The 57,671-nt window shown below is 38.5% G+C and carries 58 protein-coding genes and 1 tRNA gene (1 of these 59 running past the window's edge); 27 read left to right on the top strand and 32 right to left on the bottom strand.

Going from position 1 to position 57,671, the window contains the following annotated elements; translation table 11 throughout:
* The 3 genes from nusA to H5119_RS03810 form a co-directional block, all read right to left on the bottom strand.
* Nucleotides 1-347 carry the 5' end (the start) of a transcription termination factor NusA gene (gene nusA / locus H5119_RS03820; RefSeq protein WP_077538480.1) on the bottom strand. Its footprint begins 1,153 nt before the window's first position, so only the first 347 of its 1,500 coding nucleotides appear in the window; the start codon lies at nt 345-347; the stop codon falls past the left edge of the window.
* Nucleotides 348-386: 39 nt separating this feature from the next.
* The gene (gene rimP, locus H5119_RS03815; protein ID WP_077538482.1) at nt 387-842 is read right to left on the bottom strand and encodes a ribosome maturation factor RimP; all 456 of its coding nucleotides are present in this window, start codon (nt 840-842) and stop codon (nt 387-389) included.
* Nucleotides 843-1,123: 281 nt separating this feature from the next.
* Nucleotides 1,124-1,200: transfer RNA gene (locus tag H5119_RS03810), tRNA-Met, on the bottom strand.
* Between the two features lie 761 nt (nt 1,201-1,961).
* Here H5119_RS03810 and H5119_RS03805 point away from each other — a divergent pair.
* The gene (locus tag H5119_RS03805; RefSeq protein ID WP_182701280.1) at nt 1,962-2,432 is read left to right on the top strand and encodes a globin; all 471 of its coding nucleotides are present in this window, start codon (nt 1,962-1,964) and stop codon (nt 2,430-2,432) included.
* Nucleotides 2,433-2,483: 51 nt separating this feature from the next.
* Here H5119_RS03805 and H5119_RS03800 read toward each other — a convergent pair whose 3' ends face one another.
* Nucleotides 2,484-2,858, bottom strand: a complete 375-nt coding sequence (locus tag H5119_RS03800) for a hypothetical protein (protein ID WP_182701279.1) — start codon at nt 2,856-2,858, stop codon at nt 2,484-2,486.
* Nucleotides 2,859-3,155: 297 nt separating this feature from the next.
* Nucleotides 3,156-3,560: a hypothetical protein gene (locus tag H5119_RS03795; protein ID WP_182701305.1), complete on the bottom strand. Its 405-nt coding sequence runs from the start codon at nt 3,558-3,560 to the stop codon at nt 3,156-3,158.
* Between the two features lie 114 nt (nt 3,561-3,674).
* On the opposite strand from H5119_RS03795, the gene H5119_RS03790 reads away from it, so the two are divergent.
* The 4 genes from H5119_RS03790 (at nt 3,675) to H5119_RS03775 (ending at nt 8,052) form a co-directional block, all read left to right on the top strand.
* Nucleotides 3,675-5,231, top strand: coding sequence for a cryptochrome/photolyase family protein (locus H5119_RS03790; RefSeq protein WP_182701278.1), 1,557 nt, complete (start codon nt 3,675-3,677; stop codon nt 5,229-5,231).
* Between the two features lie 111 nt (nt 5,232-5,342).
* On the top strand, nt 5,343-6,356 hold the full coding sequence (locus H5119_RS03785; RefSeq protein ID WP_182701277.1) for a phospholipase: 1,014 nt from the start codon (nt 5,343-5,345) through the stop codon (nt 6,354-6,356).
* A 29-nt stretch (nt 6,357-6,385) separates the two neighbouring features.
* Nucleotides 6,386-7,549: a peptidyl-prolyl cis-trans isomerase gene (locus H5119_RS03780; RefSeq protein WP_182701276.1), complete on the top strand. Its 1,164-nt coding sequence runs from the start codon at nt 6,386-6,388 to the stop codon at nt 7,547-7,549.
* Nucleotides 7,546-8,052 (top strand): hypothetical protein, encoded by a 507-nt coding sequence (locus tag H5119_RS03775; protein WP_259398989.1) that lies wholly within the window; start codon nt 7,546-7,548, stop codon nt 8,050-8,052. Before H5119_RS03780 ends, H5119_RS03775 begins: the two co-directional genes overlap by 4 nt.
* A gap of 91 nt (nt 8,053-8,143) precedes the next feature.
* Here the strand turns inward: H5119_RS03775 and H5119_RS03770 are convergent, their stop codons facing one another.
* The gene (locus H5119_RS03770) at nt 8,144-8,587 is read right to left on the bottom strand and encodes an Hsp20 family protein (RefSeq protein ID WP_182701275.1); all 444 of its coding nucleotides are present in this window, start codon (nt 8,585-8,587) and stop codon (nt 8,144-8,146) included.
* 487 nt (nt 8,588-9,074) lie between these two features.
* Nucleotides 9,075-9,602 carry a redoxin domain-containing protein gene (locus H5119_RS03765; RefSeq protein WP_182701274.1) on the bottom strand — a complete coding sequence of 176 codons (528 nt, stop codon included), beginning with the start codon at nt 9,600-9,602 and terminating at the stop codon, nt 9,075-9,077.
* 120 nt (nt 9,603-9,722) lie between these two features.
* On the opposite strand from H5119_RS03765, the gene H5119_RS03760 reads away from it, so the two are divergent.
* From H5119_RS03760 to H5119_RS03740, 5 genes are all read left to right on the top strand, one after another.
* Complete coding sequence (locus H5119_RS03760) at nt 9,723-10,217, top strand: TlpA disulfide reductase family protein (RefSeq protein WP_182701273.1); 495 nt, start codon at nt 9,723-9,725, stop codon at nt 10,215-10,217.
* Nucleotides 10,218-10,349: 132 nt separating this feature from the next.
* The gene (locus H5119_RS03755; protein ID WP_182701272.1) at nt 10,350-10,613 is read left to right on the top strand and encodes a GrxA family glutaredoxin; all 264 of its coding nucleotides are present in this window, start codon (nt 10,350-10,352) and stop codon (nt 10,611-10,613) included.
* A gap of 160 nt (nt 10,614-10,773) precedes the next feature.
* On the top strand, nt 10,774-12,612 hold the full coding sequence (locus tag H5119_RS03750) for a DEAD/DEAH box helicase (RefSeq protein ID WP_182701271.1): 1,839 nt from the start codon (nt 10,774-10,776) through the stop codon (nt 12,610-12,612).
* A gap of 213 nt (nt 12,613-12,825) precedes the next feature.
* Nucleotides 12,826-13,242, top strand: a complete 417-nt coding sequence (locus H5119_RS03745; RefSeq protein ID WP_182701270.1) for a hypothetical protein — start codon at nt 12,826-12,828, stop codon at nt 13,240-13,242.
* A gap of 26 nt (nt 13,243-13,268) precedes the next feature.
* Nucleotides 13,269-13,859: a hypothetical protein gene (locus H5119_RS03740; protein WP_182701269.1), complete on the top strand. Its 591-nt coding sequence runs from the start codon at nt 13,269-13,271 to the stop codon at nt 13,857-13,859.
* Nucleotides 13,860-13,948: 89 nt separating this feature from the next.
* Here H5119_RS03740 and H5119_RS03735 read toward each other — a convergent pair whose 3' ends face one another.
* The 6 genes from H5119_RS03735 to H5119_RS03710 all read right to left on the bottom strand — a co-directional run bounded on the left by H5119_RS03735 (nt 13,949) and on the right by H5119_RS03710 (nt 18,725).
* Entirely contained in the window at nt 13,949-15,505 is a 1,557-nt protein-coding gene (locus H5119_RS03735) for an AbgT family transporter (protein ID WP_182701268.1), read from the bottom strand.
* A gap of 145 nt (nt 15,506-15,650) precedes the next feature.
* A complete protein-coding gene (locus H5119_RS03730; RefSeq protein WP_077538508.1) occupies nt 15,651-15,926 on the bottom strand; it encodes a YfcL family protein in 276 nt (91 codons plus the stop codon).
* On the bottom strand, nt 15,923-17,086 hold the full coding sequence (locus tag H5119_RS03725; RefSeq protein ID WP_182701267.1) for an ATP-NAD kinase family protein: 1,164 nt from the start codon (nt 17,084-17,086) through the stop codon (nt 15,923-15,925). The genes H5119_RS03730 and H5119_RS03725 overlap by 4 nt, the downstream gene beginning before the upstream one ends.
* Nucleotides 17,076-17,630, bottom strand: coding sequence for an elongation factor P hydroxylase (locus tag H5119_RS03720; protein ID WP_138586258.1), 555 nt, complete (start codon nt 17,628-17,630; stop codon nt 17,076-17,078). The genes H5119_RS03725 and H5119_RS03720 overlap by 11 nt, the downstream gene beginning before the upstream one ends.
* Before the next feature lie 117 nt (nt 17,631-17,747).
* Nucleotides 17,748-18,209 carry a zinc-ribbon domain containing protein gene (locus H5119_RS03715; protein WP_182701266.1) on the bottom strand — a complete coding sequence of 154 codons (462 nt, stop codon included), beginning with the start codon at nt 18,207-18,209 and terminating at the stop codon, nt 17,748-17,750.
* 111 nt (nt 18,210-18,320) lie between these two features.
* The gene (locus H5119_RS03710; protein WP_182701265.1) at nt 18,321-18,725 is read right to left on the bottom strand and encodes a DUF4112 domain-containing protein; all 405 of its coding nucleotides are present in this window, start codon (nt 18,723-18,725) and stop codon (nt 18,321-18,323) included.
* Nucleotides 18,726-19,069: 344 nt separating this feature from the next.
* On the opposite strand from H5119_RS03710, the gene H5119_RS03705 reads away from it, so the two are divergent.
* The 4 genes from H5119_RS03705 (at nt 19,070) to H5119_RS03690 (ending at nt 21,902) form a co-directional block, all read left to right on the top strand.
* A complete protein-coding gene (locus H5119_RS03705; RefSeq protein ID WP_259398988.1) occupies nt 19,070-19,474 on the top strand; it encodes a carboxypeptidase-like regulatory domain-containing protein in 405 nt (134 codons plus the stop codon).
* A gap of 135 nt (nt 19,475-19,609) precedes the next feature.
* A complete protein-coding gene (locus tag H5119_RS03700) occupies nt 19,610-19,909 on the top strand; it encodes a hypothetical protein (protein ID WP_259398987.1) in 300 nt (99 codons plus the stop codon).
* A gap of 300 nt (nt 19,910-20,209) precedes the next feature.
* A complete protein-coding gene (locus H5119_RS03695) occupies nt 20,210-20,734 on the top strand; it encodes a DUF6795 domain-containing protein (RefSeq protein ID WP_259398986.1) in 525 nt (174 codons plus the stop codon).
* Nucleotides 20,735-20,747: 13 nt separating this feature from the next.
* Nucleotides 20,748-21,902 (top strand): lipase family protein, encoded by a 1,155-nt coding sequence (locus H5119_RS03690; protein WP_182701263.1) that lies wholly within the window; start codon nt 20,748-20,750, stop codon nt 21,900-21,902.
* Nucleotides 21,903-21,989: 87 nt separating this feature from the next.
* Here the strand turns inward: H5119_RS03690 and aroC are convergent, their stop codons facing one another.
* Together aroC and prmB are read right to left on the bottom strand one after the other, a co-directional pair.
* Nucleotides 21,990-23,090, bottom strand: a complete 1,101-nt coding sequence (aroC, locus tag H5119_RS03685) for a chorismate synthase (protein ID WP_182701262.1) — start codon at nt 23,088-23,090, stop codon at nt 21,990-21,992.
* Between the two features lie 64 nt (nt 23,091-23,154).
* The gene (gene prmB, locus H5119_RS03680) at nt 23,155-24,090 is read right to left on the bottom strand and encodes a 50S ribosomal protein L3 N(5)-glutamine methyltransferase (protein ID WP_182701261.1); all 936 of its coding nucleotides are present in this window, start codon (nt 24,088-24,090) and stop codon (nt 23,155-23,157) included.
* 152 nt (nt 24,091-24,242) lie between these two features.
* Between prmB and smrB the strand changes: the two genes are divergently transcribed.
* The 7 genes from smrB to H5119_RS03645 all read left to right on the top strand — a co-directional run bounded on the left by smrB (nt 24,243) and on the right by H5119_RS03645 (nt 28,735).
* Nucleotides 24,243-24,800: an endonuclease SmrB gene (gene smrB / locus H5119_RS03675; RefSeq protein WP_138586251.1), complete on the top strand. Its 558-nt coding sequence runs from the start codon at nt 24,243-24,245 to the stop codon at nt 24,798-24,800.
* 26 nt (nt 24,801-24,826) lie between these two features.
* On the top strand, nt 24,827-25,753 hold the full coding sequence (locus tag H5119_RS03670; protein WP_182701260.1) for an AEC family transporter: 927 nt from the start codon (nt 24,827-24,829) through the stop codon (nt 25,751-25,753).
* A 299-nt stretch (nt 25,754-26,052) separates the two neighbouring features.
* Nucleotides 26,053-26,511 carry a hypothetical protein gene (locus tag H5119_RS03665; protein WP_138586249.1) on the top strand — a complete coding sequence of 153 codons (459 nt, stop codon included), beginning with the start codon at nt 26,053-26,055 and terminating at the stop codon, nt 26,509-26,511.
* Between the two features lie 73 nt (nt 26,512-26,584).
* Nucleotides 26,585-27,187 carry a DUF2589 domain-containing protein gene (locus H5119_RS03660; protein ID WP_138586248.1) on the top strand — a complete coding sequence of 201 codons (603 nt, stop codon included), beginning with the start codon at nt 26,585-26,587 and terminating at the stop codon, nt 27,185-27,187.
* A gap of 29 nt (nt 27,188-27,216) precedes the next feature.
* The gene (locus H5119_RS03655) at nt 27,217-27,876 is read left to right on the top strand and encodes a DUF2589 domain-containing protein (protein WP_138586247.1); all 660 of its coding nucleotides are present in this window, start codon (nt 27,217-27,219) and stop codon (nt 27,874-27,876) included.
* Between the two features lie 54 nt (nt 27,877-27,930).
* Nucleotides 27,931-28,152 carry a hypothetical protein gene (locus tag H5119_RS03650; protein WP_138586246.1) on the top strand — a complete coding sequence of 74 codons (222 nt, stop codon included), beginning with the start codon at nt 27,931-27,933 and terminating at the stop codon, nt 28,150-28,152.
* A 232-nt stretch (nt 28,153-28,384) separates the two neighbouring features.
* Nucleotides 28,385-28,735 carry a hypothetical protein gene (locus tag H5119_RS03645; RefSeq protein ID WP_182701259.1) on the top strand — a complete coding sequence of 117 codons (351 nt, stop codon included), beginning with the start codon at nt 28,385-28,387 and terminating at the stop codon, nt 28,733-28,735.
* A gap of 361 nt (nt 28,736-29,096) precedes the next feature.
* Here H5119_RS03645 and H5119_RS03640 read toward each other — a convergent pair whose 3' ends face one another.
* From H5119_RS03640 to sixA, 4 genes are read right to left on the bottom strand one after another with little or no spacing between them, the layout of a single operon-like run.
* A complete protein-coding gene (locus tag H5119_RS03640; protein WP_182701258.1) occupies nt 29,097-29,834 on the bottom strand; it encodes an SDR family oxidoreductase in 738 nt (245 codons plus the stop codon).
* On the bottom strand, nt 29,824-30,333 hold the full coding sequence (locus H5119_RS03635) for an ASCH domain-containing protein (RefSeq protein ID WP_182701257.1): 510 nt from the start codon (nt 30,331-30,333) through the stop codon (nt 29,824-29,826). Before H5119_RS03635 ends, H5119_RS03640 begins: the two co-directional genes overlap by 11 nt.
* On the bottom strand, nt 30,314-30,664 hold the full coding sequence (locus H5119_RS03630; RefSeq protein WP_182701256.1) for a RidA family protein: 351 nt from the start codon (nt 30,662-30,664) through the stop codon (nt 30,314-30,316). Before H5119_RS03630 ends, H5119_RS03635 begins: the two co-directional genes overlap by 20 nt.
* 22 nt (nt 30,665-30,686) lie before the next feature.
* Complete coding sequence (sixA, locus tag H5119_RS03625) at nt 30,687-31,157, bottom strand: phosphohistidine phosphatase SixA (RefSeq protein ID WP_182701255.1); 471 nt, start codon at nt 31,155-31,157, stop codon at nt 30,687-30,689.
* A gap of 192 nt (nt 31,158-31,349) precedes the next feature.
* On the opposite strand from sixA, the gene H5119_RS03620 reads away from it, so the two are divergent.
* Entirely contained in the window at nt 31,350-34,073 is a 2,724-nt protein-coding gene (locus H5119_RS03620; protein ID WP_182701254.1) for an insulinase family protein, read from the top strand.
* A 54-nt stretch (nt 34,074-34,127) separates the two neighbouring features.
* Nucleotides 34,128-36,386, top strand: a complete 2,259-nt coding sequence (locus tag H5119_RS03615; protein WP_182701253.1) for a bifunctional diguanylate cyclase/phosphodiesterase — start codon at nt 34,128-34,130, stop codon at nt 36,384-36,386.
* Here H5119_RS03615 and H5119_RS03610 read toward each other — a convergent pair.
* The 12 genes from H5119_RS03610 to H5119_RS03555 all read right to left on the bottom strand — a co-directional run bounded on the left by H5119_RS03610 (nt 36,383) and on the right by H5119_RS03555 (nt 53,242).
* Entirely contained in the window at nt 36,383-36,577 is a 195-nt protein-coding gene (locus H5119_RS03610) for a hypothetical protein (protein WP_138586238.1), read from the bottom strand. The two genes, H5119_RS03615 and H5119_RS03610, sit on opposite strands and share 4 nt — an antisense overlap.
* 332 nt (nt 36,578-36,909) lie before the next feature.
* Nucleotides 36,910-37,482, bottom strand: a complete 573-nt coding sequence (gene yeiP, locus H5119_RS03605; RefSeq protein ID WP_077538539.1) for an elongation factor P-like protein YeiP — start codon at nt 37,480-37,482, stop codon at nt 36,910-36,912.
* A gap of 146 nt (nt 37,483-37,628) precedes the next feature.
* The gene (locus tag H5119_RS03600; protein ID WP_182701252.1) at nt 37,629-45,965 is read right to left on the bottom strand and encodes an Ig-like domain-containing protein; all 8,337 of its coding nucleotides are present in this window, start codon (nt 45,963-45,965) and stop codon (nt 37,629-37,631) included.
* 5 nt (nt 45,966-45,970) lie between these two features.
* Nucleotides 45,971-47,119, bottom strand: a complete 1,149-nt coding sequence (locus H5119_RS03595; RefSeq protein ID WP_237070460.1) for a TIGR03032 family protein — start codon at nt 47,117-47,119, stop codon at nt 45,971-45,973.
* Between the two features lie 44 nt (nt 47,120-47,163).
* Entirely contained in the window at nt 47,164-48,357 is a 1,194-nt protein-coding gene (locus H5119_RS03590) for a S8/S53 family peptidase (protein WP_182701251.1), read from the bottom strand.
* A gap of 122 nt (nt 48,358-48,479) precedes the next feature.
* On the bottom strand, nt 48,480-49,016 hold the full coding sequence (locus tag H5119_RS03585) for a phage tail protein (RefSeq protein ID WP_077538545.1): 537 nt from the start codon (nt 49,014-49,016) through the stop codon (nt 48,480-48,482).
* Nucleotides 49,017-49,028: 12 nt separating this feature from the next.
* Nucleotides 49,029-49,559 carry a phage tail protein gene (locus H5119_RS03580; protein WP_182701250.1) on the bottom strand — a complete coding sequence of 177 codons (531 nt, stop codon included), beginning with the start codon at nt 49,557-49,559 and terminating at the stop codon, nt 49,029-49,031.
* A gap of 14 nt (nt 49,560-49,573) precedes the next feature.
* Nucleotides 49,574-50,119, bottom strand: coding sequence for a phage tail protein (locus H5119_RS03575; RefSeq protein WP_182701249.1), 546 nt, complete (start codon nt 50,117-50,119; stop codon nt 49,574-49,576).
* A gap of 58 nt (nt 50,120-50,177) precedes the next feature.
* Entirely contained in the window at nt 50,178-50,459 is a 282-nt protein-coding gene (locus H5119_RS03570) for a DUF6916 family protein (RefSeq protein ID WP_182701248.1), read from the bottom strand.
* A 29-nt stretch (nt 50,460-50,488) separates the two neighbouring features.
* Entirely contained in the window at nt 50,489-50,998 is a 510-nt protein-coding gene (locus H5119_RS03565; RefSeq protein WP_182701247.1) for a GNAT family N-acetyltransferase, read from the bottom strand.
* Nucleotides 50,999-51,012: 14 nt separating this feature from the next.
* Nucleotides 51,013-51,678: an aspartyl/asparaginyl beta-hydroxylase domain-containing protein gene (locus H5119_RS03560; RefSeq protein ID WP_182701246.1), complete on the bottom strand. Its 666-nt coding sequence runs from the start codon at nt 51,676-51,678 to the stop codon at nt 51,013-51,015.
* A gap of 505 nt (nt 51,679-52,183) precedes the next feature.
* The gene (locus H5119_RS03555) at nt 52,184-53,242 is read right to left on the bottom strand and encodes a phytanoyl-CoA dioxygenase family protein (protein WP_182701245.1); all 1,059 of its coding nucleotides are present in this window, start codon (nt 53,240-53,242) and stop codon (nt 52,184-52,186) included.
* A 137-nt stretch (nt 53,243-53,379) separates the two neighbouring features.
* Here H5119_RS03555 and H5119_RS03550 point away from each other — a divergent pair, with 137 nt between their 5' ends.
* The 4 genes from H5119_RS03550 (at nt 53,380) to H5119_RS03535 (ending at nt 56,894) form a co-directional block, all read left to right on the top strand.
* Nucleotides 53,380-54,651, top strand: coding sequence for a class I SAM-dependent methyltransferase (locus tag H5119_RS03550; protein WP_182701244.1), 1,272 nt, complete (start codon nt 53,380-53,382; stop codon nt 54,649-54,651).
* Nucleotides 54,648-55,193, top strand: a complete 546-nt coding sequence (locus H5119_RS03545; protein WP_182701243.1) for a hypothetical protein — start codon at nt 54,648-54,650, stop codon at nt 55,191-55,193. Before H5119_RS03550 ends, H5119_RS03545 begins: the two co-directional genes overlap by 4 nt.
* 18 nt (nt 55,194-55,211) lie before the next feature.
* The gene (locus tag H5119_RS03540) at nt 55,212-56,009 is read left to right on the top strand and encodes a hypothetical protein (protein ID WP_182701242.1); all 798 of its coding nucleotides are present in this window, start codon (nt 55,212-55,214) and stop codon (nt 56,007-56,009) included.
* A gap of 498 nt (nt 56,010-56,507) precedes the next feature.
* Nucleotides 56,508-56,894, top strand: coding sequence for an MmcQ/YjbR family DNA-binding protein (locus H5119_RS03535; RefSeq protein WP_077538566.1), 387 nt, complete (start codon nt 56,508-56,510; stop codon nt 56,892-56,894).
* Nucleotides 56,895-56,935: 41 nt separating this feature from the next.
* Here the strand turns inward: H5119_RS03535 and H5119_RS03530 are convergent, their stop codons facing one another.
* Complete coding sequence (locus H5119_RS03530; protein ID WP_182701241.1) at nt 56,936-57,445, bottom strand: GNAT family N-acetyltransferase; 510 nt, start codon at nt 57,443-57,445, stop codon at nt 56,936-56,938.
* Nucleotides 57,446-57,671 lie beyond the last annotated feature (226 nt).

Below are 57,671 nucleotides of genomic sequence, written 5' to 3'. Positions count from 1 at the left end.
TTTGCCATTTGCGTTGTAATACGGTCAAATTTAATTGAATCAATTTGCTCTTCAACGTAATCGCCAAGCTGCAAATCAGGTTCATCAACCTGCGCTGCTTCTAGTGTGATTTCGCTGTAAGGGTTCTCTAATGAACCATCTTCTTGCACTGCTGCAATTTGCCAACGACGGAACGTATCGTAATCACCCGTTTTACGGTCAATTGCTACACGCACTTCAATTTCGCCATCGTGTTTTTTCTTTGTCGCTGTCGCTAATGCGAACTCTAGAGCTTCAAAAATCTTTTCTTTTGGAACCGCTTTCTCATTGGAAACGGCTTCAGCAACCAATAATATCTCTTTTGCCATGGGTAATGCCTCGCTTGCCCTATTCCTTCGCACTCGAATTTAAAACTTTGCGATTAAATTCGCACGTTCGATGTTACTAAGCATGATTAGATGCTCTGCACCATCACTAGATAGTGTAATCATATCGCTGCTAACTGCTACTAAGTCGCCTTTAAAATTACGACGACCATCTTGTGGAAGCTTAGTACGTACACGTACTTCCTCTCCTTGCGCCTGCTCGTAATGATCTTGTTTGAATAATAGACGATCAACACCAGGAGACGATACTTCCAAATCATATTCATTTGTAATCGGGTCTTCGACGTCTAAAATCGCACTAATTTGGCGACTCGCATCCGCACAGTTATCAACTGAGATCCCATCCTCATGAGCAATGTATACTCTCAAGGTAGAATGGCGACCCGCTTGTACAAATTCAAGACCATATAATCCAAAGCCTAACATTTCTACCGCAGGCGATAACATGGTTACTAAATCTTGTTCAAGTTTTGTCACGAAAATCCTCCATACAAACAAAAAAAGGGCTTATAGCCCTAAAATACTGAGTTTAAATTTTAATTTGATGAAAATAAACATCAAACCGAAAGGTGCAGATACAACAACGCCCCGAACCAAGCGGGGCGTCACACCAAAAAGCATAAAACTGTGTGGCCTAGGGCCGAGCTTGGTTGCGAGTCAGTTACCTGACCAAATTAAACTACACTAGCTTAAACGCAAAACGCGCATTACTTAGAATGCGCGACATAAATTAATAAGCTTTCGCTTATTATTAGAATTGGTTGCGGAAGCCGGATTTGAACCGACGACCTTCGGGTTATGAGCCCGACGAGCTACCAGACTGCTCCATCCCGCGCCAATAGATATTAAAATCTTAATTTAATATCGCTGTTAGCTTTTTAGAACAAGCTAAACAATGGCGGCTATTATAAGGATGCGTGGGGTAATTAGCAACTATAATCACTAATAACTTTACAAATTATCTAATTCAACATAGTTGTCAATTTAATGTGTATTTAATTAACACGCATAATTTCGTTTATCTTTCGAGGTTGAATTTGCAGCAGTGTGTTTGGCTTTTAGGCAAGGCAGCGCTATGGTAGGTGACTACTTTTCACAAAAACTTGAGTCATTACCAAACTAACCTGAACGCTGGTTAAGAGATTTATTAACGTATTGAATCATGGTGATATTTAAATTTATTTTCTCTAGCCAGAGATTTTCAGTGAAAACAAGGCTAATTTACGCGTCAATAGCGGGCCCATTGCAAGTAAATTCAACGCAGTTAGCGCTGAAAATAGCTGCTCGAGATAAATTTATTATCCAGAGTTCAGGTTAACTAAGTTGCAAGTTTTACATCACGGCTAAACCATCTCTAGATTACCTAAATTCCAGCTCTCAAAGATCAGTAAAGCACTACTGTATAATCTATGAGATAGTTCTTTATAGATAATCACTCTCATTATTAATTATAAAAATAACATACAAATCAAAATATTGGTCGCAGCTTTGTGTTTTGTCATTAAAAAACCGTGCGCTTTTTTATCTACTGGCTATACTAAAAACCAAAATATAGACTCTAAAAACCAATGATGACCTGATGCAGCGAGGCATTTAATGAAAACACATCAACCAGAATTATTAAAAAGCCTTAGCATTATAAAACCAAATTTTCATGCTTTCACTAAGCGTTTTCACACCAAATTAACTCAATCTTGTATTACAATGAGTTACCCCACTGCTGCGCAATTTAATGAAAGAAGTTATACCCTTTACTGTATGTTAGAACGTATTATTAAGCATTTGGATAACCCTTTATCTGTTGCTCCTTTTTTATCATATCAATTACAGTTTTTGAATAATGATAATATTCAACAATCCGACATTAAAGTATTGTGTGACACGTTTTATGCCACACTAGAAGAGCACCTAGGGCAACGTTTTAGTTCAGAGAAAAAAGTAGCTTGGCGTAAAGTTTTAATGTTTTTTGAAAATTTTTCGAATAACAGTCTGTTTCATACCACAAACGTAATTTCACTAGAACAACGGATGCTCAAAAAAGCAAGTCATGAGGAAGCAAATAGTTAATTGCCTCAGGTAGCAAAAATTTTAACTCTGAAAGATCAACAACCCCTTGTGTCATGGTAAATAAATAGCCTGATCGTTTAAGCGATTTAGCTTTTTATTTTCTATTTCTATCAGTAATCCGTAATGTGTACTTAAAGCATCTATTCGCTTAGATAAGGCAAGATGAAAGGTGGTATCGGCTTCACTACTGCCTTGGTAGTCCATCCGTTGCTCTAATTTTAATGTTTCTTCTTTGAGTTCATTACTTAATGTGATTACTTTACTACTTGCGGCTTTTATTTCCCGATGTAATTGCTCTTTACGAATGAAACCATCAATATTTTCATTTCCAGTCTGATTTGCGTTATCACTTTTTTTTGTCTTTTCAAGATTTTTGATCTGCTGAGTTACTCTGTCTATACTCATTTGTTGATTTTTAATAAGCACATCAAACTTTGATATGGTCGCAATTATTTGCTCAGCAATTGCTACACTTTGCTTGGGGCGTGTTAACCTTTGTGGATTGAAATTTGTTCAATCTAGGGGCGATTTAATCGCGGCGCGAGGTTTGTGACCTAGCGGGCTAAGTAAAAACCGAGCAACAAAGAGTTAATCGCCCCTAGAAAGAACCTAAAGGGCAGCGCATGTTTGGCATTTATGCTGCGTTATCGCCTATTTATGGGGAATACCACACCACATAGGCGCAGCCTTGCCTAAATACCAAACAGTCTGCTGCAAAATCAATCACGAAAGGTCAACACGCCCTAGACCTGCTAAGTTATTAGCTTGCAAATCAAAACTGTTATTAAACATGCTAAGTTGTTTTTGCATTTGTGACTTATACGATTCGATTTTATTTTGATGCTCACCAAGTTGCTTTTTCAGAGCCGTCATTTTTATGTGCGAATCGATTGTATTTGAATCAGCACTCGGTTTTGGATTAATACTATTTTGCTCGCCGCTATGTCGTTTATCATCGCGTGGCGTCATTACATTTAAATGCAAAATTTGTGGATTGTCAGCGCATGGTTGTTGACTAAACTCCACTGCGCCGCTCGTCTCACATTTATAAATAGCGGTGGTTTCGGCTGATCCGGTAATTGGACTCCCGCAAACAAATAGCATTAAAACCGTTTTTAATTTATTCATCACTTCTCACCTGAAATATGCATTGCTAAAAATTAACTTTAAGGTAATAACTTAAAATTCAACAAAGCGATCTGCTAATTAAACATACCCGTATACTATTAATTTGGCTTAACTATGACTCATTATAAAACATTAAGACTTATTTTAGGTGATCAACTTAACCCGTCTCACTCCTGGTTTAAACATAAGGACAATGACACTCTTTATCTTGTCGCAGAGCTTAAGCAAGAAACTGATTATGTTAAGCATCATATTCAAAAGATATGTGCATTTTTTAGTGCTATGGAAAACTTTGCCCATGCGCTAAGTTGCGCAGAGTTTAATGTATTACACTTGACCTTAGATGAAACCCAAAATGATAAAAATTTACCCGATTTACTTAATCGCATAGCGAAAAAATATCACTGCTCAGCCATACAATATCAATATCCTGATGAGTTCAGACTCAAAGAGCAACTTTTATTATTTAAACAAGCAAGCACATATAATGTAACCGCAGTCGATAGCGAGCATTTTTTACTTCCCTTTTCGCAAATAAAAGAGCGTTTTTCAAAAAACAAACATGTAACGATGGAGCATTTTTATCGCGCTATGCGTAAGCAATTTGATGTACTTATGGAGCAAGGAAAACCTGAAGGCGGTAAATGGAATTTTGATAGTAATAATCGTAATAAGTTTTCTAAAAACGACTTAGTGGATATACCTTTACCCAAGGTTTTTAATAATGATGTAAGTACAATTATTGATCGCTTAGATAAACATCAAGTGAGCTACCTTGGTGAAATAAAAAATCAACGTTTACAATGGCCAACCACTAGAAAACAAGCTATTAGCTGCCTTGAGTACTTTTGTGAAAATTTACTTATTAATTTTGGTCAGTTCCAAGATGCAATGACAAATCAAAGTGAGCACAACACTAGCCTTTATCATAGCCGATTATCGTTTGCCATAAACGCAAAATTGCTTCATCCACTTTATGTCATTAATCGAGTCATAAACGAATATAGGCAAAGACCTAATGAAATATCAATCTCACAAGTAGAAGGCTTCGTTAGACAAATTTTAGGGTGGCGAGAGTATGTCCGGGGTGTTTATTGGATCAATATGCCCGACTACGCACGTAAAAACCAATTACAGGCGAAAAATAAATTACCTGAATACTTTTGGCATGGCTCTACAAAAATGAACTGTTTGAGCCACTCTCTTTCGCAAAGTTTAACAACGGCTTATGCCCATCATATTCAGCGCTTAATGGTTATTGGAAACTTTTGTATGCTTACGGGAATTAATCCTGATGACGTAGATAACTGGTATTTAGGTGTTTATATAGATGCTATTGAATGGGTAGAAATGCCTAATACACGTGGCATGAGCCAATTTGCCGATGATGGTATCATTGCGACAAAACCCTACGCAGCAAGTGGAAACTACATTAATAAAATGAGCGATTACTGCAAGAGTTGCCAATACGATGTTAAACAAAAAGTGGGAGAAAAAGCATGCCCCCTTAATAGCCTATACTGGAACTTTATGCACACCCACCGCAGTAAATTAGAGAAAAACCCGCGTATAGGCATGGTTTATAAAAACTGGGACCGACAAACCGAAGAGCAAAAAGCAGCGCTATTAAAACAAGCTGCTGCGTATTTAGTTGATTTAGAAAGTCTGTGACCTATGAAACAGGTAAATTTGTTAATTAAATGTTTAATTTTTCTGTCATTGTACTGTAATAGCGCTATCTTTTAATAGCGTTAATCCTTTAAATACAGCAATGAGATAAAAATGAAAAAAATATTAACATCGGCAATTATATTACTTACAAGTATCAACCAAGCACATGCATTTAGCCAAGAAACCCATAAGCGGATTGTTATTGACGCTGTAAGTTATATGGAGCAAAACCCACAATCAACGCAATATGCGGCGCTGTCGCAATATGCTTTACAAAATAAAATGTCAGTTTCACAGCTGGCTGAGCTACTAGGGCAAGCAGCCTATGATGTTGATGATTTTGAAGATACTTTTTTATGTGGTGCCATTACGGGCTCTTGTGTCCAAGCTCCTCTTTGGGGCGCGGCTGAAAGCATTGTAAAATATACTAGCTATTGGCACTTTCAAAACCATACGCAAGGCGCTGATCAGCATGGTAATGATTTTGGCGGCTATAACTACGACAAACTCACTGTATGGGGCACCATTGATAGCTTAGCTGCGGCTTGGTTAAAAGGGGACTATTTAGATGATGGAAAGGGAAGAGAAACAGGCTGGTTTAATGCTGACTCTTCAAAATATAATAGTTATGACATTACCGAAGCTCATTACCGAATTGATAGTCAATCGAACTATAATATGTATGATGATTTTGAAAAAATTCCTTTTCAACCAATCGATAACTTAGGCCAATACTGGTTTCAAAGCTATTTAGACAGTGGTAATCCACAAGTACTGGGGTTTGTATTTCATACAACTGATTTACTTCAGCCGCATCACACATGGACAACTTCAGATTTAAATCACTCTAGCTGGGAAGGCTGGGTAAAGGATTATTATGATCAAGAACAACTCAATGATCCTAGCTTAATACGTCAAGCAATAAATACCTTTTCACCGTTAGATGAAGCCTCAACGGATGTACGTCCATTGCTAACCCAAGGCGGTTCTTTTTCGTACGCTCAAGGAGGTATTGTGCTTAATTCGAAAGATCATTACGATCGTGTCGATACCGCTAAACAAGTTATCCCTCATGCTATTGCAATGGTTGTACATTTATTAAATCATGCCATGGTTGCCCGCTAATGAGGTATTTCGCCTACCTATGTGTAGTAATGTTTGGGCTGCTTTACAGCAGCCAAGCATTTACGAGTGTTGAAAAGTACACACCCGCTGAAATACAGATGATGCATCAAATATATCAACAGCAAAATAGTGACATTAGTCTTTCGCAAACACGTTATCGTTTATACGAGAACCAATTTTTGCTAAGTGAAGCACAGCGCCTAATGCCCAACAAGGTAGCCCGTTTGTCTGATGTAGGTTTTACCACCGGTTACCATGTAGAGCGCTACCTAAATAACCTTTTTATAAAGCAACTACATTTACCACCGACCATCGAAGCTTCTAATAATGTTAAACATTTTACGGCCAGCTGGCTTACGAACACATTAGGTGAATATCCTGCGAATGGACAATATTCTGAAACGCAAAAAAACACATTAAATTTAGTAAAACTTGAACATTTTGCGTTTCCTGCAATGTCTGTTTATGACTTCATTAAACCACTTTCTATGCAAATACGGTTTAGGTTGCATCAAGGCGATAACCAGTTATTTCAAGCAGAAATAGCTAAAAAGCATCAATATTTTATAAATTTAGAAAAAGCGACCAACGCATTTAAAGCAAAAGATATCAACATTGATAATTTAATAAGCATTGCTCAAGGTGACATATTGCGTCCTTCGATTCAAAGCTGGCTTGGCGTAAAAGACATGATGCATGGACAAAGCCCGATACTCGAACAATTAGAAAAACAAGTTTCTGAACAACAAATAAATCAGTATTACCAAGCAAATAAAAGTCGCTTCAAATATTTATATCAAATAACAGCCCAAGGTGCTGAATTTAAAAATAGAACTGACGCGGTTAAATTTAAGAATGAAGTGGCAAAGAGTACTTTCAAAGCGGCTTTAAGAGCGGCTAATATGAATGATATTTATAGTAAATTTGATAATAATATCAATCGAGAGCATAAAAAAGAGTGGGTAGTACAACTTGCATTTACTCAAAATGAAAATGAGCTTTCTGAAGTCATTCGTTCGCCAGCGGGATTATGGGTTGTGGTGTTAACTAATGACTATGAATATAGATATTTTGCAGCAACGGGCCAAACAGTTCGCTATCAAGCGATTAAATCTGTGGCGTTACAAAATGCTCATCAGCAATACCAGCAAAAGTGGGCTGCGTGGCACACACAAAATGAGATTAAGTTATGAAAATAAAGCTCACGGCACTCATCACAATATCTTTAGCCATTACCTTCATATACTATTTCTCTGGCTCCACCGAGCAGAAAAAAATGGTACTAGCGACTAAACAACCAACAGGTGAGCGACCTATAATAAAGCAAGCTGTACACACCGTAAAAAAAATTGAAGATGTACATCCTTCAAATATTAAAAAAAGCACCTTGGATGGGCATATTCAACAGGTAATTACTGAACCGAATTACTTACCCCCACTAAATAAAAGTAAACTAAGCAGTGTTCAATACAAGGGAGATTTAGACGATCATAAAGCCTACCAACAATTTCAACAAGAGAAGCAGCACGCACTAGAAAGTAGCTTTATCAGTGCTGTTAATACCAAAGTTACAACGTTAGAAAGCTTAATTGCTAAAGGGCGTAAACAAGGGATGAAGCAAGAGCAGCTTCAAGAAGCGATTGATAAAATCGCTCTGCTGAAAAAAACACAACAGAGTTTACTTAACCAAGATTAAGAGGGCGTTGTAGATTTAAATTCAATTGCATAAAAAAGCCGTCTCAAGTGAGACGGCTAAATAATCAAGGGAAACTAAGGTTAAACAGGGTTTATTTATCTTCGATTAAATGACCTTGCCCTATCTCTATTTTACGAGGTTTAAGTGCTTCTGGTATTTCACGCTGAAGCTCTATAGTAAGCAAACCGTTAGCTAAGTCGGCACCAAGCACTTTTACATGGTCCCCAAGCTGAAACTTACGTTCAAAGTTGCGCTCTGCGATACCTTGATGAATAAATTTACGCTCTTTGTCATCTTTATTAGCTTTAATACCAGCCACTTTCAATGTGTTGTTTTCTGACTCAATGGTCAATTCGTTATCACTAAAACCAGCAACGGCCATAGTAATTCTGTATCTGTCTTTATCGAGAGCTTCAATGTTATAAGGAGGGAAACTTGGCTGCTTGTCTGTACTTGCCGCCGCGTCCATAAGTGATGCTAAATGTTCGAAGCCGATGAATGAACGATAAAGTGGTGATAAGTCTACTGTACGCATAATAATATCCTCATATTTAAGCGATATTTTGCAAGTGCTTTTCCGTAGAACAAGCGCTAGCAAATATTATTTAATAATATAAATTTCAATTGTTTAAGTTTAATTTAGGACCCATCAGGCGCCCTACTAAACTATATATGGACGGTAAAAATGTTTTCAAGTAAAAAAATTAAATAATTTAAGAAATAAAAGACACGTATAATAAATACGTGTCCTAGGGCGTGTTGACCTTTGTGGATTGAAATTTGTTCAATCTAGGGACGATTTAATCGCGGCGCGAGGTTTGTAACCTAGTGGGCTAAGTAAAAATCGAGCAACAAAGAGTAAATTGCCCCTAGATCGAGCTCAAAGGGCAGCGCATGTTTGGCATTTATGCTGCGTTATCGCCTATTTATGGGGAGTAAGCACACTACATAGGCTCTGCCTTGCCTAAATACCAAACAGCCTGCTGCAAAATCAATCACGAAAGGTCAACGCGCTCTAAGAGCTATTCAGTCAACGTGCCACGAATGGGGTAATCGTTTTCGCGAATAAACTTAATTCCCGAGAGTAAATCGTTTAAATCGGGTCTTGAGAATGGCGCATTTGACTTATCAACTATCTGAATTTGATCCTGCTCGTTAACAATAAAAATTGCCGGCTCTGCAAATGGATGATCGGTTTCATTTTCATTACGCGGCTCACTAATATACAAGCCAAGATCTGTCATCTGCACGAGCGAAAGACTACTGTACAATGGAAAATTCACTTCTAAATCTTTTAGGTGTTCCGTCAGTTGTTCGTGGCTGTCGCCACTAACCGCCGCAAGCTCAACACCGGCATCAATAAATTGGCCTTTCATTTTCGCTAATGCATTAAGTTGTTTAGTACACAATGGACAGTGCTTACCACGATAAATAACAATCATTTTCCATGGTAAATCTGTTTGTCTAACTGTAATATCAGCCTGCTTATTATCACTGTCTTTAACAACAAGTGCAGGTATTTTCATCGCTGGTTGTAGGTCGTTACTCATAATCATATTCTCCTTTGTAAAAGTTAAATATTGTTATTGCTTGCTAAGTAGAGCTTAGGGTTAAACTTATTAATTCAAGCATTAAAATGTAATCAATCTTATTTTATTGGGGAGGAACACATGAAAATACTACGTAGTGCGTTTATAAATATAAGCTTGGCAATATTAGTCTTTTATTTAGTAAGTACTTTTAAAGAACGCAATTTGCTTCAAACGAATAATACACCAGCACCCTATTTTAATTTACCACTTTTAAACCAACCGACGGAAAGAATAAGCATTGCACAACTTGAAGGCAAAACCACTGTTGTCTATTTTTTTGCGCCATGGTGCACAATTTGTCGTTACAGCATGCCGAATCTAGAAGCTGTACTAGAGAGTTCTAATATTAATGCAATTGGTATTGCATTTGATTATAAGAATGAGCAAGAAGTCGCTCACTTTGTTGATGAATTAAACCTCACTATGCCAATTGTATTAGGAGACAAACATACTCAAGCGAACTATAAAGTAAGTGCATTTCCAACTTATTACGTCATAAATGAAAAATTGCAGATCACTGCGCGTTCAATGGGCTACTCAAGTCAGTTAGGGATTGCAGCAAGAGCTTGGTAGATATGTGGTCCATTGTGGCTTAAATTTTAGAATGCACAGCATCATAAAAATAGAACAACACAATCGGTTTTTTACGCTTTAAAATATTTTTTAATCATTTAAACTTAAAAAAATCAACTAAAGGAGAGCGTTATGCTTACAGTAATTTTTGGCCGCGAAGGTTGTCCATTTTGTGTACGTGCGAAAGACGTAGCAGAACAACTAGCGAATGAACGTGATGATTTTAAATTTCGTTACATCGATATAATTAAAGAAGGCATTAGTAAAGCCGATCTTGAAAAGTCAGCGGGTAAACCTTGCCCTACCGTTCCACAAATTTTTGTGGATCAAAATCACGTTGGCGGGTTTACCGAATTTGAAGCTTACGCAAAAGAAAACCTAGGCTTGTACAAATAAGCTTTGTATTAAATATGTTAACCAGTTTCATAAAGCCTATATTGAACTGGTTAAATTTCGACCACTTTCAAATACATATAAATTAGTTTCAATTTATACAAGCATTTGCCTCGCTAATCCTATATAATGCGCGCCTCTTTAAATTCGTTGAGGCGTATTAATGTCAGAACCAGTCACGTTTGAATCTCTAAATCTTTCTCCTGCAATTTTGAAGGCAGTTGAAGAGTTGGGTTACAAGACACCATCTGAAATCCAAGCTCAATGTATACCGTTATTGCTAGAAAGAAAGGACGTACTGGGACTAGCACAAACGGGTACAGGTAAAACCGCAGCATTTGCACTGCCGTTACTAAACAATATTGACCCGTCTGTGAAACAGCCACAGATCCTTGTACTCACACCAACACGTGAGCTTGCGATCCAAGTTGCTGAGGCATTTGAACAATATGCAAAAGGTACTCGTGGTGTTGAAGTATTAGCACTATACGGTGGCCAAAGTTACAGCATTCAGTTAAGCGCACTTCGTCGTGGCGCTCAAATCATCGTTGCTACACCTGGTCGATTAATCGATCACATTAACCGTGGCACAATCAAGTTTGATGCTCTACAAGCACTTGTACTTGATGAAGCCGATGAAATGTTACGTATGGGCTTTATCGATGATGTAGAAAACATCATGGAAAAAACACCGCGCGAAAAGCAAACATGTCTTTTCTCTGCGACTATGCCTAAGCAAATTCAAAACATCAGCAGCAAATATATGAACAACCCTGAACAGGTTCATATTTCTGCGCGTAACTCGACAGTATCATCTGTTGAGCAAGTGTTTTGGAATGCAAGCGTACACAAGAATAAAGCCATTGTTCGCTTTTTAGAAGCTGAGCAATATGAAGGCGCTATTGTTTTCGTTCGTACACGTAACGATACTGTACAACTTGCTGAATTATTAGAGCGCGAAGGTTTCTCTGCTGCTCCACTTAACGGTGACATGAACCAGCAAGCACGTGAACGCACTGTAGATCGTTTAAAAAGTGGCATGCTAAACATTGTTATTGCAACAGATGTAGCGGCACGTGGTCTAGATGTTGACCGTTTAAGCTTAGTTATCAACTACGATATTCCACAAGATTCTGAAGCCTACGTTCACCGTATCGGCCGTACAGGTCGTGCTGGTCGTACTGGTAAAGCAATTTTATTCGTAAAACATAACGAACGTTATTTACTTAAAAATATCATTCGTCATACGAAGTCTGAAATTGCACAAGTTGAATTACCAACTGCAAAAATTGTTGAAGAAAAACGTATCGAAGCGTTACAAGCAAAATTAACTATTGCACTTGAAAACAAAGACATCACGTTCTTCAATGAAGTAGCTACTAACATGGCTGAAAAACTTGACCTTCCTCTTGAAAGCTTAGCGGGTGCGTTACTGTGTTTAGCACAGCAACAGTCGCCAATTAAAGTTGAAGAAGTTAAGATTCAACCTCGTGAACGTAACGAGCGTAACGACCGCAATCCACGTAACGATCGCGGTGGACGTCGTAACGAGCGTGGCGGCGAACGTGGTGGTGAACGCGCTGAGCGTAAACCTCGCGAACGTAACAGCCGTGATGCAGGCCCTATGGATACGTACCGTATCGAAGTAGGTCGTGAACATGGTGTTCAGGTTAAAAACATTGTTGGCGCTATCGCTAACGAAGCTGACATCTCAAGCAAGTTTATTGGTGATATTCGTCTGCACGATAATCACAGTACGGTTCAATTACCGCAAAACATGCCTAAAGATGTACTTGATCATTTCCAAAAAGTGTTTATTTGCAAACGCCCTATGGGCTTAACAATCACACAAGATCAAGGCCCTGCTGAACCACGCGGCGAACGCTCTGAGCGTCCAGCTGGTGATAAGAAACGCAGCTTTAACAAAGATGACAGCGCACGCGGTGATAAGCGTACCGGTCCTCGTAAAGAACGTCGCCCAGTAAGCTTCACAGCTAAATAAGCAACGACTCTTTAATAAAAAAACCTTGCCACAAAAGTGACAAGGTTTTTTTGTGTCTGTAACATGAGAAAACTAGTTAACCTCAACTCTGAATAATAAATCTCTTAACCAGAGTTCAGGTTAGTTAGAGGAAAAACTTAGAAGCTCGCTATTAAAATGGCTGCAGTAATAGGAATAAGCAGCTGTATTACTTTCAGGGAGAGATGTAAATAAATGAAACTTCTAACAAGCCAAATAACCCGAATGGTAGCCCTACTTCATAATAAAGGTTTTTTTCACATATACCTATATGCTGGATTATCGCCCAGCGGTTGTGATTGGCGCTATATAATTGGTCACACTAAAGATGGGCAGTGGCCAACTAACGATCTAATTACTTATGGTAGCATCAACTCTAGCAGCAAACTGACATGGTCTGAGAAGAATACAACTGAAGATTTATGCAATGACTTTATTAACTACATCAAACTTGAAAAATATTCTCTTACAAAAGAGCAACTTCGATACATAGATTGGTACTCAACTGTTGTTAATTCACTAGCTGAGGATGAAGCAGTCATTTTTTATGCAGACTACCAAGCTAGTCATCAACATTTACTAAATAATGCGCCAGGCTTTGTAAAAAAATAATATTTTTGACAGTAAGGATCACTGATATGAAAAAATTATATGAATACCTAACAATCATAGCGCTACTAAGCCCTCTTATTTTATTCATGGCTATTCCAATTGTAATAGACTTTACAGACCCTCCATTTATTGCAAATAAAAAATATGACATTACTATTTTTTGGATTATCCCTATTATTTCAGGTGCATTATTTATCTATTTGAATATGCTTGTATTCAAAAAATATAAGCAATGCAGTAAATATAGAGAATCATTTAAGCATAATATTTCAGGAATAAAGAACCTAGCTTCATTTATTTTAGGCTATTTGGCAGCTCCATTTTTAATATATGCAATATTTTATATCTATTTAGCCCTTCCAATAAAGCTGTTTGCTTATTTCACTGAAAGTGATTATTGGTATAAAGAATATATCCTGACAGACGTTGAAGAGTGCGGCAGTGATTATGAAAATAGTTGTACACGTTTATCTTTTTTAGATCCTAAAACAAAGCAAATACACGAGCTCCGGTGGTATGAAGAGAAATCATCCATTACCAATAGTAAAGGGCACTATGTTTATGTAATCGGTGAAGCTAGCTATTTTGGTTATATTGTCAGAGGGCTAGAAAGGTAGCCATCATTGGTTTACAAAGTTAAAGCTTATAAAAAAGCCCTGTCATTTTCGTGGCAGGGCTAATATAAGCTCTTAATATTTATACTTTATTAAGGCGCTACTGCCGGATACACATAGCTGGCATCAAGACCTAGCGGGATACCGAGTGCCCAGTAGCCTAGTAAGAAAATACTCCAGCCAATCATAAAGGCGATTGAATACGGTAGCATCAGCGCAATGAGCGTGCCTATGCCAGTGCCTTTGACATACTTTTGGCAATACACAACAACAAGCGGAAAGTAAGGCATAAGTGGTGTAATGATATTAGAGCTTGAGTCTCCGACTCTGTAAGCCGCCTGGGTTAAATCTGGCGAGATCCCCAATTGCATCAGCATTGGTACAAATACGGGACCAAGTAATGCCCATTTAGCAGAGCTTGAGCCGACAAACAAGTTAACAAAGCCTGTTAAAAAGATGATACCTACTACAGTGACTGCGCTCGGTAGCTCCATTGCTTTTAAAAGCTGTGCGCCTTCGATTGCCAGTAATGCACCTAAGTTTGATTTACTAAAAGCGGCAATAAATAACGAACAAAAGAACGCCATTACAATATAATACGCCATGCCGCTCATCGCTTTGCTCATAGCATCGATCATATCTTTGGTACTTTTAAATGTGCCGACTGTAAAGCCATATACAGCACCTGGGATCCAAAAGAGTAAAAAGATTAACGGAACAATTGATTGCATTAAAGGGGAGCTAAAATTGGTAAGCGATCCATCACTGCTACGCATTGCAGAATCTGCGGGGGCTGAAACAAACGCTAATAATGCAAGGCCTGCGATCATCACGCTACTTGCAATAAAAAAGGCGCGCTTTTCATCACTGCGTGCATCTTCAAATACAGGTAAGTCTTCTTCTGTGCCATCAACTTTTGTTTTTTGTAGGCGTGGTTCGATAATTTTATCGGTGATATACCAGCCTACTAATACGATAAATAAACTTGACGCTGAGGCAAATGCCCAGTTATTAAGCGGATTAATAGACATAGCAGGGTTAATAATTTGCGCTGCACTTTGCGTAAAGCTTTGCAGTAATGGATCAATTCCCGATGGAATAAAGTTAGCACCAAAACCACCACTTACACCCGCAAATGCCGCTGCAATACCTGCAAGTGGATGACGCCCTGCGGCATAGAAAATCACGCCCGCTAATGGGATAACCAATACATAACCTGCATCGGTTGCCGTGTGACTAACGATGGCCACTAAAATGATCGAAGGCGTTAATAACTTTTTAGGTGTTACTTTTAACATCAGTTTTAAGCCGGTATTAATAAAGCCAGAATGTTCGGCAACGCCCACACCAAGCATAGCCACTAACACTACGCCTAAAGGAGCAAACCCTGTAAAGGTTTTTACCATTGATGATAAAAAGGTCGCTAATGAGTCACTTGCTAGCATGTTATTAATTATAATGGCTTCGCCTGTACGGGGATCAATTGCGTCAAAACTTACGCCTGAAAACCACCACGATAAAAACCAGATCAATAACATAGCAAATAAAAATATAATTGCCGGGTCTGGAAGCTTATTCCCTATTCTTTCAACAAAATTTAAAAAACGCGCGACTAGCCCCGAAGGTAAGGCGCCCTGATTATTATTCATATTTGATTACTCATTAAAATTTATTTTGACAACAGTATCGCATTAAAACGCAACAGTAAATTAACATAACAATCTATTTTAGGGCCTTTAAAAGCAAAAAACACGACAGCGCTGAGCTAATCGTGTTTTTCTTTTATCGGTTTTGTTAAGCGAGTGCTTTTACTTCTTCCCACAAGCGTACAACTAATGCCTTGTCTTCCTCGTTAAGCTCACCATTGCGATAGGCTTTAACTAAGCTTTGCTCTACAGTTTCGTTTAGCTCATCAATACTAATTGTGAGTTTTTCTACTTCGGCATAGCCTACAGCAAGATCAAAGTGGCCTCGTAAATAACCGCCTGCAAATAACTCATCGTCGGTTGCTTTTATTACTAAGTCATCGAAGTACTGCTGAGCTGCATCGATATAGTTCACTAAACTCATTTATTAATCTCCTGGTTTTGCAAAGCATCCATTTCTTCAAGATGTTGGTGCCCTACTGCATACATAATATGATCGTTAAATCCGGTGGTTACTTTTATATAACCCGTTAATGTGTCATCAAGTTCGCCGTCGCCCGTATCGCAAATAAGCGGACGCCCATTTAGCGCCTGTAGTTTTGTTTTTGTTGCGACTACAATAATATTGTCTTTGCCTATTGCGCGTATAAGCGCAGGGCTCAATTGCTGATTACCACGGCCGAATATATGCCCTTGCCCGCCAATGAGCGTAATAACTAACTTAGTACTTTGCTGGTGAGTATATTGCAGTAATTGCGCAGCCGTTAAATCTTGGGCAACTAAGGTTTGATCTTTAATTAAATCCACGCCAAGCAACGTATTCTCAAGTCCCATTTCCTCCATTATCGCCTCAACCGTTGAGCCGCTACCCATAATATAAAATGTGTCTTCATCCATTTGTGATACAACATGCGCAGCAATGTCGGCAAGCACGAGCTCGTCGGTTTCTTTACCGCCATTTTTAACCGCTTGCATATAACGTACTTCACTTGGGGTTTGCATTTCGCCGTAGCGCTTTGCTTTTACTGTGCCTTGTCTAAAGGCATCTTCATCGATATCCATTACATCGGCATCAGCTAAAGTAACTAACTCACCTTTAACCAGCATTTCGACTACGCGCCCTGCAGCTTTTGGTGTAATAGCGTACACACCAGAGTGGATTTTGCAGCCTGCGGGAATGCCAAGTACAGGCACAGTGTCTTCTATTGCATGGCAAATATTACGTGCTGTACCGTCACCTCCGGCAAATAAAACTAAATCAACACCACAGTCTTTAAGTACTTTTGCTGCTTGTTCTGTGTCATCTGGGGTTGTTATTGCAGAAGTGTTGTACACAACCTCTGCATTAAAGCCTAAGGCTTTGGCTGCTTTCTCACCCATGTCACCGTTAACAGTGTAAATAGTCAGGCGCTCTTTATAAGGTAATAGCACTTCAAGCGCTGCTTTTGTGCGGCTATTGGCTTTTGGCTCTGCGCCTAGCTCAATAGCTCTGGCAGCAGTTTGTGCGCCATCACTGCCTTTTAAAGCAACCGTGCCACCTAAACCCGCGACTGGATTTACAATTAAGCCTAATTTAAACGCCATTACAAAGCTCCTTTGGGTGTTGCCAATTAAATTGCTGTGCAGTTAATGGCCACGGTGTGTTGTAAAAATGAGAGAGCGCTTTTAAAAGTGACTCCGTACGAGAGTTAAAACCGTTTTTAATCAAGGTAAGCACTCGTTGATGCACGCGCTGCTGAAAATCAAACCGACACGTTTGTTCGCCGTTTAAGTTATCTACCGACACATTAAAATTAAACCCTGCTGCGGTACTTAATAACCACTCGATGGCTTGGGGCTTTACTTCAACGTTTTCAAAATCAGCTTGTTGTTGTTTATCACGCCCATCGGGGCAATACCAATAGCCGTAATCCTCTGATAAACGCCGTTCATTACCCGCCACCAGCCAGTGTGCAATTTCATGCAATGCACTGGCGTAAAAACCATGGGCAAATACGACTTGGTGATAGAGCACATAATCTGTTGCCGGTAAATACACAGGCTCGCTGTCGCCTTTTATCAACCGAGTATTATAAGTTTGATAAAAAGTGCGTTCAAAAATTGAAATTAGATCAGCTATTTGATGCATAAAATTAGGCTAACTCGTCTCGGTTACAGCGCTACATAGCGCACTAAAAACGAGACGAATTGTACGGGCTTTTACAACTAAAGTAAAAATAAGGCGTGGTAGTAAAATATGAGTAGGCTAACCATTCACTTTATTGATATTTTTAATAATACCTAAACAGTAAAGAGTCTTTGCAAGCGCTTTATGTTCTGTTTTTTCACTGACAGTTTTATTGGCTGCATTTGCTAACATATCGTATCGTTTACGAAGAGTAAGTATATATCTGGCATGCTTACGGCATCCAAAACAATGAGTACAGTGCGAATCGACCCAAAACCCAAGTACCTCAAACCAATACTGCTGCTCTTGAGCAAAAAAAATAAATGCCCTAGAGCAAGCCCCGCACTGCACCTCAATATCAACATAGAGTGTTCGGGGGTAAATGGCATAATTTTGCTTTTCTATATCTGCCAATATTACCGTATTAGGAAAATATTTAAGGCTTGAGTAATGCCAGTGTGCTCGCTCAATCGCTTCTACCGCCATTGAAATATTGGTAACTATGGGCTTATTACCATACCTAGGGTGATCAAGGTACATACATTTACCTGTTATAAGTTAATAGCTTACATTTTTAAAAGCGAACTAAATAAAAGTAAGCCAATGCGAAATATACGATACATAATTGTTATCTATAAGTAGTTTATGCACTTAAATAACTGAGCTTTCATTACCGTGCGCTTTTAACTGCTTCGCTATATGCTTTTTTAATAAATGCGTGTTTCGTGTATTTGCTTTAAAAAACGCATCAAAAATATCACCAAACACAGGTACTAGCCCACCGAAGAAATCTATTGCCATATTAAGTAAAATACGAAATTTAATATGCCAACTTACGCCTAATCTTTGAGCCTCAAATAATACATAGCTTGATAAAATTAAGCCTGCAAAATCACCTATAACAGGGATTAAACCAATCACAGCTTCCAAACCTATATTAAATTTAGTACAAGGAATGCCGATGCTGCTATCTGTAAAGTGAGAAAACTTTTCTAAACGTTTAATAGCTGTTTCATATTCATAATGTACGACTGAAGGTTGATTGTTTATTCGCATAATAACTGTCTTGTCATTTTTAAAGTTAATACTAATCATTGTAAGGTCTGACTAATTAAATAGCTCAATAGATAAAACCTCAACAGTATTAGCACTTGAAAAAGTTATACTATACACATAAAAGTTCAGTTTAGAATCTAGTACAAAAAAACCTTAATATTAATTCACCACTCCGTGAAAATAGGTACTCTCTACTTAACATGTATATTCTTGTCGGTTAAAATTCAGAAAGTTACGCAAGGATTACCTATGAGTAACTCAAGTTTGAGCTTCAACCTCGACTCGTGATCTTGTTTATTATTGCATGTGTCATTATTTTCCCAGCCATTAGTCAAGGAGAAGATATGTTTAGCTGGTCCAGAAAGAAAAAAGAAGTATTTTTAGGCCCTGAAGTCAATGGTATTGTTACAGAAAATGGCGCACCAATTGCAAATTTAGAAATAATACGATCACTAATCTATATAGATGAAAAAGTCCGCAGAGATATAGCAACTACCGATGAAGATGGGCGCTTTCATTTTCCTAAAAAAACTATTCTTTCCTCAATACCAAATAAGCTAATAGTCAAACACCGTGTTTCGCAAGAAGTCTTTATTGAAAGCGAAAGCACTTTAATTCCATTCTGGGTTGTAAACCAATCATCAATTATAGAAATTCCAGAGTATAGTCAAAAATTAGCATTCCTAAGTTGTGAATTAACTAATAAACGCGTTGATTTTGAATTTAAAAAAATAATAACGAACATTTAAATTATGTAGCATCGAGTATTTGTCGTTGGAAAACAGACTATATGCCATTTTGGTTATATGACGGAGATAGAGAATATAAAATTAATAATGGTGATTTTAACAACTTAACTGAGCGCAACATCAAGGAAGATTAATATGGAAAAAGTCCAAGCAGTACTACCGCCAAGCATTGCAACGAGTGCCACAGCAAGGGTTTACGATATTAGAAGCTCAACAAGTTTTAGCGGTGTTTTCCACCCAACATTTAGAGACAACTTTAAAATCACCAACAACCAAATAAAAGGCGTTAGTGGCGGTTTAATTAACCAACTTCTAAACCGCACCACAGGTTTCGCTTTAACTGCAGAAGGTGCATTACCACAATTTAAAGGCCAACTTATTATTGGTATACGTAGTACCGTAATACTTCCTGTGCTGATTGGTTCAAAGATCTAAAAGAAAACCGTAAAAACTTAGAAGTACTCTCAGGATTTAATAAACTTTTACTAGCCTGAAATTCAGCTAATTTTTTGTTGAAGCCAAAAGACTAAATCATATCTAACTCTTATTTTTAAATAATATTAAAATGTTACAGGTTTTTGATCACTACCCTTTACACAGCTTTTAATCTCAATTAGTATTTAGTAAAATATGCAAGGATTGCTTATGAATATATCTAGCTATAGCCCTCGATTCATTATCTTATTTATTCTTGTTTGTCTTATTATTTTCCCAGCCATTAGTCAAGGAGAAGATATGTTTAGCTGGTTCAGAAAGAAAAAAGAAGTATTTTTAAGCCCTGAAGTCAATGGTGTTGTTACAGAAAATGGCGCACCAGTTGTCAACTTAGAAATAATTCGCTCATTAATCTACATAGATGAAAAAGTCCACCGAGATACTGCAAACACAGATCAAAATGGACGTTTTCACTTTCCCAAAAAAACGGTCCTTTCCTCTATCCCAAATAAGCTAATAGTTGAAAACCGTGTTTCCCAAGAAATCTTTATTGAAAATAATAGCACCTTAATCCCCCTTTGGATTGCAACTCAGTCAGGTATTGATGAAGTCCCTGAGTATAGTAAAAAACTATTACTTTTAAATTGTGAAATAACCAATCCTCACGTTGTATTTGAGTTTAGAAATCAAAAAAATATACACCGTAACTATGTAGCACAAAGTATTTGCCGATGGGAAGAAGACTTTTTACCTTATAAACTTTTAAAAGACGGTAAAGAGTACCAGATAAATAACTACGACTTAACAGATTTAACTGAAAGATAAAAGGAAGATTGACATGGAAGAAGTCCAAGCAATATTACCCCCAAATATAGCTGCCACTATAGCTGCTAGAGTTTATGATATAAGAACCTCTACGTCATTTAAAGAAGAATTAGGACAACGTTTTGACAGTGATTTTAAAATCACCAACAACCAAATTAAAGGTGTTAGTGGTGGCTTAATCAATCAACTGCTAAACCGCACGACAGGTTTTTCTTTAACAGCAGAAGGTGCATCACAACAATTTAAAGGCCACCATATTATTGGTATACGTGGCACCGTTTTTACCTCCTGCGCCGACTGGCTAACAAACTTAAATATAGCAATTACCCACGGCCCTAAAAATTTAGAAGTGCATTCTGGCTTTGAAAAAGCTTTTACCAGCATGAAGCCGATGTTTGAAAATTATGTCAAGCAGCATAAACCTAAGTGTTTGCACCTTGTTGGTCATAGCTTAGGTGGTGCTATAGCACAGCTCACTGCAATTTGGGCAAGTGAGCAAGGTATTCCCACTAATTTATATACGTTTGGTGCGCCGAGGGTTGTATTAAACCAGTTTGTTCATTCTGCAGCGTACAATATAGGCCAGTACCGCGTAACGCACGGCGCAGATCCGGTACCCTGCGTACCAGCTTGGCCATTTAGTCATACTTCAAGCGAATATCAGACAGCGATGAATGAAGGATCTTTTTTTAGTATTGGTGCACATTCTATGGAAGAAAATACACCAGGTTATGTTAATACTGTGGCTGCTTATAAAGACTACGCAAGCATGGAAAGCTCAATAAAGCCTCTTCACTACAATCACACTGTATTAAAGTATGAGCAGCGCTTTAATGTTACGTTTTCAGCTGCCTGCCAACGAATAATTACCAATGGCTTAATTACCTTTTTAAAGAAAACAGGACAATACGCCTTTATCTCTGCGCAGGCAGGTGTAGCTGTTGGGTTAACTTTTTATGATATTTTATCCCGCTGCCTATTTGAATCAGTGGTTAAATTTGTAGAGCTTGCAGAGGAGTTAAAGGGATTAATTGGGCATATGCTCGCGTTTGTTGGTAAAGCGACATATGAAGTCAAAGAGCTTACAGCTCAATTTATCCGTTGGGTATTAGGTTTAATGGTCAAAAAGCTATACTTGGTGGCAAAACATGCCATTGACCGTATTTAAGCTTATTGTTAAATTTTCTCCAATCAAAAACGCGGCAAAATCAGAGCCGCGTTTTGAGTTTTATATTTCTTACTAAATCAAACCAAATTAATCAATCGAACCTTTAATTGGCCCATGTTCGTGGTTTACATGTGGATTTTGACCGCGTTGACGCAGTAAATGGTCCATTAATGTAATAGCCATCATTGCCTCAGCAATCGGGATTGCACGAATGCCCACACACGGATCATGACGACCTTTGGTGATCATCTCTACCGCTTCGTTGCTCGTATTAATACTGTTGCCAGGAATAGTAATGCTCGAGGTTGGTTTAAGCGCAATAGAAGCAATAATATCTTGCCCTGTCGAAATACCCGCAAGTACGCCACCCGCATGGTTTGATGTAAAACCTTCAGGGGTTAACTCGTCACGATGCTCAGAGCCTTTTTGCTCAACTACATCAAAGCCATCACCAATTTCCACGCCTTTAACTGCGTTAATACTCATTAAGGAGTGTGCAAGTTCGGCGTCAAGGCGGTCAAATACTGGCTCACCTAGACCTACCGGTACGTTGCTTGCCACTACTTTTACTTTAGCGCCAACTGAGTCACCTTGCTTTTTAAGGTCGCGCATATATTCGTCAAGCGCTTCAAGCTTACTTGTATCAGGGAAAAAGAATAAATTATTTTCAACTTCGTCCCAATCAAACGTTTCAGCCTTAATAGGACCTAGCTGGCTTAAGCATGCTTTAACTTCAATACCATGAAATTGCTTTAAATATTTTTTAGCGATAGCCCCTGCTGCGACTCGGATTGCGGTTTCGCGTGCAGATGAACGCCCACCACCGCGATAGTCGCGCAAGCCGTACTTATGCCAATATGTGTAATCGCCATGACCTGGGCGAAATACATCTTTAATTTTGCCGTAATCTTGCGAACGTTGATCGGTGTTTTCAATTAATAAACCAATGCTAGTACCTGTGGTTTTACCTTCAAAAACGCCTGCTAATATTTTTATTTGATCGCTTTCACGGCGCTGCGTTGTATAACGGCTTTGACCTGGTTTTCGGCGATCTAAATCAATTTGTAAGTCGGCCTCTGTGATTTCAAGACCTGCGGGAGTGCCATCAACAACGCCACCTAATGCAACGCCGTGGCTCTCACCAAAGGTGGACACTTTAAATAACTGTCCAATGCTATTACCTGCCATTAACTTTCCTCATTCCTAATGACTACCAATAGCCAAGCACAGGGCTTGGCTATTCATTTTTTACTTATTTTGCAAAATACTCATCTAGCTGCTTTTTACTAATTACAAATACACCTAAGCCGCCTTGTTCAAATTCAATCCATTCAAACGGCGCATCCGGATACAGTGCGTCCATATGTACCATAGAGTTGCCAACTTCTACAAATAACAAACCGTTATCAGTTAGATGTTCACTCGCTTCGCTTAATATAGTACGGGTTACATCTAAACCATCGTGGCCTGATGCAAGGCCAAGCTCTGGTTCATGATGAAATTCGCGTGGTAAGTCAGCCATATCTTCTGCATCAACATACGGTGGGTTTGCTACTATTAGGTCGTATTTTTGACCTGGTACACCGCTAAATACATCAGACTGAATAGGTAACACGCGCTCAGTTAACATGTAGTCGTTAATGTTAATGTCTGTTACTTCAAGCGCTTCATACGATATATCTACCGCATCAACTTGTGCTTGCTCAAAGGCTTGTGCAAGTGCTATTGCGATACAACCCGAACCCGTACATAAATCTAATATACGGTTAACCGATTGTGGTTCTTCAAGCCAAGGTGTAAAGCGGTTACTGATAAGTTCAGCAAACGGTGAGCGAGGAATAAGTACACGTTCATCCACATAAAATGGCATACCTGCAAACCATGCAATGTTTGTTAAGTAAGGTACTGGTGTGCAGTCATTAATACGTTCTGCGATAAGGCCCGCAAGTCGGTTTTTTTCTGTGCTTGTTAAACGTGCATGCATTAATTCTTTTGGCGCATCAACGGGCAAGCTAAGCGCAGGAAGCAGTAAACTTACCGCTTCATCCCATGCGTTATCTGTGCCGTGACCAAAAAATATACTACTACTTGCAAATTGGCTTGTAGTCCAACGTAACCAGTCATGTAAAGTTGACAGTTCTGCAACGGCTTCTTCGAGTGTTGCTTCTTCTATTTGTAAATCGCTCATATATTTTACCTGTATTAGCTTACTGACTGTTTTGAGTCTTTAAGACGATTGCATTGCCTATCTGCGCTGGGCAAATTACAATTGCCCCTCATTTAAGTATTGTACCGCCTTTTGCGCTGCGTTTTTACGTTTTTTTGTTTAGGTAAAAAGTTATGAAAAAAGACATTCCATCCCATTCGTCCCTAAGCAATGACGACATAAGCTTATTTCGTCAAACGATCACAGGCGCTAAAGTATTTAAACAAGATACTCATCGTTTTGATACAAAACCTAAGGTGTCACAAGCTAAGCAATTTGCCCAGCAAAAAAAGCAGGCTCAGTCTGAATTTTTTTTCTCAGACGTTTATATTCCCGATATAGATACCCACGGCACGGTCAAATATGTAAAACCAGGCCAAGATACCTTCCTAGCTAAACAGCTTCGCCGTGGTGACTTTGCACCTGATTTGACCCTAGATTTACATGGTTTAAATAAAGAACTTGCTAAAGATGAACTCGCAGGGCTCATTCACGAGTGCAAAAAGCAGCATTACTATTGTGCATGTGTAGTGCATGGTATTGGCGGCGGCGTACTAAAGCACAAAGTGCCTCAGTATTTAGTACAACACCCCGATGTAATAGCCATGCATCAAGCCCCCCTTGAATATGGCGGCAGAGGCGCTGTACTTATTTTAATTAATTTACCGCAAAGTGATGAATTTAGACGTTAATTTATCTATGACTAAGGCGTAACTGCGTGCACATTTTATCGATTATTTTTCCGCTCATCTTTATTGTTGTACTGGGTTATAGCTGTTGCCGATTAAAGTTTTTTGAACAGCAGCATATTGCTGGCCTGAGTAAATTTACGTTTTACGTTAGTTTGCCCGCTTTTTTACTGCTAAATATGTCGCAAATTAATTTACAACAAAGTATTAGCCTCTTTGCATTTTTAAGTTTTTATATTCCAGTACTGAGTATATTTGGTGTTGGCATTTTAATTGATCGCTTCTATTTAAATAAAAAACACAAAAAAAACTATCAACAACATGGTGTATTTGGGCTTGCCTCAAGCTACTCAAACATGGTGTTAGTGGGTATCCCTATTGTTATTGCATCGTTTGGTAAAGAAATGATAGCCATCGCGTTTATGATCATCACTTTTCATAGCACATTGTTGTTTGCACTTACGTTTTTAATTGGCGCTAAAGGCAGCAGCAAATTTTCGTGGTCAAAATTTGCTAAAAACATGGTATTAAACCCTATTGTATTGAGTATTAGTTGTGGGCTTATTTTAAATATAGTGGGGATCACTTTATTTGAAGATGTCGCTAATAGCCTTACGTTATTAGCGTCGCCTGCGATTGCTTGTGCGCTATTTGTACTTGGTGCAAATTTAGCATTTTATAAAATAGCGGCAAATTGGCAACCAGCCCTCATTGCATCAATCTTAAAAATAGTTCTACTACCAGCATTGGTGCTATTAGTAGGTACTTATTTATTTAGACTCGATACGCAAATACTTAATGTATTGGTACTTTTAAGTGCATCGCCTGTTGGCGTAAATGCTTATCTTATTGCGAGTCAAATAAAACAACATGAAGCCACACTTGCTGGCGCTGTTGTACTGTCGACTATTTTAAGTGTTGCTAGTTTTACATTTTGGCTGGCTATATTATTGTAATCGAAAATAAAACCATGTTTTCCTCTTTTAAAAATGGGTTAAAGCGACTTAACCATCATTCCAAATTTATAACTTGAACGGGATAAAATATAATAATTTTTCCTTATCAGCTTCACACAAAAGTACCCATAACAAAAACAAAAAAGAATCAATTGAAATAAAAACGTTTACGAAATGTTAATTTCATATGAACCATTCTTATGTCCTTATTAACTCCTAAAAACTACAAATAAAGAAACCCATACAAAACTTCAAAGGTTACGCCTTTGAAGTGTATACCTTCAGTGGAGCCGCAAAGGATGCATTACGAAATTTTTGGCGCAATTTATACAAACAAAATAAATCATATGAATGAGTTATATATTTTCTATGAAGAATACAAAGTTGAAGTACTTGCTAGGCTGCCCTTTTTTTTATCTGAACTAGTAGAGCCATACACTGCTAATGAGTTCTACGATTTTATAGAGAAGCATGGTGGGAAAAAAATTTACTTAGGTAAGCATAAGTCAAAATTAGAAATAAGTTTAGAGATAAATTTAACTGAATCTCATTACTGCAGACTTTGCTCTCTTGCTGATTCGTCTGGTTATATTGAAATTCCTAATAGGTGGGGCATCTTTAGCTTGCTTAGAAAAATAGCGTATGAAAATTCAATAAAAAACGGCATGGCAAACGATGAGCTAATCAGGGTGTTTGGTATTAGTCAGCGCACAATATCGACAGCAAGAAAAAAGATGGCCATTTCAAAACAATCATAAGATCAGCTCTTATTAACTTATCTTCTTTTAATACCTATAACTGACGTAACAAAGTCACTACGGAATATTAAAGATGATTAAATTTAGATCGCTTATACATGAACTTCATTCAAGCATTAAGCAAGCCGCTAATGAGGTTGAAGCTCAAGGTATAAAACACATTAATAAATTTTTTGAGATTGTAGAAATACCCACCGAAAATGTAACAGACCTTGATGATGAGTCAATTCAAAAAGTTAAAACATTTATCGATAGTGATGATACAGAAGCAGCGCTTAGCATTCTCAAAAACCACAATGAAAAATTAGCTTCTAATAATCAAGTTCGGCGTGTGCTCAAACCTAAAACAATGCAAATGGCCTTCCCTGATAAAGACCATAATGGGCCTAAGATCAGCTATGTTGATGTACCAATTATAACGCTAACACCAATCAGCTCACAAAAAATACAAGAGGTTAGCATTAAAGCAAACTTAGAAGTTACTGCTAACGATCAAAATGAATTATTTGTCGCATTTCCAAAACAAGCTCAAGGAGGCATTTTTTCTAAATCGCAAGAAAGAAACACCTCTAATGTGGAAATCGAAATAAAACTTCAAGGAGGTGAAACTCCTGAAGGCCTTCAAAAACTTATTGAAGGTTACGAGCGTTCACTTAGAGCGCAAATACCTGGATAGAAAACTAACATTAGAAAAAGGATACTATAATGGAAAATTCACTAGTAAGTATGGCTCAACAATTTTCTGGTCTACCAATGAAGTCTTTAATTGGTGCTCCTTTAAATGCAGCTGCTGATGCCAATGCAAACATGGCAATTACGCAAACGCAGTTTTTATTAGAAACTTGTTTTCAACCAATCGATGATAAAGATAAGGAAGGAGGTGTACGTAGACCTATTATGGTCAAGCTTGAAATTACTCGCCCTGTTATTAATCAAGATACAGGTGAGCCATCAACTCCTGCAACTTCGACTTTAAATTTACCCATTTTGACTATTTTACCTCTAAACTCACTTGCCGTTAAAAATGTTGATGTTAATTTTGAAATGGAAGTGAAAAGCTCTTATTCACACGACACTGAAAAATCAAATAGTGATAGTACAGAGACTAGCGGTAGCTTTGAAGCTGGTTTCAGCTATATGGGATTTTCTGCCAAAGTGGAAGGCTCGGTTAAATCAACTAGTCAGTCATCGTCCTCTGATAAAGAGCACTATGAAAAGTCAAATTCAGCTAAATACACCGTAGCAGTTAATGCTGGGCAGTTACCACTTCCTGAAGGGGTAACAACAATAATCCAAGCGTATACGGCAGCTATTCAGCCTATAATGATCAAAAATCCTAAAAATGAGGATACAAAACCTGGATAACAACTTATAAGCGCCTTTTAATAAAGGCGCTATTTAAAACATGTAGGAACTACGATGAATTTAACAAATACCATTAACTGTCCTCACTGTCAGCATTCTAAAATTATTATTAGTATTGAAGCCTTATGTGCAGGAGAAAAGTTTTGCTGCCAATTATGTAATACTGTAATTAGCTTAGCGGCAGAAGACAGAGTGCAAGTAAAATCCGCCAGTGAAAAATTACAATCTAGCTCTGCAATAGGAAGCTGTAATAGCGATTATGCTAAGTTTAGTTAATGTTGAGCGCATTATTATATGGGTTATTTTAACCCTCCACATTTACATACAACCAAGCCTTAGAGTTGATTTCAATAGTGAAATCAACTTTCAATATCTTTATTTAACACCTCTGCAATACACTATATAAACTATTTTAAAAACAAAATCATATGAACCATTCTTATGCCTAAAATTGTTTGTTTTTGCTATTTTTACTTAGCAACTTAATGCAACAACAAAGGTGAAAAATATGAAAACCATTAATGTAAAATTGATTAAACTCATTGTATGCTCATTAAGCTTATTATCACTTAGTAGCTACGCGGAATGTATGGTCAGTAAAAATGCCATTTTCCCTCAAAAGCAAGGTAGTATCGCTTTCTGGCAACAGTTAATCCGAGATTCGGATGATAACACTCTTGCTATATTCTGGGATCAGGGTAATTGCTTTATCTCAAAAGGCCCTCACTATGGTGGGACAGCGCCAGCTAAGGGCGATGGTTCTACATTGCATATAACTGTGCAAGATAGCTTTAGAACATGCCATGTGTTTAATCAAAAAGACAGTGCGCTGAAAACGCTAACGACTTGTCGCCCATAGTCCTGCTAAAAAACAAACTCAAATAGAATAGGTAGTCTCAAAGATAGTTTTGGCATCTAATTGAAGAAAATTCGTATACCTAAACTTTTCTTTGAGAATACTTTAGAAGTACAACTGACTCATAAAGGGGTAATGACTATGACAAAATTTTTCTTATTCACATACTGATTAAAATATTAATGCTTGTTTTTAAATAAGTTTGTTCCTATAAAATGGGATCATGAAAATAGTATTAAATAAATAGGCAATACCGCATATAAATACCTAATATGCGTGCCTTAAAAATTCTTTCTAAGAACGATATCAACCTGAAAAAACAGCTCTAACACTGTCTCTTACTTACGCAATTAAATAAGAGACACTATGAACCACCAGCTACATCAATAAAACTACCGGTGGTAAATGAAGCTGCACTAGAGGCCAAAAAATAAATTGCCGACGCAACCTCTTCCGGCTTTCCACCTCGACCTAGTGGTAACCCATGTTTTAACCTGTCTACTCTATTAGGCTCACCGCCGTCACTATGCATATCGGTATAAATTAGTCCTGGACGGACACAGTTAACACGAATATTTTGCGCTGCAAGTTCTTTGGCAAGGCCTATTGTAAATGTATCTATCGCCCCTTTTGAAGCAGCGTAATCAATATACTCATGAGGGGAACCTGTTTTAGCAGCCCCAGAGGACACATTCACAATACTGCCCCCTGCAAGCATCAATTTAACAGCCTCACGGCTACACAAAAAAGCACTCGTAATATTGGTGGTCAACACTGTGTTTATTCGCTCTGCACTCATTTTTAACAAAGGCATTTGTGGTTTTAAAATACCGGCATTATTAACAAGTACATCCAGCTTTCCAAATATGCTATATAGCTTTTTAAACATTGCGACCACTTCAGAGTCTTGCGAAACATTTGCCTGTATTATCTCTACGCAAACACCATAGTTTGATGCTTGCTGTGCGACTTGTTTTGCGCTTTGGTGGTCGACATTGTAATTAATACAGATATCGTAACCATTACGTGCAAAATGAATAGCTGTTGCAGCACCAATTCCCCTGCTTGCCCCTGTTATTAAAGCTACTGGGTTATTTTTCATTCGTTGCTCTGGTTTGAAGTTGATGCGCGGCTGTAAATATTAATTTAAACCGTTCACACACTAAAGGCATTGTTTTATTACACTGAAATGGAGTGTCTGCAAGCTCACGCTGATAATAGGCCCAATGTACTTTATTCCAATAAGCAAGGCTCTTATCACCCTCCCCCTCTAAAGCGGCATACGCCGCTGTAATTTCATTATAAGGAGTAATAGTGACATCTGTGGTTTCAATTATACCCAGAGGCTTTCCTTGCCAATTAGTGAAAATATTTAAATCACCGACTTGAGGTAGCGCTTCATTATTGTGTTCAAACCAATAAAGTGACGACGTAGTGGCCGTTTTCACTTTTTGTAAAACAAGTTGTGCGCAGTCGTTTGCATCTATTTCGTTATCACAAAAATACCAAGCAGGAAGTGAACTTATAGCCTGATCAGTTTCTTTATTAAAATCACTGATCAACAATGCTATTTCTGTTTGATTATTTAAGGGCTGCAACAACTGAAATCTCAACAAGTAAAGCATCTCGTGCCATTTTAGCTTCAACACAGGCACGTGCAGGGGCATACCCTTGTGGTACCCATGTATCCCATACCGCGTTCATATCAGCAAAGTAATCCATACTTTTCACATAAATGGTCGCGCTTAACATATGCTTTTTTGAGCTACCCGCTTCATCAAGTAAAGCCTCAACTTTATCGAGCATAGTTTTGGTCTGCTCTTTTATACCTTTTGTAGCGTCGGCACATACCTGCCCACACAAGTAAACTGTGCCATTATGTTTTACAATGCGGCTCATTCGCGCACCCGTTTCAAGGCGATCAATCATCATTTACTACTCTATATTATTTGATTTATACATTTGCAGGGGCGTTTATACTTATATATTGGCTACGTTGAGTTTGCTCATCGTAGTGAATTACAGCAACGGCTCCTGTATTAAAAATAGGCATGTCACCTGAGCTTAATTGATCAACTAAATAACTCACAATAGGCATATGCGCAACGACAAGCCATGTGTTGCATTGAGGATGTGCAGCAATCAGAGTTTCCAAATAATCAGCAGCAATTTGTGATTTACCTTCGGGTACTAAATCACTTGTTGTTTCACTAAATTTAAATGTGTTATTTTTTGCTACATTTTGTGCTGTTTGCTGTGCCCGAATGTAAGGACTAACTAACAAAGCATCCGGTTGATGAACTTTGCTGAGCCACAAGCCCATTTTTTCGGCCTCTGTATGCCCTAATTGAGTTAAATTTCTGGCTGCATCGTCAGCCTGCATCGGTGTTGCTTCGCCGTGGCGCATTATTAAGATTGTTTTCATAAAAAATCAACCGATTAAAGAATATAAAACAGTAGCCAGCCTGCCCATTTGTTCGCTATATTAACAACATAAAGCTATTTATTTCTAAAGTAGTTCTTTCATGATATTCAGGTCAATCTTTTAGCATTATTTCGCTACCCTGAAGCTATCATCTGTTGTTAACAAGTAAACGTTTCGTTTCAGGAGCATCATTTGAATATCAGTCGCAATGATAACAGAGCATACCGTGCCTTTACACTGGACAATGGTCTAAAAGTACTCTTAGTGCAAGATAAAGATTCAACTAAAGCCGCTGCATCTATGGCTGTTAATGCTGGCCACTTTGATGACCCTGTTGATAGGCAAGGCCTTGCACACTTTTTAGAACATATGGTTTTTTTAGGCACCGATCAATTTCCTGAATCAGGTAGTTTTAATAACTTTGTGTCTCAGGCTGGTGGAAACACAAATGCATGGACTGGAACGGAACACACTTGCTATTTTTTTGATATAAACAATCAAGAATTTAAACGTGCACTGCAGCAATTTAGTCGCTTTTTTATTGCTCCACTACTCAGCCCCGCAGAAACAGAAAAAGAACGTAATGCGATTGAAGCAGAATTTAAATTAAAAATAAAAGATGATGGTCGCCGCATTTACCAAGCGCACAAAGAAACAGTAAACCCTGCTCATCCCTTTGCTAAATTTTCAGTCGGTAATTTACAAACGCTTGCAGATAGAGAGCGCTGTATAAGTGATGAACTACGTGATTTTTTTAATACTTTTTATCAAGCACAGTGGATGACCTTAGTTATTTGCGCCAACGAAGAACTCGATACGCTGCAAGACTGGACTAACACGTATTTCAATCAAGTAAATGGTCATAAAAATCTTAAAAAGCCAGCTATCAATGAGCCGCTATATCGTAAGCAAGACATAGGTAAAATACTCCATATTGAGCCGCACAAGCACATGCAAAAATTGATTGTAAGCTTTGCGATGCCAAACATTGACGATTTTTATCGCCATAAAACAGTGAGCTTTATTGCCCATTTACTGGGCTATGAAGGAGCAGGATCGCTTTACTCTATTTTAAAAGAGCAAGGCTGGATAAATGCACTTTCTGCCGGAGGGGGAATTAACGGCAGTAACTTCAAAGATTTTAATATAAGCATGGCGCTAACCGACGAAGGCATTGAGTACTTTGAAGACATTATTGAAATGGTCTTTGAGTATATTTGCTTAATAAATACCAATACAGATAAGTTACCTCGCCTTTATCAAGATAAAAAAAATCTATTACAAATAGCTTTCGATAACCAAGAAAAGTCTCGCTTGATTGACTGGGTCAGTAATTTAAGTATTAACATGCAGCATTACGACGAATGTAACTATGTTCAAGGTGACTATTTAATGGAAGGCTTTAAAAGAGCGACCCATGAAATGGCCATGCAATGGTTAACGCCAAATAATATGCGTGTTGTTCTAATACACCCTGATGTGGAGCCTGAGCATAAAACAGCATGGTATAACACACCTTATAAAGTAGAAAAAGTATCATCCAGCTGGCTCGACGCGCTCAGTGATATAAATGAACCCCTTAATGAAATGCTATTACCGACCGCAAACCCTTACTTAACCAAAGAAGTGGTATTGTTTGATATTGAAAAACCACAAACTCAGCCAAAATTGCTTGTGAAAGAAACCGGCTTTGACTTTTGGTTTAAGCAAGACAATACATTTAGAGTCGCTAAAGGTCATTTCTATTTAGCGATGGATTCCGACTTTGCAGTTAAAGACGTAAAGCACATGGCACTGACTCGCTTATTTACTGATTTATTTATGGATAGCGTAGGCGAGCAGTTTTATCCAGCAGAACTTGCTGGACTTAGTTACCACCTAACCTCGCATCAAGGTGGGTTAACCCTTCACACTGCAGGCCTTTCTTCTAGCCAGTTAGAATTAGTCGATCAACTCATTGATGCCCTTTTTAATGTCGAAATTTGTGCAAAGCGCTTCGCTGAATATAAAAAACAACTAGTTAGGCACTGGCGTAACAGTAACCAAAATAAACCTGTTAGTGAGTTATTTAGCATTTTAGGTGCCAAAGTAATGCCTTGGAATCCGCAACCAGAAGACCTTGCATCTGCATTAAAAAACACAAGTTTTCAGCAATTTAAGGAGTTTAGGCGGGACTTTTTTAAAGCGCTTCATGTTGAGTCATTTTTACACGGTAATTGGCAGCAAGACGATGCTATTGCATTTCAGAAAAAAGTCGCTGCCCATTTAAAAAATGCTACAACCATTGATGATTTAAGACGCCCACTATTTGAAATCAAAAAAGTGACGCGTTACGAGCTAGAACTACCATGTAACGACCATGCAATGGTTATTTATTATCAGGCCCAAACAAGTAGCGTAACGGAAAAAATAAAGATGATGGCACTCAATCATCTAATAAACCAAGACTACTTTAACGAACTGCGCACCACACAGCAATTAGGCTATTTAGTAGGTGCGGGTTATGCTCCTTTTAATACCAGAGCTGGTATTGCCTTTTATATACAATCACCCACGTTTGATACCAAGACACTTATCCACAGGCATAACTGTTTTATTAGCCAATACTTAAATACTATTGATAAAATTGATGAACATATTTGGCAGCAACAAAAACATGGTTTAACAACCCATATTGCTGAAAAGGATAAGAATTTACGCCTACGTTCGCAGCGCCTTTGGCTTGCTATAGGCAATAGAGATCATGAGTTTAATATGCAACAGAAGCTACTGAAGGCATTAAATGCTCTCACCCTTGAAGACATAAAAAAATATGCTGTTCAACTTTTTGATGAAGATAGGCCAAGGTATGAACTTTTAAGTTCTGCAAAGGTGAGTAAATCACAAAATATGCCAATTTATTCTCATTCTCTTTGACTATTGGTCAAGCTTGATTTAAGTTATCGTTTGTAAATTATAAGTAATAAAAAAATGATAAAAACAATAACTATAAGACTCAGTTTGTCACTTGTATTACTTGCTTACTCATTTGAGCTTTGTGCCTTCGAGTCATCATTTAATTACAATTCAGATACAATACTATTTTTAGCAAGCGCAATTATTGCGTTTGCTTTGCCCTATTTACTGTTTAATATTTTTAAGCTCCGACGCTCGCGTCAAGAGCTTTGTCTCTCGCAAAAACGCCTAAAAAGCACGGTAGAAGGCAGTGGCGATACGCTATGGGATTGGAATATAAAAACGGGTGAAGTTATCCGTATTAATGATAAATATTTGATGAATTCAACCACATTACTTGGATTCCCCCCAAATAAAAGCCTAATTCATCCCCTTGATGTTGCCAATGTTGAACTTCTCCTTAAAAAGCATTTTGCTGAACAAACCGTTTTTTTTGAAGCAACGTACCGCATTAAAGATACTTTTGGTCGTTGGCACTGGGTACTCGATCGTGGCAAAATAATCGAAAAAGACGCTAACCTATCTCCACTTAGGATGACTGGCACTGTTCGCGATATATCACAGTTAAAGTCGACTGAGGAGCGTTTAAATTTATTTGCTAAATGTGTAGAGTCACTAACCGATGCATTAGCAATTTATGACAAAAATTTTAAGTTAGTTGATATTAACCCTAGCTTTTTAACGCTTTTTGGTGGCCAGCGTGAGCAATACCTTAAAAAAGATTTTAACTTACCTGGGTATGAGCAAAGCTATATCAATAACATTATTGAAATTGTCCGCGAAACCGATCATATTCAACAAGAAGTTAAATTGCGCAATAGTGAGCGTGTTTTACTTCCTATTGAGATTTCAATTGATGAAATTAAAAACGATCAAAATCAAATCACTAATTACGTTGTTGTTTATTCAGATTTAACTGAGCGTAAAAAAGCAGAGTCGCAGCTGCATAACTTATCAAATCGCGATCGCACTACCAGCCTACCTAATCGCAACTTATTTTTTACTGATTTACACAAGCTGGTTAAGCTACATTCGCACCATGCGTTATTAGTATTTGATTTAGATAACTTTAAAAAAATAAATGATTCGTTAGGCCATCAATTAGGTGACAGTTTACTTGCAAAGCTGGCTATGCGCTTAAATAAGCTAACCCGTGAGAATGATGTATTTTATCGTTTAGGCGGTGATGAATTTGCCTTAGTCATGTCGGACACTAACGATATTCATATGATCACGCGTATGGCCAAGCAATTTTTAGCTGCCATTGCGACACCGTTTAAAATGGCAGGCCACGAACTTGTTATCACCTCAAGCGTCGGTATTGTGCTGTTCCCCGAAGATGGGAATACACCTGAGTTATTATTAAAAAATGCTGACACTGCTATGTATCATGCGAAAAAGAAAGGTAATAGCTATTTATTTTTTAACGATACGATGAACCGCCAAGCAGTTAAACGTCTGCAAATAGAAAACTTAATGCGTTTTGGTTTAAAAGAAGATCATTTTGAGGTGTATTATCAACCAAAAATGAATATCCGGACCGGTAAGCTAACGGGCATGGAAGCATTAGTACGTTTTATTACTCCCAAAAAAGGGATTATTAGTCCTGGTGTATTTATACCGATTGCAGAAGAAACAGGACAAATAATAGAAATAGGAGAAGTCGTATTAAATAAAGCCTGTAGAGACGTTAAAGAATGGCTCGATAGCGGTTTATTTAACGGCAGAGTTGCCGTTAATTTATCTGCAAAACAATTTAGCTTACCGGACTTAACATCACGTATTGATGTTATTTTGCAAAAAAACGAATTACCTTCATACTTTTTAGAGCTTGAAATAACCGAAGGTACGGTGATGGATGATCCTAAAGAAGCGATTTCCATTATGCGTTCGTTAAGTGCACGCGGTATTCATTTAGCAATGGACGACTTTGGCACAGGCTATTCATCGTTAGCGTATTTAAAACAATTTCCTCTTAACACGCTCAAAGTTGATAAAGCATTTATAGACGATATGAAAAATGAGCGTGGCCGAAATATGGTCGACTCAATAGTGACTATTGCGCATAACCTTGATTTACATGTTGTTGCTGAAGGTGTTGAACAAGCCGATCAAATAGAAATACTTAAAACACTAAACTGCGAAACAGTCCAAGGGTTTTATTACTCTAAACCTTTATCAAAAGCTGAATTTACTGCGTTTTTAAAACAACAACAAAGTAAAGCAGCACCAAGCTTAATTAGAGAAGAAAAGGTTGTAGCGGCAATAAGTTAAGAGTTCCAAATACATGCATTTTGACCAGTATGGCGGATCAGCGCCCGTCGATAGTGCAGATTAAATAAACACCATGCAGCAGGCCCCAATAAACCGCCTAAAAATACCCAGCGCTTTACTGGCATGCCTTTTTTGATCGCTTCTAAATACATAACAGCTATAAATACGCAGCTTAAAAAAACAAAAAACAAACCTACTCCTAATACCAATCTGCTTATATATGGGGTCTATTTAACATTAAGAAAATTACGCTAGAACTAGGCAAAAATTTTAGTATCTAGTTGTTCTAAATAAAAATTTTTAACGACCTTATAGTGCAATTTAATTCGTTAAATTGATCAAAGATTTATGCAGCTTGGTATAACACCACTTAAAAATAAGGCGAGCATTTTAACGTCTATTTGACCAAATTTAAAGCAATAAACTCATGACATAAAAAAGCCGAGATAATAAAACCTCGGCTATTAAAACTACAATCTATAGCTTATATCAATATTGTTAAAAACATGTTCACTTAAGTGAGCTACTTTTCAGCACGGCCCATAAATTTATGCTCAACGGTATTAATACGGATACGGTCACCTGTTGAAATATGCTCTGGAACCGAAATATTTAGGCCAGTAGACATACGTGCAGGCTTAGAGCGAGCACTGGCAGAGGCACCTTTAATAGAAGGGTCAGTCTCTTCAACGACCAGTTCAACACTTGAAGGAAGATCGAGCCCTACAGGTGCGCCATCAATCACAATCACATGTACACCTTGTGTTTCTTCATTAACAAACTGAATCTCTTCAGCTATCGCGTCTTTGTTTAAGTTATATGGCGTGTAATCTTCATTATCCATGAATACATACTCGTCGCCATCAACGTAAGAAAGCATCACCTCACGGCGTGTTAAATCGGCAAGCGTTAACATATCACTGTCTTTAAATGTTTCGTCAACTTTACTGCCCGTTACTACGTCGTATAAACGCATACGGTATAAGCTGCCACCAGCACGGCCTTGTGGAACAGAACGTACAATATCTTTTACAACTAAAACTCGGCCATTAAAATCAATGGCAGTACCCTTTTTAACATCACTCGCCTTTGGCATTGGTGAATTCCTATTATTTTTTTGATTGCGAGAAACATACCACGAACTGAGGAATCTTCAATAGAAACAAAACAACTTAGTGATACTTTTTAAAAATATGTGGTTCAGCGCCGCTAATAGCGGCGCTGATCACACTACGCATCAACTTAAAAGCGTACTTTTATTCCTGCTGATAACTCACTTACATCATTTTTTGATACTTTATAATAAGTATACTTTAGTAATAATTCAGTCTGCTTATAAACCGAATAACCTAAAGCGGCACCTATATAAGGTTTCGTAGCGTGTTCTTTATACTCTAAGCGAGCTCCATCCGTGGTGCTACTTTGTATTTTATATTGATGACGATAAGCGCCTAAAAATACCTTTGTGCTTAAAGATTCAGCAAGCATATGTCGGTAGCCTACTTCAGCTGCCACCCCTTTTGGTAATACCGGTACAAAGCGTGAATAATCTTGATGTAATTTGTCTGCATCCACTTTTACTGTTTGGGCAGTTAAATCGGCTCGACCTTCACCTAAATCAATATATCTTATAGCGACTTCCCAATTGGGTGACAGGTCATAATAAGCGCCAATTGACCAGCTAGTATCGGTATCATCAATAGAAACTAAATTAGCCTTGTTGTCTTTAGTTACTAAAGAATGCTTTGCTTTAGACTCACCTAGCGTGGCCTCAAACGACCATGTATCAGCCATTGCACTGGTGCTAATTAAACAACTGGTCGTTACTATTGCAAAGCTTGGAAACATTGACCTTCTACGACTAATAACAAGTACTGAAATCAGTAATAAACCCAAACCTCCCATGCTTCCTCCTGATGACTTATTATTGATGGCCACTGATTTAACAGCGCTAACCGTCACTTTTACTTGTGCTGTAGATTTTGCACCTTTGCTATCTTTTATTGTGTAATCAATAATATCAACACCGTCAAAGCCGCTTTTGGGTGCGTATTGTAAAGTGCCGTTAATGTTAATTGTTACTGTGCCCTGAGCCGCAACGGCATTAACAACAAATAATTCATCACCATCAATATCTGAATCATTACGGAGTACATCTATTTCTATCGATGTGTTATCTGTGGTTGTTGCCGAATCAAAAACAGCTGTTGGTGCATTATTTATAACTAAGTTAACTTTAACTTGGCTGTTTGATGTGCCCCCTTTGCCATCACTAATACTATATTCAATAATCGCAACACCAACAAATCCAGCTGGTGGGATGTACAGTAACTGCTCATCGACAATACTTACATCACCAAAATCAGCCGTCGCGCCGCTTAAAGTAAGTTTATCGCCGTCTATATCTGTATCATTTTTTAATACATCAATAGTCGTTGATTCCCCTACACCAATTGTTATCTCATCTTGATTAGCCTCTGGAAGCTGATTCGATGTGCGAACAATTGCAACACCACCAGGGTCGACTATTGAGCGATTCGCTTTGCCATCGTCATCATTAGGGCCACCATCAACAATTTGTAATTGCACACACCAAGCGCCTTCAGTAAGCCCTTGCGCCCACTCACTGCTTCTTGGTGGAGGACAATAGCCAGGTTCACCCGCTGTAGAGAGTAATTGGTTGTCACCTGATGTATCAAAATCAATCCACTGTCCCTCTTTTAATTTTCTGTAAACAGAGTTTTGTGAGATTGGTTTTCTTTGCGGTATTACTATGCTGTAAGTATCTCCAGCATTAGGTAAACCTGTTGCGATAAAATCAAATAGTCCGCCTGTATTTACCGCGCCTTCATCTTCAGGTAATTCACTATCAAGCAACTGAACACCGCCCGTTGCATTTTGTGAAACTGTAACCCCTTTTCTAACGCAAACGCCCGGCTCGCCTTCTACTAAGAACTTATCACTGTCTTTAACTTGTTCTTGCATGACATTACATTCACTGATTGCATCTAAATAATCAGGAATGCCATCACCGTCACTATCACCGTAACCTTCTTGTGCATCTGGGATAAGGTCACCATCGGAATCTTCCTGCCCTAGCGCCTCAAGTGAGGTTAATACTTCAACGTAAACATCTTTTGTTGTTGAGAGACTTGGCTCGCCAGAGTCTTGCGCTGTTACCGTTACTTTATAAATACCAGGAGTTAGTGATTGTGTTGAAAAAACAAATTCGTTTTCATTTGCGCTTGTATTAAGGAGTTTATTATCCTCTGATACCCACTTTAACGTTACGTTATCGTTCGGATTTGCATCCTGAGCAACAGCTTTAATCGTGACAAGATCATTACCTATGGTAACAAGTGATCTTTGTTGAGAACCTTGTGTAATACTTGCGCTAATAGTAGGTGCTACATTGTTTTCAACAATAGTGATTGTTGCTGAAGACTTCGCACCTAGATTTAGTGTATTTGCCAATGTAATTACAACGGTTTCATTGCCTTCCGTTTCGGAGTCTGCATATGTTGTAAAATTAACTTGTCCCTGCATGCCACTGTTAATCACTAACTCTGACGATACTAAATCATGATCAGAGCTATCAGCAGTACCCGATACTTCATAGGCAATAGTCACTGGATAACTTGGTGCTTCACCATTTAAAAACACATTAAAGCTATGTGTTTTATTCTCAGCTATTTCGCTATTTTTACTAAGCGAAATAAGCGGACTCACGTTTACATTTTGCGTTGCGATTGCTTCAAGCCCGCTGCTGTCTACAGCTTTCCAGTAAACTAAATGCTTACCTGGCGCATACAACAAACTTGGGTTAACTAATGAAACCGCTAATTTATTACCTTCGCTATCCGTTGCCGAAGGGACACCTAACTTGACCTTAGTAAACAACCCTTTTGCATTAACATCAATATCAGTCGGCGTTTCGATCGTTGGCACATTGTCTGCTTGATTATTCAACGTTAATGTTGCTGTTGTTCTACTCGTTTCTTTATCAGGGTCTTCAATCAAATAGTTAATTTGAATAGCCCCTTTAGTGCTTGCCTGAGCCTGATAAATCAGCGTTCCATTTTCAATTCGCACCGACCCCACGCTTGCATTGGCGCTAACAATAACTAATTCATCGTCATCAACATCTGTATCATTAACTAGCACATCAAGTGGGTAGCTATTATCAGCGTTGCTATTTAATGAATAACTATCTGAATTGGCAATTGGTGCATCATTAATAGAAGCTACCGTAAAGTTCACTGTAGCAATAGCAGATTTTTCCTTTGTATCATCTGCAAGATAATTAAAACTATCAGGGCCAAAATAATTTGCATTAGGTGTATACGTGAATGTATTGGCTTGTTTGGTTAATGTACCAAATTGAGGCTGCGACACAGCGCTAATTGTCAACGTATCTGAGTCCACATCCGTAATATCAGGGGAAAAACTGATATTAGAATCTTCATCAAGCTCTAAACTTAAATTCGACGCAACCGGAGCACTATTTGTTGATACCACTTCTAAATTGAAAGGTGGCAAGCTTGCTTGCTCGCTACCGTTACTCACAGAAATGGCGATATTAGGATAAAGCCCTATGTTAGTTTTAGCAGGAGTACCGAATAAATTACCTGTTGCAGTATTAAAACTCGCCCAACTTGGCTTATTAGCAATACTAAACGTCAGTGCTTTATTTTGTGGATCCGTTGCTGTTGGTGTAAAGCTATAAGCCTCACCTTGGTTTACTTTTGTTACTGGTGCGCCACTGATTTCAGGGTTAGTTGGTTTAGGCGCTTCAGTTACGGTAATAGCAAATGATTTTTTGAAGGTCGCAGCACTATCGTTTGTTTGTATACAAACAGTGTAAATACCCAGTGGCAATGCTGTTTTTGTTTCTAACGTACTGCCATTGATTTGGAAAGAACTATTACCTGTACTTGCAGTACAGCTTCCCGCAGCCAATGACGTTGATGAAACTAACGAGTAAGTATGACTGCTCGAATCAGCATCAGTTGTGCTTAATATTCCAACATCAGCCCCCGCACCAACAATTGATTCACTAATCGTAGAACTTGAAAGGTTGATATCAGTAGGTGCATTATTTTCACCCACGACGCTAACTGTAGAGGATCCAAAACTGCCAATTGCTCTATCAGCGCCAGCATTAGCTGTGCCGCCGCTGTCTTTTATTGATGTAAGTGTAACAACTCTATTATCGGTGGTTGGCGATTCACTGGTGTTTTTATATTGTAAAAACGGCACATAGTTTTGCCACACAGCTGCTGAATCTGATGCGCTAACCGTTACCGTTGCCGTTGAACCACTTAACGTGACCACGTAGCTAAAATTAACGGCTCCCGAATACGTGCCCGATGCATTATGTTCTAAGTTAATAAGATCTGCGCCAAATTGAAGAAACTCATGACCCGTATCTTTTACATTAGTTACTGTTAGTGATATTTGTTCAACATTTTGCCCACTTTCAATAGTACTAATTGAAGCTGAAGAGAAAATCCCAACTGCTGAGCCATTTTCTGTAAAGGTTGGATTAGCCCCCACTGCTGATACTGTAGGCGCGTCGTTAACCGAGGTAATAGTAACTGACGCCTGATTAGTACCTGTGCTATCTACGACTCCATCATTAAAGGTATAGTCAAGCACAGTTGCATTTAGAGGAATATCTGAGTTATTGGCGTAGGTAATTGCTTGCGCAACAGAATCTACGATTGCAGAAGTAGCATTGCTATTAAATGTTAGCGTTAAAGTGCCTGCCGAGTTTGTGGTAACAGTCCCTATATTATTAGCATTGTAACTAAATGTATTGCCTTCAGTTAACGTCCCTAATAGCCCCGAATGACCAAATCGATCTTCGGCACTTGCACCGCCGCGTCGTCGAATAGTTAAGCTGGCATTGTTGTAATCCCCTGCGCTGCTGTTAAGTGCATCAAGCTCAGCATCTGCAATTGTCATATCGCTATCAATGGTCACTGCACTGAAACCTTCGATATACGTTGCACCGCCGTTAAGCGAGCTAAATGTAGGTGCTGAGTTTGCTGAAACAAATGTAATGAGCGTGTCAGAGCCGCTATCAGCAACCGTAAAAGCTAAATCATTGCCAGGCGCATTAGTAAGTGAAAGAGTAAGTTCAGAAATATTAAAATCGGTGGCGTTGGTATCTACTTCTAATGTACTCGTGCCATTAAAACGCACGTTACTGGCTGAAAGCCCTGTGATACCAGTGATAGTAATACGATCGCCTGCGGCTAAATCGGTAATTGTATCTCCTGATAATTGAGATGAGCTACCTACAAAATTATCATTACCTGCGTTACCTGTTAACGTATCTGTACCAGCGCCTGGGCGTAAAGTATCAGCGCCTGTACCGCCTTTAAGTACATCATCACCATTAAAATCTGATGAGGTCATTGTTAAAATGTCGGCGCTAAATGCACTTGCATCTAGCGTCACTGCAGCTGTAATAGCACTGCCACTAGCATTAGAAAAAGATACAACGCCAGCATCCGTATTAAAATTATCGGTTAAGGTGATAGTCGTGTTGCTATTAGTGCCGATTGCCAGGTTTTCAATACCCGATACGGTAGTGCCAGTAAAATTAAAGGCGCCACCATCCATCAGTTTTAGCGTATCAGCGCCAGCAGAGCCTGTAATGGCAGTATTAAAATCATTAATATTATTAACATCAATTGCTACTGTTGCTGCAGAGGCTAAGCTTAATGTACCAATATTAAAGAATGAGCCAGAAGTCACGTCAGCACCGTCAGTGACACTCACCTTATCTGCAGCATTTAGATCTGAGGTTAATGAACCACTAAACCCAGCGCCACCAAGTGCAAAGGTCATTGCTGTATTACTAGATCTATCTATTATATTTTGAGTTGCAGAGACTATCGTAATTGTTCTACTGTTTGAAGAATCATCAAATACGTTGTAAGTTTCAACATCACTGAAAGTAGAAAAATCACCATCGCTATAAACATCGATTGTTTCAGAACCTATTGCAGATATAGTACCTGTAAAACCTGCATGTTGCGAACGCGTTATTGAAACCCTTGCACCACTGCTAAGTGTTAGGTTTTCAATATTGGAAACTGTTGCAGCGGTAATATCTCCCGTATTACTGATAGATAGCGTATCGTTAACGCTTGCTTCACCTGTTATTGTGCCAGTAAACGTTAATCCACTGACATCAAACGTATTTGCGTCGGTTGTTGATACGCTTGTTACATTAACAGACGAAGAACCTAACGTAATTGTTCGTGTATTTGTTGAATCATCACCAACGTTAAACGCTTCAATATTGCTAAGTGTTGTAAAGTTACCATCACCCGAAACCGTAATCGTTTCAGCGCCAGACGCTGTAATAGTGCCTGTAAATGTACTCACTTGCGCTGCAGATAAAGCCACCGATGAGTTTGTTGCAAGGGTTAAGTTTTCAAAACTAGACACTGTAGCACTTGTGGTGTCGGCACCTGTTGCCATACTTAATGTATCGGTACCACCATTTGCATTGAGTGTACCTGTAACCGTTAAACCTGCAATATTTACCGTATCATTGCCCGTGCTGCCTGTTATATTTTGTGAGCTATTTGATAAGGTAATTGTGTTTGCACTACCGAGCACATACGTTTCAATATCATTCGCAGCAATTAAACTATTAGTTGCGTCTGAAATGGTAATTTGATCAGTGCCTGAGCCTATAATTGTAGTAAACGCGTTATGCTGCGCTACTTTCATAGTCAGAGATCCACCGCCGCTCAAATTAAGTGTTTCAAAGTTTGAGATTGTCGCAGCGGCTATACTTGCACCATCGATAAGTAGAAGTGTATCAGTACCATCCCCACCATCGAGGGTTCCTCTATACGCAAAGTTAGAAATATCGACTGAATCAGCTAAATTACTGCCTGTAACAGACTGGTCTCTGTCTACAAGCGTTAATGCCGTGGGTGTATTTAAAACGTATGTTACGATCGTACTATTTGCCGTTAAATTTGCATCGCCCCCACTGCCTGCTGTAATCGTAAAGACAGGAGCCCCGCTCCCCGAAATCGTTGTAAATTGCTCATGCTGCGCTTCAGTTAGCGTTAAAGTAGCGCTGCTAGGCACTGATAATGTTTCAAAACCCGTTAACGTGGTAAAGCCCGTTAAATCGGATCCAGTCGGAACGTGAATGGTATCTGTACCAGTACCACCATCAGCCACTGAACCTGTAATATGTGATGGATTGCTTATCGTTAATGTTTCGTTGTCACTACTAAACGTAATTGCCGGATTTAAATTTGTACCATCTAAGGTACTAAAACCCGCCGCTGTAGAACTAGCCGCTGTAAGGTTAGCCACTGAAATTGTCGCTGTACGGCTGATACTGTTTTCAGTGCCATCATTGATAACAACTGACACGGTCCGCGAAGTTGTGTTGGGCGACGAACTGGTATTGTTATACGTGATTGCTTTAAGGAAAGTGGCAACTTCAGACGTTGTTGCTGTTGCACCTGTAATAGAAATTGTATCTTGTAGACTAATATCAGATGCACCACTAATACCCCCGAGTGCATTTTGCGCACTGGCAGATACATTAAGACCTTCAAACAATCCGTCTTGATCATTTGTTAATGCAACGGTTATTGTTGTTATTGTGTCGCCATCACTATCCTCTGCACTAGCATCGGGCGCAATCACGGGAGCAGGGCTGCCTTCAGTAAACGCCGAAAAACTCCCTGTACCTGGAATCCCACCATTTAAATCAATAACAGGAGCTGAGTTTGTAGAAGTACCTGTGGCACTCAAAGACACATTATACATACTCTCATTTGCATCAGTGTTACTAATTCTTAAATTACCCGATATCCCACCAACCGTTGTCGTTTGTACAGTAACAAGTATCGTACATTGCATACCTGAGCTTAATGTTTGACCATTCGTAGCACATGTACCGCCTGTAATTGAAAAGTCGCTACTGCCACTTGTTATAGAAACAGCCGTAGTCGTTAAATTACCAGTGCCTTCATTTTTTACCGTAAAGGTTTTTGTTGTAGTTGCTACTCCATCTGCTGCAACACTGCCAAAATCTTCACTTACAGTTGTCGATCCACTTTCTTCAACATCTATTTCTGGAGATGACCCACAAGCACCAACACTGCCACCTCTCAAGGTACAGCTAGAAGAACTTACAGTGGTACATGCTCCGCCAGGTAGTGTACAGTTTGCACTTGCAAACACCTTTCTTATTAGTAAGTCACTTTTTACCTGTGTATTATCGCCCGTAACAATACTTACTTTTTGTTCATTAGTTTCGAGTAACCCCTGCTCTTTTAAAAAGTTTAATGTATTATTTATATCTGAGTTTACTAAGTGTGATTGTGCTTTTTCCCCTCGACTAAATGCCGAAAAGGGATTTTTTGACTCTACATCAACAACTATTTCACCCTCTGTTTCTAATGCTGATTTTTTTGAAAATTGTTTTAAATCTACAGCTTCAGTTACTGTTTCTGCATAAGCTCCGCTAGCAATTACTGCAGAGATTGCAACTCCTAAAAAAGTTTTATTTAAGCTCAAATGTTTCATAATACTTACCCTCGACAAAATTCAAAAATATGGCTAGACAACGCGTCTGAGCTTTGAAATAGCTCTGGCTTTATGCTATTCGGTACAACCGCAATATCGTAAATTTGCTTTACTTCACCCGAAAAAGTTAAATTACCAATCACCTCACCTGTACTTACATTCACTAACCATACTGCGCATTCACTTTGCCCATCCAATAATCTGGGGTTTGCTTTGAAACGAATATGCTCTTCTGACTTACGTAATGTACTCGTACCGACAAGCATCAAGTCACCAAAAAACGTCATCCCTCTTGTAAAGCCTTGCAACTCACATAAAACTCGACTAGTACCTAATTTTGGATCGTACACATGAATATCGCCATCTCCAGATGCACAATAATACACTTTACCTGCGTGGCACCTTGGCGAATGCGGCATTGAGATACCTGATTTGATAACCTTATTTTCAACGACATCAATAAGCACACCTTTCTCTCCTAGTTCTTCGCGCCAGCCCTCCGCTGTATCGGATTCACTAAAGGCCGTAGCATAACGAGGCACGCCATCTAACAACGCCATACCATTTAAATGGCATCTATTTTCTGGTTTCAGATCTGAAATAAACGACGGCACCCAAGCCGCGACAAAACTATGGTCAGGGCTTAACTTACTTAAACAAGAGAACATCGAGTTAACTACCCACAAGCCATCATTACCCCAACAGATATCATGGATGTTAATCATACCGGTTGATAAAGTCGCTCTTTCAATAAACAAACTGTCGGCTGCCTTTACACTTTGGACTTGTTCATCCCACTCTTCACGGAACTTGGCTATATCTCGCAGTTCATTATCTTGTAATTTTTTTGGTAACTCTTCATAACTATCAAGGTCGCCATTAATAACGTCTGCATAACCATTTGGTGTTCTTTGAAAGTCGATTACTTGATTTAGTGTTCCAAGCGTGATCCTATTTTCGTCTGCATAAAGCCCCATAGGTCTTGGAAATGCTTTTAGTTTTGTTTCAAGCTTGTTATCACTGGAGCGTACTAAAATGACACGTTGTGATTGATAACTTGTCACAATCAGCGATATTCCCAACTGAGCCAATATTTTGGGGAAATTGTCACTATGCGTGCTACTAAAATCTAACTGTTCCGTTTCAGAACTCATTAATCTCACTACCTTTTAATCTAATCAAAATTATACTCTTTATATTATTTTTTCTTAATTTTATGAGCTGCATGAATATTTTCAACCATTGTTAATTTTGTTAACGGGTGTTCAACTCCGCATGCTTTTAGCTGTGCTACAACACCTGAGATAATAGCGGCCGATGACGAGGTCCCGCCAAAATTTGCATACCCGTTCCGTGACGTTGATGCAATTGAATAAGGAGCGTAATAATCAACACATTCTCCATAATTAGAAAACGATGTAACCTCTCCATTTTTATTTATTGATCCTACCACAACCACTGAGTCCAATGCAGACAATTGATTGATTTTACAAGCTTCTTCACCAGAGTTACCCGCAGAAACAACAATAGTAGGTGCATTAGATGCTGAAGCTATATCCTCAATAACCAGTGACGTAATACTAGATAAAAACGGTAAAACCCAACTACAATTGATAACATCCGCTTTCATCAACTTAGCGACCTGAAATGCCAATATTAAAGAAGATGTCCATGTCGAAACTTGCCTTATAGCAATTATTTCACTGGTCGGTGCAATGCCGTCAACCCCTACATTATCTTGCTTTGCAGCGATAACTCCAACAACGCGTGTGCCATGGTAATCAATTGGATTTTTAGAACTGGCTGCCAATGTTTGTTTATCAGGGTCATATTCTAACAATACTGTTAAATCATCAAACTCTGGGTGAGTAAAGTCAAAGCCATCATCAATAATTGCAACCCGAACGGTATTCTTTGGTTTATCGCATAAAGGAGTATTTTTTGACACAAGCACGCTGCTAGTCTGCGTGCTTGTTCCTGACGTAACTAACCTTGTGACAGGTGCAATATCAGGTTCGATTTCTAACACATCTTGATGTTTACTTAACGCTAAATAAACATCAAAAAAATATTCGGATCTAGGTGTTACCCAGTAAACCAATCCATTCCCTATATTAGCGATGACTTGGACTTGTTTTATTTCATCATGTAGCCCTGAAATTTCATCGACTGATAGCAAAGAGAGTATTATTATTTTTTTATTAAATGCGTACTTTTTCCCTGCATCATCAATCAAAAAATCACTGTCATACTTGGCAAATACAACACTACCCTTAGAGCTTTTAAATTGTAGCTTGTCTAAACTCGCCTGAGCATATACATCTATTGCAAATAAGCACCCTATTATAATGAAATAACTAAAAATAATACGCCAATTAAGGTATTTCAACATATGTAAATAACAACCAACAGAGCTCTTTCAAACAACATATAGCTTAATTCCTGCACAAACATAATCGTTTTTTCATCATATGTAGAATACAGATTGCAAACTAAAATCTGTATTCTCACACATCAATTTCTTGGTGGATAAATCCCGTCCAATGCAATACAAAAGTTTAGCGCTAAGCTAGGTTGCATATTTTCATGCCGCTGACTTCTCCCAGACTGCGCTAAACTGCTGCTACTCATAGCACTTGTATTACTATCCAGTGGCGCAGTATATCTCAGTGCACCGCCTGAAGAGGCAACGTCAATTGCAAGTTGATTATCACTTGGTTGGTCAGTATTACCAGCTTGAAATACGCCTGAAATAACGTGGTCATGCTTAGGCAGCTGTATGGGAGCCAACGCTACTTGGCTAACACCACCAAAGGTAGAAAATGGCCGAGTCGTTAGTCCTATCCCTGATCCCGCGTGCATTGGTGCTCTGCCTTGTAAATCAGGGACTCCAAATGTTGTTCGTCCATCGCCACCGAAATTAGTTCCCAGCAAACTAAATAGCGCTGTAGATTGTGAAATACTGAGTATTTGCCCTGCGCATTTAGCCCAAGACCTAGGACTATACGTAAGACCAAATATTCTAATTTCAGCCATAAATGGTTCAGCCATAATATTTCTCCTTTAATTTCTTGATGGGAAGAGGCCGTTGAGGCAAATAATAAAATGTATAGCTAAATAAGGCATCATATTAGTATGCGGCTTATTAGCCCCCACGGTTTCAACTGCTGCGTCATTTAGTTGCTGTATATCTCCCGTGACGGCGCCTGATATATAAGTTGACTCTGTTAGAGGGCTTCCCGCCAAGACATTATCAATGGCTGTAGATGTAGTTGCACGATTACTATTCGCTTGCAAGCTATGGGTGTGTGCTGGCATCTGCAGTGGTAGAAGCGTCACATTTTCTACGCCACCCAGATGCGCTATAGGGTAAGGTTGTAACCCTGGGCCTTGCCCAAAGTGTACGGGTACACGCCCTCTTAAATCAGGCAGCATAAATGACGAGCGCCCATCACCGCCATATTGTGCGCCAATCAATGCAAATAACGCTTGGTTTTGACTTATTGAAAAAGTAGACCCACTACAAAATGCCCATTGCTGAGGTGAAAATGTAGTAGCAATCATTTTTATTTCACCGATAAATGATTCAGACATGCTAATTTCCTTTTTTAATTTCTAGCTGGAAAAGTACCTTCCAGTGCAATACAAAAATTAAGTACTAGTAAAGGTTGAAGATTAGTATGTGGCGACCCACTCCCGCTACTACTAACAACATCCTGAGCAAGTTCTGTTAAATCTAACGATGAACCGTATACGAAAGGTTCAGCTGAGGTACCCTTATTATCCTTTGATTCAGAAAATATACGATCTGTAAACGCGGGGCTATTAGCGGCTATACTAGCCGTAGCTTTTAATGCATGCGTATGCGCTGGCATTTCATCTAACGTTAACCTAACCGTTTCCTCCCCTGAACTCACTCCTGCATAAAAAGGACGGTTTTCAGTGCTCAAAACCCCACTACCGATAGGCGTGCGCCCCCGTAAGTCCGGTAACTTAAAATCACTTGTTCCGTTACCACCAAACTGAGTCCCTAATAGAGTATACAGTGCCCCATTCTGTGAGATTGCGATAACTCCACCATTACAGAATGCCCAGTATCTTGGGGCAAAATCAAACGCAAATGGTCGTATTTCAGATATAAACGGATCAGCCATATAAATCTCCCTACTCACTTTTATTAAACGAATAATTTAGTCTATTAGACACGAAGTACTATTTTTGTGTCGTGATGTATATCTCATACTCTGTTTCGCTATTTGGTGATAGAAACAGCTCTGTATCACTAAATGCATCGTGTGTGAGTCGATATATGCCCTGTTCTAAAGGTTCATCTGCAGAGCCTTTAAGCAAAACACGAAATGCATCCCATTGTTCCCCATTAAGTTTTGTTCTATCAACTGATGACACCCTTAACTCTACTTCACCATCTTGACCAGCAACTTTAACAATTGATCCTTGTGCTCTTTCAACATTTTCAAACGTAAACTTTTCCATATTCAACTCCTGTGTTTAGCTTCGCTTAGTCACACACCACTCATTAATTTCACTGGATGTGGGTACCACGCCATAAATTCATATGGTGGGCTAATTGATTCAACTTGAAACCCTAAACGCGCATACAACTGCTTAGCAGCAAAATTACACTGCTCAACTACAAGTGTTAAAGGTGCACCAGATTGTAGTGCAGCACTTTGAAACGATTGGATTATTGCTGAGCCAAAACCATGCCCTCTCGCACTTGGTAAAAAGCCAATATCGACGATTCGAATTTCATTTGGGCCAAAATCAATTGTTGCTTTACCTATCGCCTCATGATGCTTTTCAATAACGAAGTACATTGCGTTAGGAAATTTTTCACCATACCCTTGTGTTTGTGCTTTAAATTGCATTTCTACAATTGACTCAACAAAGTCTTTTTCTGCGTCAATTAACTGTAAATCTTGACGCATCGTATTATGTAGCTTTTCTAAGAAAGGTTTATCTGCTGCATTTGACGGTCTTATATTTAGGCCTTTTGGAATATTAAGTTTCATTATCTCTTATCTCCTTAGCTTACTTTTTTACAGCAATATGCTTTGTCTTTAGATTCCATTATTAAACTCAATAGCCATTCATTAACATTGCAATCTATTACAAGGTTGATTCTTGGTGTATCGCCGGTATTTATTACAGAATGTTCCGCATCCGCATTTATATACCAACAGCTATTCGGACTCATTGGAACTTCTAAACAATCTACTAAAAACTCAACTTGTTCGCATGTCTCTAAAGAAATATGGATACGTGCTTGAGCAGATAGCTCAATACTCAGCCCAAAGTCTCTGTGAGGTTTAATCAAAGAGTTGGGGGAAAGGCGCATAAGCCGTGCAGATAAAATATCACATTTAAATTGTGACAATAATTCACTAATAGAAGGTAAATATTTAAGGTGATCGCCATCGATAAAATCTGAGCTAGATTCAATTGCGAAAGATTGCAGAATCACATGCCTATCAGCATGCTCAACAGGGACTCTTAAAGGTAATACGTCCCAACCGCCCTGATAACATTGGGTGTTAACATGTTCAACCCATTCCAATTTTTTTGCTACAACTAAATCGACTGCCACCTTTTTTATATCATAAAAAATATCAAGCTGGGCAAATGAAATGACTGGTAAGACTATATTTTCATCGACATTAACAACTTCAGAAATAACTATGCCATCATTCATTATTAATTCCCAAATAAGGCGAATGAACGAAAAAGCATTTAATCTTAAGATAAAGTGTGTATAGGGTCGGTATGAGATCGATTTCTATAATTCTACTGTTACAGCCGGTTAATCTATTTTCACTTGCTATCACAGCTCTAGCACGTGACTCTAATTGTGTTTTAAATAAAAACTTTAAATAATTAATTATTGGTTTTGTGCGCCATAAACATTTTGTAAGCTGTGGACTATGTTTTTTCATATTTAAACATTCCTTTGAGCTTTTATTGCAATATAAAATTCTGTCATTAATTAACACTACATTCAGACAACATAATAGTCCATAAGATATAGAGTGCAATTTTTAGTTCTATTATTTTTAATAATCACTAACTTGCGTAAAACACTAAAAACCAATCAACTTATTGTTAACAAACTATCTATAAGTGTGGCACAAGTTAAAGATAAAAAATATTACACTTTATTACACGGCATTGTTTATTACTCATAGCGAGTCTTTAGCTACTTACTTTAATGGGGCCATGTTTATATATTGTACAATACGAGGTCTACTTCCCTTATTTGGACAACTACCGTGCGGTAATGTATGTCGCCAAACAATTAAGCTACCTGCTTTTGCCGCTAATGGAGTGCTGTGGCATTTATCGAAATTAAAAGAGTGTGGATTAGTATTTTTAGGTAAGTTAGCTAGCCAGTTATCTATTTTTTTATGAAAGCCAGGTACACAACTAAACGCACCTTGCTCAGCGGCAACGTCAGTAAGGTACAACAACCCTTGCGTTGCAAAGGTGAGTGGTTTATTAAAGTTTATATCCCAGTGAATATTTGGCCCAGGAAACTGCCAACTTTCTGTCTGCGGTGGATTAAAACCAAGTCTGTCAGTGCTTACTATTAAGTTTTCTCTTCCCCAAAGTTGCTCAAAAACATCTCGAACTTGAGGAAGAGAGCGTATAACTTGCATGGTTATATCATTAAATATTTGTACCATAACCCCCTGTTTAAGCGCATGACAGCTATACCATGAAGCGGGGTTGTTTTTATCCATTTTCAAACGTTCATAAAGCATATTACAAATGTCTTCACATAATTTTTTTGGCACCAACGCTGGAATAATAACATAACCATTATCATCCCAGCTTTGCCACTGCAGTGGCGTTAAAATACAGTAACGAGGTGTCTCTACTGATGCTGTTTCATTTTTTATGTCTGTTTCCTCAAAAAATGAAACAATGTTTTTATTAAGCTGATTTCTTTTTGCGTTTGAAATAACTCTGCCATGCACTTTTTTTACCCAATTTTCAAATTCGAAAAAACTATCACTCGCAAAAATAGACTCTATAGTCGGTGTGAGCCCTAAGCCTAAAGTGTCCATTATCATGACATCAAGCGACCATTCGTCTTCTATTATTTTTTTATCCGCACAGCCTTGTTTTTGTAACTGTACTTTGTGCCACATTCGCTTTAATTGAAATAGACCTAAGCCTCCAGTTTCTTTATAACAAGGAAGTGTGCTCTGCGTTATTGTGTGCGGAGGTGGCACTTTTGCTATCAACTCATTTTGCATAATAACTCCTTTTCCTTACCTGATTTCAGGCAAGTAAAACACCTTAAATTGATTTATTAACACAAGCTAAACTTAATTAGAATAGAGTGCTATATTATTGCAAGCAACAATTGTTGTAGATAAATACAGGGAGCGATATGGATACTGAGTTACTGAATAGATACCGTAATGCGGTTACACATTTGCTAAATGAGCCAGGTGATGCTGGGTTGATGAAGCCTTTTATCAACGATTTAAAAAATTACTTAGGGAATATTACGTCTATATCAACTGATTTAGATATGAATGACTGGAATGATGAAAATACATCCCAAGGCGTTGCAATTTCTCCCGTACAAGCAGCTAAATGCATAGAAGAAACTCTTCGTACGCAAATATTTATGCAAGGTGTTAAACTCGCTATTGAAGAACGCTTAAAAGCAACGACTGATGATATTCATGTTCTTTATGCCGGTACAGGCCCTTATGGCACGTTACTTATTCCTTACTTAAGTCTTGCCACAAACCCACGTATAAAAGTCACTCTCATTGACATTCATCCAGAAAACATCAGTGCAATTAAAAAGCTAGTAAAGCACTTTTCAATCACCCAAAACATTGTTGCAATCACGTGTGATGACGCAACGCGTTGGCAAGCACCAGACTCCCAGCAATTTGACATTATTATTTCTGAAACCATGACGGCTCTTTTAAAGCGAGAACCCCAAGTTTTTATTTTTGCTCATTTATGTCAATACCTGAGTGATTCTGGCACCCTGATCCCACAAGAAATTTCTTTAAAGGCATGGCTAACACCTTTTAAATCTTTAATACCTACAGAAGATAAACCGAGCATTGACATACTCTTAAAAGAGTTTTATTGCTTAAATATCGACGAAGCTAAGCGTTTAAATACGGGAGATACATCCGCCTTTAAAGGCAGTATGCTGCTCCCAAATGGCGTTGAAATTAATTACAGACTAAAACTAACAACCGATATTCAAATATACAAACATCTTAAATTGACCGAAAACCAATGTAGTTTGAATATACCTCTTATTTTTTTACCTCATGATGCGCAGCTTCGTGGCGGTGAAGCTATTCATTATGAATATATAATGCCCAAAAGCGCAGACTTTATATTTACATTTCCAATAAAAAACACTGTGAAAACAGAAGCCGATTTAGCCTTATTTAGCGACCTGACGCGTTTAGGATTGCCTGGTGTAAAGCGTATGTTTGAGCGTGCACAAGCAGCTAAATCCGATCACCCTTTTAGTATTGCCGATGATGAATGGGCATTATGGACAGAGCTATTAGATACATTAACGCTGCCGTACCATGAAACAACGGTAGCACTTTATCAAAGCCAAAGTATTGAAGAATTTGAACATTGGCTAGTCACTAACAGTAATCTCAAATCATTATGACTATTAGCACTAAACACAATACAGATAAGCAGTTAACTGAGGTTGAAAATATTTTAGCCTTTCTTACTGATATAGGTATAAACCACCGGTATGAAACGTTACACGAAAAGACTTTTTTACCTGGTCTTAAAATAGAACAAGGCACTTTATTACTTGATTTAGAAAAATTGTTATATCCAGGTGATATTCTTCATGAAGCAGGTCATATTGCAGTTACCTCAGAAACGACAAGAACGTGTTTAACAGGAGATATGAAAAACCATGATCACCAAGCGGCCGAAGAAATGACCGCAATAGCTTGGTCGTGGGCTGCAGCTTGCTATTTAAATATCGCCCCGAATATTCTATTTCATGAACAGGGTTATAAAGGGGCATCTGATAACTTAATCGAGGCCTTTACCAACAGCACGGGTTTTGGTTACCCTCTTTTATATTCATGGTTTATGTGTGAACAGCCAGATCACCCTAACGGTTATCCAAACATGTTAAGGTGGCTAAGAAATGACGCCTATACACAAACCCAGTTAAGCAAATTACAATAACGATTTTGGGAAATATACGTGCTTGATAATAACTTCACACCACAACAGCTAACAATGATCTGCAACGATCTGGCACAACTAAGGTTAGTCGTCGATTTAAAACTTGCACCTAAAATACCTTACTTTGCCAATAAGCCATATCCGATAGGACGTTGCAGAGAAATTCGCGATGAAATGTTTGCATTATTACAAGCACAATTACCACACACAGATAAGCTCGGGCTCAGTTTATTAAAAGAACATATTCACCAAGGTACTGATTTAAAAAAGGCGTGGGGATCGCTACGAGATGAGTACTTTCAAAACGCGCTCATACTTGGACCTTGGTATATCGATGTTGCCAATGATACGGTGAACGCGAATAAACCTAGGGTTGAAATTCTGCCTCTTGCAACATCTAAATTTACGACAATTGAAAGTTTTACTCAATTTATAAAAATAGCGCATCCATACTGGCAAGTTGAAATATACAAAAACAATGTATGCCCAGCGTTGGCACCTTATATGCCATTACTTTGCGTAGGCACTAATGGCGCTAGTTGGCTAGCCGCTGCTAACGATGACATGCTTAATGTGGCAATTAATAGTAATTTTGAAGAATCTAAACTCATTTTAAATGCTTTACCAAACCCACCCCCCTCTATTGTAAAGCGCTGGAAAGAGACGTTACTGCAATTCACCACTGAAGCTTATTTAACACACGAAGGCGATCCCATAGAATATTGTCGTCTTTATAGCCACAATACAACGAGGCCCAATCTCACTCAACGTGACGCCGCTGTAATTGCTTATACATCGCTACCGAAAACTGTCTAGCTCTATAGCGTTAGCTTGGTTACTTTTTCGTATTTATAGGGTTTTTCTTTGTGTCAATGCTAGGGCGTGTTGACCTTTCGTGATTGATTTTGCAGCAGACTGTTTGGTATTTAGGCAAGGCAGAGCCTGTGTAGTGTGGTTGTTCCCCATAAATAGGCGATAACGCAGTATAAATGCCAAACATGCGCTGCCCTTTGGGTTCTTCCTAGGGACGATTAACTCTTTGTTACTCGGCTTTGACTTATTCTTACAGGGATGTAAGCCATTAGAGTAACGCAGGAGCAGTTACCGAGCCCACTAGGTTACAAACCTCGCGCCGCGATTTAATCGCCCCTAGATTGAACAAATTTCAATCCACAAAGGTCAATACGCCCTAATAACTTCCACGACTTCAGTGTATTAATGAAGAAAAAATGAGTACAAATAATATTTCGTATCACAAAACTAATAAAATAATGCTATGGTATGTGTATCGAGTATGACTTCAAGGAATGGATCATGGACCAAATAAGAGTACATGAGTATTTAATTAAAAAGCCACTTGTTCAAGTTACAAAACCATTTGCTCAAGAGGTTGACGTTTATAAAGTGAATCATAAAATGTTTGCCACCCTTGCCGTTGGCAACGATGGCGAAACGAATGACAATGGAGACCCTATTTGGTGGCTTAATTTAAAATGTGATCCCGATGAAGCACTTTCATTACGTGACATTTTTCCTGCGGTGATCCCAGGCTATCACATGAACAAACGCTTATGGAATACGGTTATTTTAGATGGCTCAATTCCTCAAGGTGAAATTGAACGTATGATTGATAATTCGTTTGATTTAGTTGTGCAGAATATGCCGGAGAAAGATCGCAACGCAATCGCAATCCATTTATAAAATTAAACGGGCTAGTTGCATACTAGCCCATTTAATTTTGATTATATATTAAGCGTATAAATAAGGTCGTCATATAATTTATTAGCAATTGTGTGTGCTTGCAAAATTGTATCAGTCAATGTGAGTCCGCATTTACTTAATACATTTTCTGATCCTACATTTCCCCGAGTTACCACGGCTTTAAACTGTTTAATACCACACGCTTTTTGTGCCCATTCAATGACTGCTTTTAACGACTCTGTTGCATACCCTTTAGCGAAGTATTTTGGCAAGAATAAATACCCTAGCTCCGCAGTTGTTCCATCATAGGTAAAACCAGTAACACCTATCACTTCCTGCGTTTCATTATTTATAACAACAAAACATAACGGATGGCGCGAATTTGAATCCCACGTCGGTAAGCGTTGCTCAAATCGATGCTTCACAAATGCGTCTTTTGGCTTATCAAAACAATATAAAAGCACGTCAGGCTCTTGATGAAGCTCTAAAAAAAGAGGCCAATCAGCTTGCGTGATTTGCCGCATACTGAGTCTTTCTGTAAATAACTGCATATATTTCCTTTTATGTTAATCGGCTTAAATATGGGGTCTATTTAGCGACGTTATGGGGTGATTTAATGCGATAGAATGATCATGTTTTTAATAAAATTTGTATTATACCAATCTGCTTATATATGGGGTCTATTTAACGTTAAGAAAATTACGCTAGAACTAGGCAAAAATTTTTGTATCTAGTTGTTCTAAATAAAAAATTTTTAACGACGTTATAGTGCAATTT

This window comes from Pseudoalteromonas sp. SG45-5 (genome assembly GCF_014164085.1).
GTDB lineage: Bacteria > Pseudomonadota > Gammaproteobacteria > Enterobacterales > Alteromonadaceae > Pseudoalteromonas > Pseudoalteromonas aliena.
Note: the sequence above shows the minus strand (reverse complement) of the source record. Positions and strands in the feature narration are given on the sequence as shown.

What these genes read in the sequence shown, in the direction of transcription:
- H5119_RS03805 (WP_182701280.1), top strand. Translation starts at nt 1,962, where the DNA reads ATGAAAACACATCAACCAGAATTATTAAAAAGCCTTAGCATTATAAAA.
- H5119_RS03795 (WP_182701305.1), bottom strand. Translation starts at nt 3,560, where the DNA reads ATGAATAAATTAAAAACGGTTTTAATGCTATTTGTTTGCGGGAGTCCA.
- H5119_RS03790 (WP_182701278.1), top strand. Translation starts at nt 3,675, where the DNA reads ATGACTCATTATAAAACATTAAGACTTATTTTAGGTGATCAACTTAAC.
- H5119_RS03785 (WP_182701277.1), top strand. Translation starts at nt 5,343, where the DNA reads ATGAAAAAAATATTAACATCGGCAATTATATTACTTACAAGTATCAAC.
- H5119_RS03780 (WP_182701276.1), top strand. Translation starts at nt 6,386, where the DNA reads ATGTTTGGGCTGCTTTACAGCAGCCAAGCATTTACGAGTGTTGAAAAG.
- H5119_RS03775 (WP_259398989.1), top strand. Translation starts at nt 7,546, where the DNA reads ATGAAAATAAAGCTCACGGCACTCATCACAATATCTTTAGCCATTACC.
- H5119_RS03770 (WP_182701275.1), bottom strand. Translation starts at nt 8,587, where the DNA reads ATGCGTACAGTAGACTTATCACCACTTTATCGTTCATTCATCGGCTTC.
- H5119_RS03765 (WP_182701274.1), bottom strand. Translation starts at nt 9,602, where the DNA reads ATGAGTAACGACCTACAACCAGCGATGAAAATACCTGCACTTGTTGTT.
- H5119_RS03760 (WP_182701273.1), top strand. Translation starts at nt 9,723, where the DNA reads ATGAAAATACTACGTAGTGCGTTTATAAATATAAGCTTGGCAATATTA.
- H5119_RS03755 (WP_182701272.1), top strand. Translation starts at nt 10,350, where the DNA reads ATGCTTACAGTAATTTTTGGCCGCGAAGGTTGTCCATTTTGTGTACGT.
- H5119_RS03750 (WP_182701271.1), top strand. Translation starts at nt 10,774, where the DNA reads ATGTCAGAACCAGTCACGTTTGAATCTCTAAATCTTTCTCCTGCAATT.
- H5119_RS03745 (WP_182701270.1), top strand. Translation starts at nt 12,826, where the DNA reads ATGAAACTTCTAACAAGCCAAATAACCCGAATGGTAGCCCTACTTCAT.
- H5119_RS03740 (WP_182701269.1), top strand. Translation starts at nt 13,269, where the DNA reads ATGAAAAAATTATATGAATACCTAACAATCATAGCGCTACTAAGCCCT.
- H5119_RS03735 (WP_182701268.1), bottom strand. Translation starts at nt 15,505, where the DNA reads ATGAATAATAATCAGGGCGCCTTACCTTCGGGGCTAGTCGCGCGTTTT.
- H5119_RS03730 (WP_077538508.1), bottom strand. Translation starts at nt 15,926, where the DNA reads ATGAGTTTAGTGAACTATATCGATGCAGCTCAGCAGTACTTCGATGAC.
- H5119_RS03725 (WP_182701267.1), bottom strand. Translation starts at nt 17,086, where the DNA reads ATGGCGTTTAAATTAGGCTTAATTGTAAATCCAGTCGCGGGTTTAGGT.
- H5119_RS03720 (WP_138586258.1), bottom strand. Translation starts at nt 17,630, where the DNA reads ATGCATCAAATAGCTGATCTAATTTCAATTTTTGAACGCACTTTTTAT.
- H5119_RS03715 (WP_182701266.1), bottom strand. Translation starts at nt 18,209, where the DNA reads ATGTACCTTGATCACCCTAGGTATGGTAATAAGCCCATAGTTACCAAT.
- H5119_RS03710 (WP_182701265.1), bottom strand. Translation starts at nt 18,725, where the DNA reads ATGCGAATAAACAATCAACCTTCAGTCGTACATTATGAATATGAAACA.
- H5119_RS03705 (WP_259398988.1), top strand. Translation starts at nt 19,070, where the DNA reads ATGTTTAGCTGGTCCAGAAAGAAAAAAGAAGTATTTTTAGGCCCTGAA.
- H5119_RS03700 (WP_259398987.1), top strand. Translation starts at nt 19,610, where the DNA reads ATGGAAAAAGTCCAAGCAGTACTACCGCCAAGCATTGCAACGAGTGCC.
- H5119_RS03695 (WP_259398986.1), top strand. Translation starts at nt 20,210, where the DNA reads ATGTTTAGCTGGTTCAGAAAGAAAAAAGAAGTATTTTTAAGCCCTGAA.
- H5119_RS03690 (WP_182701263.1), top strand. Translation starts at nt 20,748, where the DNA reads ATGGAAGAAGTCCAAGCAATATTACCCCCAAATATAGCTGCCACTATA.
- aroC (WP_182701262.1), bottom strand. Translation starts at nt 23,090, where the DNA reads ATGGCAGGTAATAGCATTGGACAGTTATTTAAAGTGTCCACCTTTGGT.
- prmB (WP_182701261.1), bottom strand. Translation starts at nt 24,090, where the DNA reads ATGAGCGATTTACAAATAGAAGAAGCAACACTCGAAGAAGCCGTTGCA.
- smrB (WP_138586251.1), top strand. Translation starts at nt 24,243, where the DNA reads ATGAAAAAAGACATTCCATCCCATTCGTCCCTAAGCAATGACGACATA.
- H5119_RS03665 (WP_138586249.1), top strand. Translation starts at nt 26,053, where the DNA reads ATGCATTACGAAATTTTTGGCGCAATTTATACAAACAAAATAAATCAT.
- H5119_RS03660 (WP_138586248.1), top strand. Translation starts at nt 26,585, where the DNA reads ATGATTAAATTTAGATCGCTTATACATGAACTTCATTCAAGCATTAAG.
- H5119_RS03655 (WP_138586247.1), top strand. Translation starts at nt 27,217, where the DNA reads ATGGAAAATTCACTAGTAAGTATGGCTCAACAATTTTCTGGTCTACCA.
- H5119_RS03650 (WP_138586246.1), top strand. Translation starts at nt 27,931, where the DNA reads ATGAATTTAACAAATACCATTAACTGTCCTCACTGTCAGCATTCTAAA.
- H5119_RS03645 (WP_182701259.1), top strand. Translation starts at nt 28,385, where the DNA reads ATGAAAACCATTAATGTAAAATTGATTAAACTCATTGTATGCTCATTA.
- H5119_RS03640 (WP_182701258.1), bottom strand. Translation starts at nt 29,834, where the DNA reads ATGAAAAATAACCCAGTAGCTTTAATAACAGGGGCAAGCAGGGGAATT.
- H5119_RS03630 (WP_182701256.1), bottom strand. Translation starts at nt 30,664, where the DNA reads ATGATGATTGATCGCCTTGAAACGGGTGCGCGAATGAGCCGCATTGTA.
- sixA (WP_182701255.1), bottom strand. Translation starts at nt 31,157, where the DNA reads ATGAAAACAATCTTAATAATGCGCCACGGCGAAGCAACACCGATGCAG.
- H5119_RS03615 (WP_182701253.1), top strand. Translation starts at nt 34,128, where the DNA reads ATGATAAAAACAATAACTATAAGACTCAGTTTGTCACTTGTATTACTT.
- yeiP (WP_077538539.1), bottom strand. Translation starts at nt 37,482, where the DNA reads ATGCCAAAGGCGAGTGATGTTAAAAAGGGTACTGCCATTGATTTTAAT.
- H5119_RS03600 (WP_182701252.1), bottom strand. Translation starts at nt 45,965, where the DNA reads ATGAAACATTTGAGCTTAAATAAAACTTTTTTAGGAGTTGCAATCTCT.
- H5119_RS03595 (WP_237070460.1), bottom strand. Translation starts at nt 47,119, where the DNA reads ATGAGTTCTGAAACGGAACAGTTAGATTTTAGTAGCACGCATAGTGAC.
- H5119_RS03590 (WP_182701251.1), bottom strand. Translation starts at nt 48,357, where the DNA reads ATGTTGAAATACCTTAATTGGCGTATTATTTTTAGTTATTTCATTATA.
- H5119_RS03585 (WP_077538545.1), bottom strand. Translation starts at nt 49,016, where the DNA reads ATGGCTGAACCATTTATGGCTGAAATTAGAATATTTGGTCTTACGTAT.
- H5119_RS03580 (WP_182701250.1), bottom strand. Translation starts at nt 49,559, where the DNA reads ATGTCTGAATCATTTATCGGTGAAATAAAAATGATTGCTACTACATTT.
- H5119_RS03575 (WP_182701249.1), bottom strand. Translation starts at nt 50,119, where the DNA reads ATGGCTGATCCGTTTATATCTGAAATACGACCATTTGCGTTTGATTTT.
- H5119_RS03570 (WP_182701248.1), bottom strand. Translation starts at nt 50,459, where the DNA reads ATGGAAAAGTTTACGTTTGAAAATGTTGAAAGAGCACAAGGATCAATT.
- H5119_RS03565 (WP_182701247.1), bottom strand. Translation starts at nt 50,998, where the DNA reads ATGAAACTTAATATTCCAAAAGGCCTAAATATAAGACCGTCAAATGCA.
- H5119_RS03560 (WP_182701246.1), bottom strand. Translation starts at nt 51,678, where the DNA reads ATGAATGATGGCATAGTTATTTCTGAAGTTGTTAATGTCGATGAAAAT.
- H5119_RS03555 (WP_182701245.1), bottom strand. Translation starts at nt 53,242, where the DNA reads ATGCAAAATGAGTTGATAGCAAAAGTGCCACCTCCGCACACAATAACG.
- H5119_RS03550 (WP_182701244.1), top strand. Translation starts at nt 53,380, where the DNA reads ATGGATACTGAGTTACTGAATAGATACCGTAATGCGGTTACACATTTG.
- H5119_RS03545 (WP_182701243.1), top strand. Translation starts at nt 54,648, where the DNA reads ATGACTATTAGCACTAAACACAATACAGATAAGCAGTTAACTGAGGTT.
- H5119_RS03535 (WP_077538566.1), top strand. Translation starts at nt 56,508, where the DNA reads ATGGACCAAATAAGAGTACATGAGTATTTAATTAAAAAGCCACTTGTT.
- H5119_RS03530 (WP_182701241.1), bottom strand. Translation starts at nt 57,445, where the DNA reads ATGCAGTTATTTACAGAAAGACTCAGTATGCGGCAAATCACGCAAGCT.